General features: G+C 49.0%; 57 protein-coding genes (1 of these 57 running past the window's edge). 15 read left to right on the top strand and 42 right to left on the bottom strand.

The window, feature by feature from the left end; translation table 11 throughout:
• On the top strand, positions 1-1562 hold the 3' portion of the coding sequence (locus A3844_RS19635) for an alpha-glycosidase (protein WP_074084516.1). 184 nt of this gene lie to the left of the window's left edge; 1562 of the gene's 1746 nt are visible here — the last part of the coding sequence; the start codon falls outside the window, past its left edge; its stop codon occupies positions 1560-1562.
• 110 nt (positions 1563-1672) lie between these two features.
• Here the strand turns inward: A3844_RS19635 and glgA are convergent, their stop codons facing one another.
• Both glgA and glgB read right to left on the bottom strand, forming a co-directional pair.
• A complete protein-coding gene (glgA, locus tag A3844_RS19630; protein WP_074108276.1) occupies positions 1673-3097 on the bottom strand; it encodes a glycogen synthase GlgA in 1425 nt (474 codons plus the stop codon).
• A 42-nt stretch (positions 3098-3139) separates the two neighbouring features.
• A complete protein-coding gene (gene glgB / locus A3844_RS19625) occupies positions 3140-5059 on the bottom strand; it encodes a 1,4-alpha-glucan branching protein GlgB (RefSeq protein ID WP_074108275.1) in 1920 nt (639 codons plus the stop codon).
• Between the two features lie 216 nt (positions 5060-5275).
• On the opposite strand from glgB, the gene A3844_RS19620 reads away from it, so the two are divergent.
• A complete protein-coding gene (locus A3844_RS19620) occupies positions 5276-6499 on the top strand; it encodes a glucose-1-phosphate adenylyltransferase (RefSeq protein WP_074084519.1) in 1224 nt (407 codons plus the stop codon).
• Between the two features lie 79 nt (positions 6500-6578).
• Here the strand turns inward: A3844_RS19620 and A3844_RS19615 are convergent, their stop codons facing one another.
• The 5 genes from A3844_RS19615 to A3844_RS19595 form a co-directional block, all read right to left on the bottom strand.
• Positions 6579-8006 (bottom strand): sensor histidine kinase, encoded by a 1428-nt coding sequence (locus A3844_RS19615; RefSeq protein WP_074084520.1) that lies wholly within the window; start codon positions 8004-8006, stop codon positions 6579-6581.
• Positions 8003-8701 carry a response regulator transcription factor gene (locus A3844_RS19610; RefSeq protein ID WP_074084521.1) on the bottom strand — a complete coding sequence of 233 codons (699 nt, stop codon included), beginning with the start codon at positions 8699-8701 and terminating at the stop codon, positions 8003-8005. Before A3844_RS19610 ends, A3844_RS19615 begins: the two co-directional genes overlap by 4 nt.
• Positions 8694-9977, bottom strand: a complete 1284-nt coding sequence (locus tag A3844_RS19605; RefSeq protein ID WP_178381938.1) for a hypothetical protein — start codon at positions 9975-9977, stop codon at positions 8694-8696. The genes A3844_RS19610 and A3844_RS19605 overlap by 8 nt, the downstream gene beginning before the upstream one ends.
• A 36-nt stretch (positions 9978-10013) precedes the next feature.
• The gene (locus tag A3844_RS19600; RefSeq protein ID WP_074102068.1) at positions 10014-10739 is read right to left on the bottom strand and encodes a phosphonate ABC transporter ATP-binding protein; all 726 of its coding nucleotides are present in this window, start codon (positions 10737-10739) and stop codon (positions 10014-10016) included.
• Positions 10740-10834: 95 nt separating this feature from the next.
• Positions 10835-12013 carry an MFS transporter gene (locus A3844_RS19595; protein ID WP_074108274.1) on the bottom strand — a complete coding sequence of 393 codons (1179 nt, stop codon included), beginning with the start codon at positions 12011-12013 and terminating at the stop codon, positions 10835-10837.
• 138 nt (positions 12014-12151) lie between these two features.
• Between A3844_RS19595 and A3844_RS19590 the strand changes: the two genes are divergently transcribed.
• From A3844_RS19590 to A3844_RS19580, 3 genes are all read left to right on the top strand, one after another.
• Positions 12152-13069 (top strand): ArsR/SmtB family transcription factor, encoded by a 918-nt coding sequence (locus tag A3844_RS19590; RefSeq protein ID WP_074108273.1) that lies wholly within the window; start codon positions 12152-12154, stop codon positions 13067-13069.
• A gap of 133 nt (positions 13070-13202) precedes the next feature.
• Positions 13203-13955, top strand: a complete 753-nt coding sequence (locus A3844_RS19585) for an HAD family hydrolase (RefSeq protein ID WP_074084526.1) — start codon at positions 13203-13205, stop codon at positions 13953-13955.
• Positions 13956-14053: 98 nt separating this feature from the next.
• On the top strand, positions 14054-14788 hold the full coding sequence (locus A3844_RS19580; RefSeq protein WP_074108272.1) for a DsbA family protein: 735 nt from the start codon (positions 14054-14056) through the stop codon (positions 14786-14788).
• A 106-nt stretch (positions 14789-14894) separates the two neighbouring features.
• Here A3844_RS19580 and A3844_RS19575 read toward each other — a convergent pair whose 3' ends face one another.
• Both A3844_RS19575 and A3844_RS19570 read right to left on the bottom strand, forming a co-directional pair.
• Positions 14895-17192: a type IA DNA topoisomerase gene (locus A3844_RS19575; RefSeq protein ID WP_074108271.1), complete on the bottom strand. Its 2298-nt coding sequence runs from the start codon at positions 17190-17192 to the stop codon at positions 14895-14897.
• 104 nt (positions 17193-17296) lie between these two features.
• Positions 17297-19006, bottom strand: a complete 1710-nt coding sequence (locus tag A3844_RS19570) for a proline--tRNA ligase (protein WP_074108270.1) — start codon at positions 19004-19006, stop codon at positions 17297-17299.
• 687 nt (positions 19007-19693) lie between these two features.
• Between A3844_RS19570 and A3844_RS19565 the strand changes: the two genes are divergently transcribed.
• Positions 19694-21541 (top strand): methyl-accepting chemotaxis protein, encoded by a 1848-nt coding sequence (locus tag A3844_RS19565; protein ID WP_244169812.1) that lies wholly within the window; start codon positions 19694-19696, stop codon positions 21539-21541.
• Between the two features lie 129 nt (positions 21542-21670).
• Here the strand turns inward: A3844_RS19565 and A3844_RS19560 are convergent, their stop codons facing one another.
• From A3844_RS19560 to A3844_RS19545, 4 genes are all read right to left on the bottom strand, one after another.
• Positions 21671-23158: a glutamate synthase subunit beta gene (locus A3844_RS19560; protein WP_074108268.1), complete on the bottom strand. Its 1488-nt coding sequence runs from the start codon at positions 23156-23158 to the stop codon at positions 21671-21673.
• A gap of 235 nt (positions 23159-23393) precedes the next feature.
• Positions 23394-23885 (bottom strand): dihydrofolate reductase, encoded by a 492-nt coding sequence (locus tag A3844_RS19555; protein WP_074108267.1) that lies wholly within the window; start codon positions 23883-23885, stop codon positions 23394-23396.
• Positions 23886-23928: 43 nt separating this feature from the next.
• A complete protein-coding gene (gene thyA, locus A3844_RS19550; protein WP_074108266.1) occupies positions 23929-24723 on the bottom strand; it encodes a thymidylate synthase in 795 nt (264 codons plus the stop codon).
• Positions 24724-24856: 133 nt separating this feature from the next.
• Positions 24857-25006, bottom strand: coding sequence for a class I SAM-dependent methyltransferase (locus A3844_RS19545; protein WP_083606933.1), 150 nt, complete (start codon positions 25004-25006; stop codon positions 24857-24859).
• Between the two features lie 176 nt (positions 25007-25182).
• On the opposite strand from A3844_RS19545, the gene A3844_RS19540 reads away from it, so the two are divergent.
• On the top strand, positions 25183-25962 hold the full coding sequence (locus A3844_RS19540; protein ID WP_143192113.1) for an alpha/beta fold hydrolase: 780 nt from the start codon (positions 25183-25185) through the stop codon (positions 25960-25962).
• A 161-nt stretch (positions 25963-26123) separates the two neighbouring features.
• On the opposite strand, the gene lpdA is transcribed toward A3844_RS19540, so the two are convergent.
• The 4 genes from lpdA to pdhA form a co-directional block, all read right to left on the bottom strand.
• Positions 26124-27536, bottom strand: coding sequence for a dihydrolipoyl dehydrogenase (lpdA, locus tag A3844_RS19535; RefSeq protein ID WP_074108265.1), 1413 nt, complete (start codon positions 27534-27536; stop codon positions 26124-26126).
• A 3-nt stretch (positions 27537-27539) separates the two neighbouring features.
• Positions 27540-29195, bottom strand: a complete 1656-nt coding sequence (locus tag A3844_RS19530; protein WP_074102079.1) for a 2-oxo acid dehydrogenase subunit E2 — start codon at positions 29193-29195, stop codon at positions 27540-27542.
• A 152-nt stretch (positions 29196-29347) separates the two neighbouring features.
• Positions 29348-30325, bottom strand: a complete 978-nt coding sequence (locus tag A3844_RS19525) for an alpha-ketoacid dehydrogenase subunit beta (protein ID WP_074108264.1) — start codon at positions 30323-30325, stop codon at positions 29348-29350.
• A gap of 15 nt (positions 30326-30340) precedes the next feature.
• Positions 30341-31408, bottom strand: coding sequence for a pyruvate dehydrogenase (acetyl-transferring) E1 component subunit alpha (pdhA, locus tag A3844_RS19520; protein WP_074084537.1), 1068 nt, complete (start codon positions 31406-31408; stop codon positions 30341-30343).
• A gap of 265 nt (positions 31409-31673) precedes the next feature.
• Here pdhA and A3844_RS19515 point away from each other — a divergent pair, with 265 nt between their 5' ends.
• Positions 31674-32405, top strand: coding sequence for an alpha/beta hydrolase (locus A3844_RS19515; RefSeq protein ID WP_074084538.1), 732 nt, complete (start codon positions 31674-31676; stop codon positions 32403-32405).
• 152 nt (positions 32406-32557) lie between these two features.
• On the opposite strand, the gene A3844_RS19510 is transcribed toward A3844_RS19515, so the two are convergent.
• A complete protein-coding gene (locus tag A3844_RS19510) occupies positions 32558-33022 on the bottom strand; it encodes a low molecular weight protein-tyrosine-phosphatase (RefSeq protein WP_074108285.1) in 465 nt (154 codons plus the stop codon).
• A 155-nt stretch (positions 33023-33177) separates the two neighbouring features.
• On the opposite strand from A3844_RS19510, the gene A3844_RS19505 reads away from it, so the two are divergent.
• Together A3844_RS19505 and A3844_RS19500 are read left to right on the top strand one after the other, a co-directional pair.
• A complete protein-coding gene (locus tag A3844_RS19505; RefSeq protein ID WP_074102080.1) occupies positions 33178-33819 on the top strand; it encodes a thiamine diphosphokinase in 642 nt (213 codons plus the stop codon).
• Between the two features lie 276 nt (positions 33820-34095).
• A complete protein-coding gene (locus A3844_RS19500) occupies positions 34096-34602 on the top strand; it encodes a C40 family peptidase (protein WP_074108263.1) in 507 nt (168 codons plus the stop codon).
• Between the two features lie 69 nt (positions 34603-34671).
• Here A3844_RS19500 and A3844_RS19495 read toward each other — a convergent pair whose 3' ends face one another.
• From A3844_RS19495 to A3844_RS19405, 20 genes are all read right to left on the bottom strand, one after another.
• The gene (locus tag A3844_RS19495) at positions 34672-35430 is read right to left on the bottom strand and encodes a winged helix-turn-helix domain-containing protein (RefSeq protein WP_244169810.1); all 759 of its coding nucleotides are present in this window, start codon (positions 35428-35430) and stop codon (positions 34672-34674) included.
• A 119-nt stretch (positions 35431-35549) separates the two neighbouring features.
• Positions 35550-35858, bottom strand: coding sequence for a Dabb family protein (locus A3844_RS19490; RefSeq protein ID WP_425270616.1), 309 nt, complete (start codon positions 35856-35858; stop codon positions 35550-35552).
• A gap of 12 nt (positions 35859-35870) precedes the next feature.
• Positions 35871-36929, bottom strand: a complete 1059-nt coding sequence (locus A3844_RS19485) for a ThiF family adenylyltransferase (RefSeq protein WP_074108260.1) — start codon at positions 36927-36929, stop codon at positions 35871-35873.
• Positions 36930-36998: 69 nt separating this feature from the next.
• A complete protein-coding gene (locus A3844_RS19480) occupies positions 36999-38552 on the bottom strand; it encodes an ABC-F family ATP-binding cassette domain-containing protein (RefSeq protein WP_074108259.1) in 1554 nt (517 codons plus the stop codon).
• A gap of 154 nt (positions 38553-38706) precedes the next feature.
• Entirely contained in the window at positions 38707-40242 is a 1536-nt protein-coding gene (locus A3844_RS19475; protein WP_083606932.1) for a serine/threonine-protein kinase, read from the bottom strand.
• Positions 40243-40349: 107 nt separating this feature from the next.
• Positions 40350-41417 (bottom strand): SAM-dependent methyltransferase, encoded by a 1068-nt coding sequence (locus tag A3844_RS19470; protein WP_074108258.1) that lies wholly within the window; start codon positions 41415-41417, stop codon positions 40350-40352.
• Complete coding sequence (locus A3844_RS19465; protein ID WP_074084546.1) at positions 41414-42196, bottom strand: ABC transporter ATP-binding protein; 783 nt, start codon at positions 42194-42196, stop codon at positions 41414-41416. The genes A3844_RS19470 and A3844_RS19465 overlap by 4 nt, the downstream gene beginning before the upstream one ends.
• Positions 42196-42519 (bottom strand): thioredoxin family protein, encoded by a 324-nt coding sequence (locus A3844_RS19460; protein WP_074084547.1) that lies wholly within the window; start codon positions 42517-42519, stop codon positions 42196-42198. Before A3844_RS19460 ends, A3844_RS19465 begins: the two co-directional genes overlap by 1 nt.
• Positions 42516-42860, bottom strand: coding sequence for a cyclic-phosphate processing receiver domain-containing protein (locus A3844_RS19455; protein ID WP_074108257.1), 345 nt, complete (start codon positions 42858-42860; stop codon positions 42516-42518). Before A3844_RS19455 ends, A3844_RS19460 begins: the two co-directional genes overlap by 4 nt.
• The gene (locus A3844_RS19450) at positions 42857-43711 is read right to left on the bottom strand and encodes a deoxyribonuclease IV (RefSeq protein ID WP_074108256.1); all 855 of its coding nucleotides are present in this window, start codon (positions 43709-43711) and stop codon (positions 42857-42859) included. Before A3844_RS19450 ends, A3844_RS19455 begins: the two co-directional genes overlap by 4 nt.
• Positions 43701-44516: an Fpg/Nei family DNA glycosylase gene (locus tag A3844_RS19445; RefSeq protein WP_074084550.1), complete on the bottom strand. Its 816-nt coding sequence runs from the start codon at positions 44514-44516 to the stop codon at positions 43701-43703. Before A3844_RS19445 ends, A3844_RS19450 begins: the two co-directional genes overlap by 11 nt.
• 45 nt (positions 44517-44561) lie before the next feature.
• Positions 44562-45350 carry a TIGR01457 family HAD-type hydrolase gene (locus tag A3844_RS19440; protein ID WP_074108255.1) on the bottom strand — a complete coding sequence of 263 codons (789 nt, stop codon included), beginning with the start codon at positions 45348-45350 and terminating at the stop codon, positions 44562-44564.
• Between the two features lie 21 nt (positions 45351-45371).
• Positions 45372-45539 carry a hypothetical protein gene (locus tag A3844_RS32830; protein WP_167374710.1) on the bottom strand — a complete coding sequence of 56 codons (168 nt, stop codon included), beginning with the start codon at positions 45537-45539 and terminating at the stop codon, positions 45372-45374.
• Between the two features lie 111 nt (positions 45540-45650).
• The gene (gene rnz / locus A3844_RS19435) at positions 45651-46613 is read right to left on the bottom strand and encodes a ribonuclease Z (RefSeq protein WP_074108254.1); all 963 of its coding nucleotides are present in this window, start codon (positions 46611-46613) and stop codon (positions 45651-45653) included.
• A 198-nt stretch (positions 46614-46811) separates the two neighbouring features.
• Positions 46812-50189, bottom strand: coding sequence for a methionine synthase (gene metH / locus A3844_RS19430; protein WP_425270617.1), 3378 nt, complete (start codon positions 50187-50189; stop codon positions 46812-46814).
• A gap of 186 nt (positions 50190-50375) precedes the next feature.
• Positions 50376-50798: a FixH family protein gene (locus tag A3844_RS19425; RefSeq protein WP_074108252.1), complete on the bottom strand. Its 423-nt coding sequence runs from the start codon at positions 50796-50798 to the stop codon at positions 50376-50378.
• A 223-nt stretch (positions 50799-51021) separates the two neighbouring features.
• Positions 51022-51807 (bottom strand): HAD family hydrolase, encoded by a 786-nt coding sequence (locus A3844_RS19420; RefSeq protein ID WP_074100366.1) that lies wholly within the window; start codon positions 51805-51807, stop codon positions 51022-51024.
• Between the two features lie 36 nt (positions 51808-51843).
• Positions 51844-52371, bottom strand: coding sequence for a hypothetical protein (locus A3844_RS19415; protein ID WP_074084556.1), 528 nt, complete (start codon positions 52369-52371; stop codon positions 51844-51846).
• Positions 52372-52455: 84 nt separating this feature from the next.
• Positions 52456-52629, bottom strand: a complete 174-nt coding sequence (locus A3844_RS19410; RefSeq protein ID WP_074084557.1) for a DUF896 domain-containing protein — start codon at positions 52627-52629, stop codon at positions 52456-52458.
• 110 nt (positions 52630-52739) lie between these two features.
• The gene (locus A3844_RS19405) at positions 52740-53153 is read right to left on the bottom strand and encodes a LysM peptidoglycan-binding domain-containing protein (protein WP_074108251.1); all 414 of its coding nucleotides are present in this window, start codon (positions 53151-53153) and stop codon (positions 52740-52742) included.
• A 239-nt stretch (positions 53154-53392) separates the two neighbouring features.
• Between A3844_RS19405 and lexA the strand changes: the two genes are divergently transcribed.
• The 3 genes from lexA to A3844_RS19390 all read left to right on the top strand — a co-directional run bounded on the left by lexA (position 53393) and on the right by A3844_RS19390 (position 55125).
• Entirely contained in the window at positions 53393-54019 is a 627-nt protein-coding gene (lexA, locus tag A3844_RS19400) for a transcriptional repressor LexA (protein ID WP_025704214.1), read from the top strand.
• A 237-nt stretch (positions 54020-54256) separates the two neighbouring features.
• On the top strand, positions 54257-54595 hold the full coding sequence (locus A3844_RS19395; RefSeq protein ID WP_074084559.1) for a L,D-transpeptidase: 339 nt from the start codon (positions 54257-54259) through the stop codon (positions 54593-54595).
• 152 nt (positions 54596-54747) lie between these two features.
• Complete coding sequence (locus tag A3844_RS19390; RefSeq protein WP_074084560.1) at positions 54748-55125, top strand: hypothetical protein; 378 nt, start codon at positions 54748-54750, stop codon at positions 55123-55125.
• A 95-nt stretch (positions 55126-55220) separates the two neighbouring features.
• On the opposite strand, the gene A3844_RS19385 is transcribed toward A3844_RS19390, so the two are convergent.
• From A3844_RS19385 to A3844_RS19370, 4 genes are all read right to left on the bottom strand, one after another.
• Positions 55221-55685 (bottom strand): hypothetical protein, encoded by a 465-nt coding sequence (locus tag A3844_RS19385; protein WP_074084561.1) that lies wholly within the window; start codon positions 55683-55685, stop codon positions 55221-55223.
• A 115-nt stretch (positions 55686-55800) separates the two neighbouring features.
• Positions 55801-56022, bottom strand: coding sequence for a hypothetical protein (locus tag A3844_RS19380; protein WP_167374709.1), 222 nt, complete (start codon positions 56020-56022; stop codon positions 55801-55803).
• A 123-nt stretch (positions 56023-56145) separates the two neighbouring features.
• Positions 56146-56331, bottom strand: a complete 186-nt coding sequence (locus A3844_RS19375) for a hypothetical protein (RefSeq protein WP_074084563.1) — start codon at positions 56329-56331, stop codon at positions 56146-56148.
• 106 nt (positions 56332-56437) lie between these two features.
• Positions 56438-56665, bottom strand: a complete 228-nt coding sequence (locus tag A3844_RS19370) for a hypothetical protein (protein WP_074084564.1) — start codon at positions 56663-56665, stop codon at positions 56438-56440.
• A 412-nt stretch (positions 56666-57077) separates the two neighbouring features.
• Here A3844_RS19370 and A3844_RS19365 point away from each other — a divergent pair, with 412 nt between their 5' ends.
• Positions 57078-57296 carry a hypothetical protein gene (locus tag A3844_RS19365; protein ID WP_074084565.1) on the top strand — a complete coding sequence of 73 codons (219 nt, stop codon included), beginning with the start codon at positions 57078-57080 and terminating at the stop codon, positions 57294-57296.
• 141 nt (positions 57297-57437) lie between these two features.
• Positions 57438-57671, top strand: a 234-nt coding sequence (locus tag A3844_RS19360; RefSeq protein ID WP_244169773.1) for a transposase, incomplete at its 3' end; no start/stop codon positions are given.

The following is a 57671-nucleotide window of genomic DNA, read 5'->3' as shown; positions in this document are numbered from 1 at the left end:
ACGACATGTTCGATTATTGGGAAGCCGCGGTCCGGCCTAAATATAAACGCCTTAGCTACACCTTTCGTGTGAGCAAAGGCAACGAAACGGTATATCTGCTCGACAATGGCATCCGTTCGGAATGCCCGCAAGCACCCAACCATTTCTATGAGTTTCCCTACATCCACCAAATCGATCTGTTTCAGGTTCCAAAATGGGCCAAGGATGCGGTGTTCTACCAGATTATGACGGAACGGTTCGCCAACGGCGATCCTTCGAATGATCCGGAGGGAACGGAGGAATGGGGCGGGAAGCCGAAGCTGGACAACTTTTTTGGAGGAGATCTGCAAGGAGTGCTGGACCATCTGGACGATCTGCAGGAGCTCGGGATCAATGCGGTCTACTTCACTCCCCTTTTCGTGTCACCCTCCAACCACAAATACGATATTGTCGATTATAAGAAGGTCGACCCCCATTTCGGGGATAATGAGTTGTTCAAAACCGTTGTCGAAGAATGTCACAACAAAGGCATTCGCGTCATGCTGGACGCCGTGTTCAACCACTGCAGTGACAAGTTCCCGCCGTTTCAGGATGTTCTGGAGAAAGGCGAGTATTCGGTATACAAAGACTGGTTCCATCTGAACTCCTTCCCGGCCGAAATTGTCGACGGTATTCCTACGTATGACACTTTCGGTTTTTTTGGCAACATGCCGAAGTTCAATACAGCCAATCACGAGGTGAGGTCCTACCTGCTGGAAGTTGCTGAATACTGGATCAAGGAAATTAAGGTGGACGGCTGGCGGCTAGACGTTGCCAATGAAGTCGACCATCATTTCTGGCGGGACTTTCGCAAAGTAGTCAAAGCTGCCAATCCGGAAGCCTATATCGTTGGCGAAGTATGGAGTGACTCGTTGACCTGGCTGCTGGGGGACCAGTTCGATTCTGTCATGAATTATCCTTTTTCGGGTACGGTACTGGAGTTCTTCAACGGAGGGATGGACGGTATTACTTTCGGTCACCGGATTGGAGGCCTCCTGATGCGTTATCCGCAACAGACCAATGAAGTGGTCTTCAATTTGCTTGGCAGCCATGATACCCCCCGGCTCTTGACCGTATTAAACGAAGACAAGCGGAGACTGAAGCTGGCCGTTGTTTTTCTTTTTACTTTTATGGGTACGCCCTGCATCTATTATGGCGACGAAATCGGCCTTACCGGCAACGAGGACCCGGACTGCCGCAAATGCATGGAGTGGGATGAAGCGAAGCAGGATCGGGAGTTGTATGATTTTTACCGGATGATGATTGCGTTGCGAAAGGAAAACAAGGCGCTGCGGGAAGGCCGCTTCCGCATTCTGCAGGCGTGTGAGAATGACCCGTGCATCGTATACGAGCGCTCGGATGACGTGATTCATTTTACGGTATGGATGAACAATTCTCCGGAACCCCGTATCCTTAGCCATCCCATGGAAACCGACGATTGGCAGGATGCGCTTACCGGAGCGTCTGTCGCCCCGGAAGACGGCATGATGCATATCTCGCTCGACCCTTACGGGTACCGGATTCTCAGCCGGGACTTGGGCTAAATGTTCTGAATGGTCGCAGCACTGCCTTATGGCATCAGATAAACAAAGGACGTTCTGCAAAGATCAATATGATCTGCAAAACGTCCTTTTTATATACTTAAGCTTCTCTTCTACTCGAAAATACGGTTATAAATGTCAATGTACTGCTGCGCCGATACGTTCCAGCTGTAATCACCGGCAAACGCATTTTTGGTTACTTTTTTCCAGTGTTCCGGCTTCTGATAGAACGACACCGCCCGGCGGATGGTGTACATCATATCATGGGCGTTGTAATCCTTGAAGGTGAACCCGTTCCCCTCTCCGGTTTCCTCATTATAGGCATGTACGGTATCGTTCAATCCCCCTGTCTCGCGGACTACCGGAATACTTCCGTAGCGCAGGGCCAGCAGCTGGCCGATTCCGCAGGGCTCGAATTTGGACGGCATGAGGAACAGGTCGCTTGCCGCATAAATTTTGCGGGACAGTGCATCATTGAACAGGATTTGGGACGACAGCTTGGACGGATAACGCCACTGCGCCTCACGGAACCACCGTTCGTAGACTTCATCACCGGTGCCCAGCAGCACAAACTGGATATCATCATAATAGAGCAGCTCATCCAGCACACGCGTTAGGAGATCCAGACCTTTGGAGTCGACCAGGCGGGTGACCATCGCTAACATCGGGATATAAGGTGCGACCGGAAGTCCCAGCTCCTGCTGTAAGGCGAGTTTATTTTCGGCTTTTTTGGCCAAATTGGAACGGTATCGGGTGTAAATTTGCGGATCGCTGGCCGGATTATAGATCTTAGTATCGATCCCGTTGACGATCCCGCTCAGGCTGTCTGCCCGTGAGTTGAGCAGTCCATCCAGCCCATATCCATAATACGCCGTGCGGATTTCTTCAGAATACGTCGGACTAACTGTCGTGATATGATCGCTGTAGACAATGCCCGCTTTCATGTAATTCACATTCCCGTAATACTCTACACCGAGGAAGTAGCTGTCATCCAGACCCAGTAGTTCACCAAGCACCTCGTAAGGAAATACCCCCTGATACAGAAGATTATGAATGGTAAACACGGTACGGATTTCCTTGTAGAATGGATTGTGGCGGTAATGCCCCTGAAGAAGCATCGGAATCACCGCCGCATGCCAGTCATGACAGTGCAGCACATCCGGCTGAAAATCAATAATCTCCAGGCACTCCAGAACCGCACGGTTGTAGAAGGCAAAACGCTCGCCATCATCCATATAGCCGTAAATGCCGTCCCGTCCAAAATAATATTCGTTATCAACAAAGTATATCGGAATGCCGTCATATACCAACCGTTCAATGCCGCAATACTGATTGCGCCAGCCGATCGGTACACTCAGAACAGCAACATGTTCCATTTGGGAAACAAATTTCTCTGGAATCCCCCGGTACTTAGGCAAAATCACTCGGACATCCACACCTGCGCCTTTCAGCGCTTTGGGCAACGCTCCAATGACATCGGCCAGCCCTCCCGTTTTGACAAACGGATGGGCTTCAGCTGCAGCGAATAAAACCTTCATATCTCGATATCCCCCTTAATTGTATGGACTGCGGTCCCTTTTTTATTTTACTGCCTTTCGGCCTGATTTCTTCAACACCAGGAAGCTTAGTGGGGGAATGGTTAGTTCAATGCTGTTGACCTGATTGTGCCATTCATATTTGGTGCTCTTCATCGGATCATTGTGCATACCCGACCCACCGAATTCTATATTCTCCGAGCTAAACAGCTCCTCATAGGTCCCCGGGCGAGGAACTCCAATCCGGTACAATTGCCGTTCCACCGGTTGGAAATTGATGATGATCAGCAAGGTATCGACCGGTTTTTTGCCACGCCGGATATAAGAGACAATACTCTGGCCGCTGTCGTCGGCATCAATCCACTGGTACCCTTCCATATCATGATCAAGCTCCCACAATGCTCTTTCGTTCACATAGAGCTTATTCAGCGCAGCCGTGAAGGCCAGCATGCGGCGGTGGCTCTCATAATCCAGCAGCAGCCAGTCGAGCTGGTCCTGGTCCTTCCATTCGATATACTGACCGAATTCCCCTCCCATGAACAGCAGTTTTTTGCCGGGATGGCTGATATGGTAACCCAGCAGCAAGCGAAGGCCTGCAAATTTCTGCTCGTAGCTGCCTGGCATTTTGTCGAGGAGTGACTTCTTGCCGTGCACCACCTCGTCATGGGATAACGGAAGCGTATAATTCTCGGCATAGGCATAACAGATGGGAAAGGTCAACAAATGATGATGATACGGTCTCTCCCCGAAATCATGTTCTATGTAACCCAGTGTGTCATTCATCCAGCCCATGTTCCACTTGTAGTTAAATCCCAGTCCTCCCTCATGCACCGGAGCTGTAACGCCCGGCCAGGCACTTGACTCCTCCGCCATCATCAAAGCCTTCGGATAATAGTGGTAGATCGTCTTATTGAGTTGCTGAATAAACCGGATGGCATCCAAATTTTCCAAACCGCCATTTACATTTCTGCGATATTCATGATTCTTTTTTTCGAAATCCAGTCTGAGCATACTGGTGACTGCATCTACACGCATTCCGTCAATATGATACATCTCGAACCAGAACAGCGCATTCGATATCAAAAAGGATGAAATTTCCGGTTTGCTGAAATCAAAGGAAAGTGTCCCCCACCCCGGTTTCTCGGCCAGCATTGGATCAGCATATTCATACAGCGGCGACCCGTCGAACAATCGAAGTCCATGGGCATCTTTGGCAAAATGAGCCGGAACCCAGTCGAGGAGCACGCCGATGCCTGCCTGATGCAGCTTGTCGATCAGAAACATCAGATCCTGCGGTTCCCCAAAGCGGCTTGTCGCAGCAAAATACCCGGTGCCCTGATATCCCCAGGACAAATCATATGGATGTTCAGCGAGAGGCATGAATTCGACATGGGTGTAGCTCATTTCCAGCAGATAGGGAATCAGAAGCTCACTCATCTCACGATAAGTGAATAGTTCACCATCTTCTTTTTGGCGCCAGGTTCCAAAATGCATTTCGTAAATATTCAGCGGTGCCTGATAAGGTGCCTTGCTCCGCCGCCGCCAGGCAGCGTCCCCCCAGGTGTAGCCATCCAGTTCAGCAACAATAGAAGCAGTGGCCGGACGCACCTCCGCTTGGAAGGCATAAGGGTCTGCTTTGAGGAAGCTTGACCCGTCTGCAGCCACAATCCTGTATTTGTAAAAAGTTCCCGCTTTCATCTCCGGAAAAAAACGACTCCAAATTCCTGAATCGGGTATCTTATATAACGAGTCCACGTCTTCAGTTCCATCCCAGCCGTTATGATTACCAGCCAATCCTACATATGTCGCATGAGGAGCCCACACGGTAAAGCGTACGCCAGGTATTCCTTCTTCAGCGGCAATGTGCGCGCCCAGCATCGTATAGCTGCGATAATTCGTGCCCTCATGGAACAAATAAATATCATCGTTTGACGGGAGGTTAACAGTTGCTGATATATCGGCCAAATCATCACCACCTTCTAATATAGGATGCACCTTTAACATTACCCGAATGTGCCTGATTTGAAAATGATTTCGGGCAGAAAATCGGGGGTTCAAGAATTAAGAAAATTATTCATGTAATTTTTGCAGAGATAAGGCAATATATTTCACCTATGCGTTTCAAGTGCTTGCTGAGCGTGTATATTACAAGCATTGACAAAAAAATGGGAGGGATAACAAATGAGTAAAAAAGAATGTATCGCCATGCTTCTGGCAGGCGGGGAAGGCCGCAGATTGGCTCCCTTGACCTCCACCATGGCTAAGCCCGCAGTCCCTTTCGGAGGACAATATAGAATCATTGACTTTCCCCTCAGTAACTGTGTTAATTCCAATATTGATACTGTAGGGGTACTGACACAATATGAAGCTAATTCCTTGCACAACCATATTGGAGCGGGTGAGCCATGGGGGCTCCATACCCAGTCGAACAAAGGTGTGAAGCTGCTTCCTTCCGGCGTTGAAGGCAGAGACAGCTACACAGGAACAGCCGATGCTATTTATAAAAACATTGAATTTATTGACAGCCACAGCCCTGAGCATGTCCTAATTCTGTCGGCGGATCACATTTACCATATGAATTACAAGAAAATGCTCAATTATCATGTGGGCAAATCGGCAAAAGCCACCATTTCAGTCATGGAGGTGCCTTGGGATGAGGCCAGCCGGTTCGGTGTGATGAATGTGAATGAGGAGCTTAAGATTTCCGAATTCGCAGAGAAACCCAAGGTTCCAAAGAGCAATCTTGCTTCGATGGGAATATACTTATTCGATTGGAAATACCTCAAAGAGCATTTGCTGCGGGATGCAGCTAACCCTGCCTCCAGCCATGATTTCGGCAAGGATGTGATTCCAGCCATGCTGGATGGCCATGATGAATTGTTCGCATACCGTTTCAAAGGCTATTGGAGAGATGTTGGTACCGTCGACAGCTTGTGGGAAGCTCATATGGACCTGTTGCACGAAGACAAAGGCTTCAAGCTCGATAACTCCCGTTGGCCCATGTACAGCAGAGCCCGCAGGATAAAACCAGCTCCACATAAACCACGCCTTCAGATGCCTACCACTGACAGCCTGGTGAACGAAACCTGCCTGCTGGAGGGCAGTCTGAATCGTTCGGTTGTTTTTGGAGGAGTTGAAATCGGCAAGCTGAGCCTGGTTAAACAGAGCGTCATTATGCCTGGGGTAAAAATTGGCCGTGGGGTATTGATTGAGAACGCCATTATAGGCGAAGGTGCAGTCATTAAAGATGGTGCCGTGATCAAAGGCAGTGCAGAGAACATTGTAGTCGTTGGGCCACATGAGATCGTAGCTGCCAAACCGGTGATTAAGACCCAGCCTTCCCGTCTTTTGCAGGAAGTATACGAAAAAACAGGCCGTCTGCGTGCAGAAGGACTTCCTTCTTAACAACTATATATGTTCAAAAAAGGATGAGGAAGCTGTCAACGACAGCTTCCTCATCCTTTTTATCATCTCAATATTCATGTTATAGCAGTTTGTCTTCCTGCGAAGCAGTGACAGTCTGCTCTTCCGTCATAGGCAGGATCACTGTTACCTGCGTCCCCTTGCCAAGCTCACTGTCCATTTCAAGCTTGCCGCCATGAAGCTCCACGATTTGCTGAGAAATCGCGAGGCCTAGACCCGTGCCGCCATTCAGCGCATCCACCTGGAAGAACCGGTCGCGTACTCTGCCAAGATGCACCTCACTGATACCTATCCCGCTGTCACGAACAACGACTGCCAGTTCACTGCCGCTCAGACAGTGTGCGGACAAAACAATGCTTGAATCTTCGGGGGAAAATTTCACAGCGTTATCTACCAGGTTAAGGAATACCTGCTTCAACCGGTTAGCGTCAGCCTTGATATAGAACGTCTCGTCGCATTCCAAAAGCAGATGAATCCGTTTCTTTTCTGCTTTGGCCCAAATGTTCAGAATCGTCTCCTGAAGCAGCACTTTGATATCTACACGGCCCATTGACAACTTCATCTCGTTCTGCTGTAGCTTGGAGAAATCGAGAATCTCTTCCACAAGCCCAATCAGCCGGTCGCTTTCTTTGGAGATAATGCCCATGCCCAGCTTGGTTTCCTCGGGATCATACCCGCCTGAAATAAGCGTTTCGCTCCAGCCCTTAATGCTAGTAAGCGGGGTCCGCAGCTCATGCGAGATGGAGGAAATGAAATCATCCTTAATCTGATTACTGCGGATAATTTCATCTGCCATGTAATTCAGGGTAGAGGCCAAATCCCCAATTTCGTGTTTGTAATCGCCTTTGATCCGCGTTGTGAACTTGCCTTTGGCCATCTGGGCTGAGACCGCCGTAATATTCTTCAGCGGCTTCACAATGGAATTTGCCAGACCGAAACTGAACAATACCACAATCGACATCACCGCCACACCAATTCCGATCGATACCAGTGTCAGGTTCAACAGGTCACTGTCGATTCTCTCCATGGAGGTAATGTAACGGATCACATAAGTTTCTCGCCCGTTGATATGCACCATCTTGGACACCGCCATTACACTCTCATTCGTTCCGGGCTGGCGTCCAACCCAGCGGCCGAAGCTTCCCCCCACCGCCTCTGGTACATCACTTGTTGTAATCGTGCGGTCGGGCTGAAATCCAGTGGAGCTGATGAGCATATTGCCATCCAGTGTCAGCACCTGCAGCTCGGTATAGTCCATTTGAAAGAAATCCAGCAGCTTTTGCAGCTGATTGGGCGAGTGATCCCCGGAAATCTCATATTTCTGGAAATCCTCCGCCATTCCGATATGCAAGGTGATTTTACTGTATACACTGTCATAGTAATACGTCCGGATCGCCAGCAGGAATATAACCTCAACGAGGAGAAGCGCCACAAAGACGACAAAAATATAGTGCAATACAATCTGTCTGCGCATCCCCTTCTTGATCATTGTGCTTGGCCTTTCCACTTATAGCCATGACCCCACACGGTCTGAAGATATTCCGGCTCCGAGGGATTATTCTCGATCTTCTGACGCAGCCGGCGGATGTTCACATCCACAATCTTGGGATCCCCCATATATTCCTTGCCCCAGACATGATCAAGCAGTGAATCCCGGCTAAGCGGGGTATTCTCCATCTCCAGAAAATACTGCACCAGTGAAAATTCGGTCGGTGTCAGCTCAATGGCCTCTCCGCTGCGCTTGAACTGCTTGGAAATCAGATCAAGCGTAAAGGGTCCGGAATGAAAAGATACCTTGGCGGACTGCTCACGGTGAACATTGACCCGGCGCAGCAGTGACTGGATGCGTGCGATCAGCTCAGTAGGACTGAACGGTTTGCTGACATGGTCATCTGCTCCTACCGACAGGGCATATACTTTATCCTGTTCCTGAACTTTGGCCGTCAGAAAAATGATCCCCAGACGCTCATTGGTCTCCCTGATCCGTCTGCATACCTCAAAACCGTCGATGCCTGGCACCATGACATCCAGAAGTGCAATGTCAATATCCGGCACCGTTGTCAGCTTGTGAAGGGCTTCATTACCGTCTGCTGCCTCCAGTACTTCAAAACCGTTCCGTTTCAGATTAATCACGATAAAACTCCGGATGGATTCTTCATCCTCCAGGATTAATACCTTACTCATCGATTCCCTTCCTTTCAATAGGCGAGGTGATTTTATTGCTTTCTCCTCCGCTTTTGCTCTCATCCAATTCTCCACGGTAGCCGATTATTTTGTCCATATCGCTTCCTAACAGCTCCCAGCCTTCATTTTTCTCCCGCTCCCATTCAACAGGAGTAAAAAAAGAAACCTCAGCGACCGTTTTTCCGGTGTCCAGCATAATAAATCTTAGATATTTATCCTGAACGGACTTGGTGTCAACCGTCACCTTCTCGAACCACTTCGGTAAAATGTTAATCGTGAATCGGTCAGACGGGTCCTGGTACAGCTGATCGGAGAACGTAAGACCGTTCTTCCCATCCCATTTGTAATAGGAATTAAAATAAGGGATCGTCTGCGGATCGAAATATTCCCAGCCCTTTGGCGGCTCGAGCAGGCCGATCTCCAAAATACCGTCACCGTCGATGTCTTCACTGACAATCTTTCGTTCTTTAAACGTCCGCGCGTCTCCCGGAACAACCACCCGCAGCTTGTTGTTATCCATCACAACCATGGTTGTGTATGCCGAATGGGAATCCACCGCAGCATCCAGGATAATACCTTCTTTGTTCTCTGCTACTTTTCCTGAGACAATATTGTAATAATTACTGAAATACGGGTCCAGATCATCCAGTTCATCCAGAACCTTGAACCCGTCACTGTACTGATAGGTTGTAATTGTGGCAAATTCATTACGCTTGAAATTCACAACTGTGATGTCTTCAATGCCATCCTCGTTCAGGTCATCCAGCAAATATTTGGTGTAAGGCTGGGTCAGCACTTCCTCCAGGACTCCCCCCGTATAGCGGTACACTACCATGCCTTTTTCTTCACCGCGTGAGTATCCTGCAATGATATCCAGTTTGCCGTCGCCGGTCACATCCTGGATATCAACAGAATCGAGCTCCATCCCGTTGCCGTCAAATACAAGCTTCTTCACCCAGCCTTCATCCTGCTTCTCCAAAATCATCCCGTGAATCTGTACCGTTTCGTTCTTGGTAAGATAGAACACCAGCGTCTCCATGACGCCGTCCTTATCCAGATCCTCCGTGAAAATAGAACTGTCATCGTCATTCGCCGGACGAATCAGTGTGGAGCCGGCGGGCTTCAGTGAATTGATCGCTGTCATCAGTGATGCCTTGTCAGCCGACAGCTGGGGTGCCTTCATCCGCGAAACAGGGTCACTGATAAAGGTGCAGCCTGACAGCACAGACAGTGACAGTGATAACGCCGCCAGACGCTTTATAACATGTCTACTCAACTTCATCACTCTTTCCCGGTTACGTGGTTCGATCTGCTATAAATGGGCACGCTCCTGAGAGGTTAGGCGGCGGCCTCTGACATCATGTTTGATTCTTCCGTCTTCCAGCACCCAAAGGCGGGTAGCATATCGCTCTGCCAGCTCAATCGGGATCACGGTAATCACGGTAAGCCCTGTCTCCTTGCACAGCTTGCGCAGCGTCTCCAGCACATTCTCCGCTGTTTTGGGATCCAGGCCGGTAACCGGCTCATCTGCCAGAATAACCTTGGCACCATGCACCAATGCACGGGCAATCGCCACACGCTGACGTTCCCCGCCGCTGAGCTGGCTGGTCTTCATCTTCGCCTTGTCAAGCAGGCCGAGTAAATCCAGCTCGTCCATTGCACCCATGTAATCATCTGAACGTACCATGCCGGTAGCCATCCGCCAGAGAGGCGTCTGGGAGGACTGTCCAATCAGCACATTTTTGAGCGCTGTACGGTTCGGATTCAGTTCCGCATTCTGCTCCAGATATGCCCATTCCCGGTGGATCTTGCGTTTGCCGGCAAAGACACTTTTCATGATATCCGTTCCGTCTACCCTGAAGTTGCCCCTGTCCCATTTCTCCTTGAGCGCCAGGCATCGCAACAGTGTCGATTTGCCGCTTCCGCTGGCTCCCAGCAGAACCACAAGTTCACCTTCTTCTAATTGAAAGCCAATATCCTGCAGGACCGGATTCTTCTCTTCTCCTACTGCTTTGGCCAGATGTTCAACTGTAATCATAGTTCAGCCTCTCCCTGTCTTCATCTCTACTCTACTCTATAGTGTACTCTGAAAGCGGGATCAAATTCCATGCGAGCACTCGTTCTTATCTTACCTCAAATCGGCTTCCGTGGCGAGAATAATAACCCTGCCAGGCCGAACACAATATATAAAACACCCAGAAGAACAAAAACCCCTCCGCCCCAGCCAAATTGCAGCAGCACGCCGCCAATTCCCGGACCCATAATGCTGCCGAAACTATAATGAAAAGATGAGACTACGTTAGCGGCAGGCAGTAAATTGCGGGGAAGGATATCTGCAGCATAGCTGAGCCCGAGTGAGAAAAAGGAACCCACAAGCCCGCCCGCTGCCATAAGCACAGCCAGAGTCCATAAGAAGCGGTCTCCCGTAAGCGGCAACAAGGCAAACGCCAATCCCCCGCCCACACCGGAGAAGATCAGTATCTTTTTCCGCCCGTACCGGTCGCTCCATATACCTAACGGCATTTGAAGCAGCAATCCGCCTATTCCCGCGAATGGAAGGAGCGCTGCAATCTGATTGGCACTGAAGCCGATACGCAGACCATAGACCGGAAAGTTGCTGTTCAGGCTTGCCTCCATATATCCGTATAAAAGAGCGGGAATCAGCGCATACCACGCAAGAGTATAACTGCGGGCGAAACGGCGGGCCTGCCCTTCCCCATGTTCCACTTTGTCCGGATGAGAGTCGGGAAGCTTCAGCGCCACCAGGATCAATACGAACAGAAATAGTAGCGCAATCACAGCAAAAGGTGCCGCCTGCCCGAAACGGAGCAGACTTATGCCAAGCGGCCCCAGGCTGAACCCTAGCCCGTAGGACATACCATACAGGGATAGATTACGTCCCCGGTGCTCCGCAGGTGTCATTAACAGCACCCAAAGCTGGGCAGCGTAATTGATTGCTGAATCCCCGATCCCTACCAGAAGACGCAGCACGAACCATGCCTTGACACCTGGAAGCAGCGGAAAACATATTAACGAAACCAGCACAATGCTGATGCCTGCTGTGATTAGTTTTTTGAAACCGATTGCGCTGAGAATCCGTTCCGCTACCAGCGTCATGGCAAACGAGCCTACATACAGTGCGGCGGCATTCAATCCGTTGAGTGAGGATGAGACCCCTTTTTGCTCCAGCAGAATGGATAAGACCGGCAGCAGCAGGCCTTGGCTCAGTCCCGCCGCAATGATAACAGTAATCAGAATGATATAATTGAGCCTGCTGCTCTGGTTCGCTGATATTGAGTGACTGTCTGACACAGATGAATCCTCCTATGTATTTCTTTGGTTATGGCTGGTGTAACCGCCTGGCAAACACGGAACATTATAGTGGACAACCTTCTTCAAAACAAGAGATAATATATAGAAGTGACCGATTTTTCTGGGGGTGCAAGCTTCATGAACTATAAATTAGAAATTGATGTTTCGCCGGTATATGAGCTGCTTGACAGTTTTATGTTATATGTAACAAAAAAATGGATTTCGAATCTTGACATCGGTCCTGACTGGATCCGTGATGTGGACAGCCGTATCGCTCCGCTTCAGATTTCAGTCTTGCGTCAGGCCGCGGAGTGGCCTTTTGACGACTATGATGTGCTCTACGCATGGGCATACACCAGAGGTACGGCTTCCAAAGTAACGCAGTTCCTCGATGACCTTGAATCCTGCTCGCTGGAAGAATGCTTCGAGCGTACAACACCTTTTTTCCAAGAGTTCACTCTGGAAGAATGCGCCCGGATCAAAAATGGATACATTCCGCTCTTGCGCCTGTGGTACGAGCAGTATTTCCGTCATACGGAGCAAAAGATTCTGCCGCTGCTGATCGAGGATGCCTCCGAGAAAAAAATGCTGGAGAGTAAAATGGACATTGTGCCTCTAATTGAATATGCCTCCGGCGGAATTGTCGTGGAGGACATCCCGGAGCTGGAAACCATCGTACTGCTGCCCACCGTTCATAATCGGCCGATTAATACCTATTGCTTCTATAAAACAATGATGCTGGTACAGTATCCGGTCGATGTACCTCTGGACAGTGAAGATGAGCCGCCTACAGTGCTGCTCCGCTTGACAAAAGCTCTTTCGGACCCGACCCGGCTGCGCATGCTGCGCTTTATTGCCCATGAGCCTAAGACCCTGTGGGAGATGCAGTCAGAACTCAGCCAATCCAGAGAAATGCTGATGCATCACCTGCTCATTTTGCGTGTCGCCGGATTGCTGCGTGTACACCTTCGGGGAGAAGGCACAGAACGCTACAGCATTAGGCCTGACGGTGCTTCGGAACTTCAGATGTTCCTAGAGTCCTATATTCGTCTATAATAGGTATACAAATTCAGAAAGAGATACAGATATAGGGCAGTTGCTCTCAAAACATGGCCTATGCTTCCGGAGCGAGTTTTGAACGAAGCCAGTCAAGGAGCAGTTGCTCTCAAAACATTTAGGAGTGAGCATTATGAAATATTTGACACAGCAAGTGATTTTTGATCTAGACGACACCCTGGTGCATTGCAACAAATATTTCGACCTCATTCTGGGGCAATATTTCGAGCTGATGTCCGAGTGGTTTGGTGAATATGGCGCAACCACCGCAGAATTCCGCAGCAAGCAGGTGGAAATCGATGTGCAAACCGTAAGCACAAGCGGCCTCGCCAGCGATAATTTCCCGAAATCACTCATTGCGACCTACCGCTTTTTTTGCATCAAATATAACCGTCCCGCTGAACCTTTTCATGAACAACAGCTGATGAAGCTCGGGATGAGCGTTTATGATCAGGAGGTCGAAGCTTATCCGGGCATGGTGGAAACACTGGACACGCTGAAGCAGGACGGTCATGCCCTATATCTCTACACCGGAGGCGACGATACCATCCAGCAGCGCAAAATTGAGCAAATGAAGCTTGATGCTTATTTTGACGACCGGATCTACATCCGCCAGCATAAAAACATCGAGTCGCTGGAGAATATTCTGAGTACGCATAGCTTCGACCGCAAAAACACCTGGATGATCGGCAACTCCCTGCGCACAGATGTGCTCCCGGCTTTAACCGCAGGCATCAACAGTATCTATCTGAAGCAGAAGAATGAATGGCTATACAATCTCATTGAGCTGCAGCGCGAGATGCAGCAGTCCGTCCAGACGATCTCCAGCATCATCGAGGTGCCTCCGGTCATCCGGTCTGCAGTACAGTATAAGAGTCACGGCTGATGGGCTCCCTGGTTCGTTGTTACAAATGACATATGCAGCCTGCGGCGGGTATGATTATACTATTTGAGTAGATTTTCATCCCACGCAGGAGGTTAGCAATGAATAAGAAAACAAACCCAAACACCTCAGCGAATACCAGACGATTATTGCCAATGCTGCTCGGGGTCGTTGTCATTCTGCTGATTGGTGCTCTTGTCTTTGTCACTACAAAAGGCAAAGCCAGCGAAACAAGCGAACTAGACCAACTCCCGAACTACACAGATGTCAAAGGAACCATCGTTGTGGACGGGCTGAAATACGAAAAACAGCCGCATCTGGGAAGCGAAGATGCCAAAGTAAAAGTCATTGAATTCGCTGATTTCAAATGTCCCGCCTGTAAAAAGTGGACCGCCGCTTATCTGGATACATTCATTAAGGATTATGTGGATACCGGAAAAGTACAGTTCTATTTCATGAATTTCGCCTTTCTCGACCGTGACTCCTATCTTGCCGCCAGTGCCGGCGAAGCCATCTATCATCAAAGCAATGAGAAATTCTGGGAGTATGTGCACAAGCTGTACGAGAACCAGGGTGACGAGGGCAAAATATGGGCCACCCAGAAATTCATTCTAGGCTTCGTGAAGGATAACATTAAAGGCATTGACTACAACAAGTTCGAGCAGGATCTGAAGAACCACACCTATATGTACGATGTAAAAGAAGACTTCAAAATTGCCGGCTCATATGGTGTTAACGGCACGCCGAAGTTTATGGTAAATGGAAAGCTGCTGCCTGACTCCTCCTATGAGGGACTGACCGCTGCTATTGAAGCCGCCACGTCTGACAGCAAATAAATTCACCAAAAGAGGATGCGACCCGGCCAGGAACCCTGGAGCGCATCCTCTTATATATTGTTTCGAGATGAACATTCAAGCTGCGGATTGATTGCTGCAGATAATCTTACTCGACGCCGAGTTGTCCCGTTTCACTGCTCTTCAGAACCAGCTTGCCCTCCAGCGGTGAGCCGTCCTCCGCAGTGAGCTTTAGCTTACCGGTGCGCCCCTTCTCAATCAATGCCTTCACTTGGGCATCGGTAAGCGTCCGTCCAAAGGTTTCTTTCCAGATTACGAACTTGCAGCCTTCCTTGTAATGGGAGCAGCCATAACCTTTGCGTCCCATAAAAATCAAACCGCCACAACCCGGACGCGGACAAGCTCCGATAACCTTGGGACCGTTATCCGTTTGGCTATCCGCTGCAGTCTGCTTGCTTCGGGAAGGCTTTGCTGCTGTAGCTGTGCTCCCCGCTTCCCCACTGCGCTTCCTTGGCGCTGACGGCTTGTTGACTGGTGTCCGGGAGCCTGCGTTGCTACGGCTCTTAGCTCCGCCGCTGAGGGCAGGCGTCTCCCCTTCGAAAGAGGTTCTGTCCGCCCGGGACTGCACACGGACCTTATCCACGATCATGGAGGCGAAGCGCTTCACATTCGCCATGAACTGGCTGTCTGCTGCTGTTCCCCGGGCGATTTCATTCAGCCGCCGTTCCCACTGACCGGTCATTTCCGGTGAAGTCAGCAGCTCAACACCCGCTCCACGGATCAACTCAATTGCGGTCCGGCCTTTTTGGGTGATGGCAATTTTTTTACCCTGCATTTCCACATAACCCACATTCTTCAGCCGTTCAATGGTTGCCGCCCGGGTAGCCGGTGTGCCGAGCCCTGAATCCTTCATGGCGTCGCGGAGCTCTTCATCTTCAATCTGCTTGCCCGCACTTTCCATCGCTTTGAGCAGCGTCCCTTCGGTATAGTGCTTGGGCGGCTGGGTATCCTTCTCTTTCACAATGGCATCCCTGCAGTGAACCTCAGCGTTGGGATCCATCGAGAATGGTTCACTAACCTCGATTTCCTCCTCTTCCTCGTCCTCCTTGCCCTTTCCTTTGGCCGGTTTGGACTTGTCCTTCTTCTGATCGCCGTAGATCACCTTCCAGCCCAGACTCAGCAGTTCCTTGACGGTTGTTTTGAAGTGTTCCCCTTCAACCTCGGTAATGACCGTATGCACCTTATACTCCGCAGCCGGATAGAATTGCGAGAGAAACCGCCGGACAATCAGATCATAGAGCTTAGCCTCATCGGCGCTTAGTCCGGAAGCCTTACGGTTCGTTGGCAGAATGGCATGGTGATCCTCAACCTTGGAAGGGTTACAGATGAATTTGTTGCCCTTGTGGACCAAGTTCCTGTTCGCTCCTTTGACCCATTCGTCATAAGCCGTTCCCTGGAGTGCGGACAGTGTCTTGTGCATTTCCGGAATATTCTGTTCAGTCACATAGTTGGAATTCGTACGCGGGTAAGAAATCACCTTATGCTTTTCGTAAAGCGCCTGGGCGAGATCTAGCGTTTTTTTGGCAGAAAAGGCATATTTACCGTTGGCTTCCCGCTGCAGCAGCGTCAAATCATACAGCTTGTTCGGATATTCTTTGGTTTCTTTCACCTCGTATGAAGCAACCCGCGCCGGTTTGCCCTTCACCTTGGCAGCAATTGCTTCAGCCTTGGCTCCGTCCGTCATCCGTTCTCCTTGCCACATGCCTTTGTAGGCCATCTCATTCTGGGCAAAATGACCCTCGACTTCAAAAAATTTCAGTGAGGAAAAGGCCTCAATCGTCTTTTGCCGGTCATAAATCAGCGCAAGCACAGGGGTCTGTACCCGCCCTACTGACAGCAGCACATTATGTTTGGTGGTAAACGCACGCGAACCGTTCATTCCAATCAGCCAATCCGCTTCACTGCGTGCCTTCGCAGCCTTGGTAAGGTTCTCATACTCAGACCCGTCCTTCAGCTCCTGGAAGCCTTTGCGGATGGTTTCCGGGGTCAGATCGGAGATCCATAGTCGCTTCACGGGCTGTGCAAGCTGCAGGTGACGCTGAATCAGTGAAAAGATATGCTGGCCCTCACGCCCGGCATCGCAGGAATTCACCAGCAGATCACTACGCTTCGCCAGCTCCCCAATCACCTTCAGCTGATCCAGCGTACGCGCATTCGGCACCAGCTTGAACTCCTCAGGAATGATGGGTAAATCGTTAATATTCCATTTTTTGTACTTCGAATCATACGCTTCCGGCTCGGCCAGACCGATCAGATGACCAATAGCCCAGGTAATGATATACTGCTCACCTTCCAGATAAGAACGGTAGTTTTTGGCCTTCGGTTCTATTGCGGCGGCGATATTCCGTCCCATATCCGGTTTCTCCGCAATAATAAGTGTCTTCAAAAAGATTCGCTCCTTAGCCTCATTCTTCCAAAATACGTCCAGTAGTCTATTATAACATTAACTCCGCTACTTTTTAACGTATTCTAGGAAACTTTGTCCGGTCATCAGATCTGCCCGGAAGCAACACGGGACAACGCTTCAGCAATGTCCATAACCTCTTTACTGCCCAATCTCCGGTCCATGTACTCTACTTTGTGCTCCCCCGCATCCTTGCCGACAACAATGGCCACAGGTATGCCTATCAGACTGGAGTCTTTAAATTTCACTCCTGCCCGTTCATCCCGGTCATCCAGTAAAGTCTCAATACCGAGCTCTATAAGCTGCTTGTACAGTGCTTCTGCAGTTGACCTCTGTACCTCGTCTTTAACGGACAACTGCAGGATATGCACCTTATATGGCGCGAGTGCCATAGGCCAGATGAGCCCCTGCTCATCGTTATTCTGTTCAGCCACCGCAGCCAGCAGGCGTGAGATGCCAATACCATAGCAGCCCATAATCATAGGTTTACTTCTGCCGGTTGCATCGAGGAATGAAGCGCCGAGCTTATCACTGTACTTCGTCCCCAGCTTAAATATATGTCCGATTTCAATCCCCTGATGAAAGTGTAGGACCCCTTTGCCGCAAACTGGACAATGCTCCCCTTCCTGGGCTGTACGGAAATCCCCCACTTGCGAAAGAATGAAATCACGGCCAGGCACCACTCCACTGAAGTGGTAGTCCTTTTCTCCAGCTCCTGTAGTCCCGGAAGTCATTGCAGCTACCGCCCTATCGACCAGCACAGGTAGTGAGAGTCCCACAGGCCCGACATAACCGTTCTCCACTCCTGCAGCTGCTTGTACAGCCCGGGCATCAGCCAGCGCGATCTCACTAGCTCCAATAAAGTTCCTTACCTTGACCTCATTAACCTCATGATCTCCTCGTACAAGGACTGCAAAGGTCTGGCCCCCGCCTTGATAGATCAACGTTTTGATTACCTGCTCCGGTGCAATCTGCAGTTCCTGCTCCAGTTGAGCTATGGTACGGATACCAGGAGTATGGAACTTCACTGCAGCAGGGAGGCTGTCCGTTTTGCGCAGCATATCCTCCTCCCCGGAATAAACCTCAGCCTGCTCCAGATTGGCGGAATAATCACAGGCAGGGCATACAGCAATCGTATCCTCGCCAATACTTGATAAGGCCATAAATTCGTGGGTTTCCCCTTCGCCCCCGATGGCTCCGGCATCCGCTTGTACGGCCCGGTAAGAAAGTCCACAGCGCTCAAAAATCCGTTGATACGCCTTGTACATTCTTGCATATGTCTTATCTAGTCCTTCCCAGCCTGTGTCAAAAGAGTATGCGTCTTTCATCAAAAATTCTCTGCCACGCATCAATCCGGAACGGGGACGGCGCTCATCACGGAATTTGGTCTGGATCTGGTAGACAGTAACCGGAAGTTTCCGGTACGAGCTAATCTCTCCCCGAATAAGAGAGGTAATTACCTCTTCATGCGTCGGTCCCAGTACAAACTCCCGCTCGTGCCTGTCCCTCAGCTTCATCAATTCCTTGCCATATACCTCATATCGCTCTGATTCCCTCCACAGTTCGGCGGGCTGCATGGAAGGCATCAGCATTTCCTGTGCACCGGCTACGTCCATTTCCTCCCGCACGATATTCTCAATTTTACGCAATACCCGTCGTCCCAAAGGCAGATAAGTATAAATTCCGGCAGCCAGCTGGCGGATATATCCGGCACGCAGCAGCAGTTGGTGATTAATGGTTTCCGCTTCCGCAGGCGCTTCGCGAAGGGTTGTTGCTAACAGATTATTTTGGCGCATACTTATCAGCCTCTCTTGTGGGGATAAAGTGAATGTCCGGCCCCTGAAATCAACGCAAAAAAGACACATCCGTCAGGGACGAATGTGTCGTGATACCACCCTAATTCAACCGCCAGCATACCTGGCAGTCCTCGATACGGATAACGGCCGATCCCGGCAGCATAAGGTGCTGCAGCTTCCAAGGCAGGGTATGCTTCTCTCGTTCTTTGAGGGACCTTTCAGCCGGTGAATCCCTTCTCTGTTCTAACGATCCTGGAAACATAGATCCTCGGTCAATGCTTTTCGATATAAAGATTGCTTTTAATCTATATGATTTTACTGGCAACGTCAAGTTAAGCTTGTTTGGCCCACTACCTTGATTCAGATACAAGAGGATCTATTCAACAAAAACCTAATGTGTAAATAAATTTTTTCTCATATCTTTTGTTAGATATGAAATTAATGCGTCAAACAACCGAAATATCTATAGAGTTAAATAAAGAACGATTGCGCAAAGATCAAATGATCATTTCGCGTATTCACGGGGGAGCCAACCATATGAAGCTTATTCAACAACTTGTCCAAAAAATCTCATCCAGATCATTGCAGAAACGATTAATGCTAATATTCACCTTAATGTTGGTTATCCCCATTCTACTTGTAAGCTACTTCTCGTATTCCAGCTCAAAGAAACAATTGGAAACTAAAATGCAGGAATCAACCCGCGATAGTGTAGAGATGCTGCAAGGAACCATTAATGAGACCGTATCTGCTGCAACAAAAAATGTCCAGCAGCTCAGCCAGCAATTCACATCCAGTAACATCGATGCCAAAACACCGGAGGCCCGCGCGCTGATGGATTTATTCATGAAAGAGCATCCTGAACTTGAAATCCTAATTCTCGGCAATGAGAATGGTGCCTGGATGAAATCTCCCAATGGCGGCAAAAAGGACTATGACCCCCGAGCCAGAGATTGGTACACAGCCGCTATGAAGAATACCGGCAAGGTTACGATTATTAATCCTTTCACATCCGCTACAACAGGCAATTACAATCTCTATATCTCCGAAACCCTTCAGGATGGCAAAGGGGCAGTCACAAGCAGCCTGAGCCTTAAACATATGGGTGAAATGATCAACAAGATTAAACTGGGCAAAGACGGCTATATTTTCATAGTCGATGGCAATCACAAGTTTGTCTCCCATCCCGTCAAAGCAGCCGGAGAAGACGTTGCTCCTGATGTAGTCAAGCTGCTCGACAAGGACAGCGGCTCCTTATCCTATACCAGCCCGGATACAGGTCTAGTAATGCGTGGATACTATACCACCGACAAGACTACAGGATTCAAAATTGTCGGTGTACTTTCCACCCAGGAATTCTCCGACGCTTCATTGCCCATTCTTTATAACGGACTTATGGTCCTGGGGGCAGCACTGCTTATTGCTTTGGCGTTGATGTACTTTATTATTCAGGCCATTACCCGCCCAATTCTTAGCCTTAACCGTTCTGCCCGCCGGGTCAGCGAGGGTTACCTGAATGAACAAATTCGGATTAACCGTTCGGATGAGATCGGGCAGCTGGCCCAGAACTATAATCTGATGGTTGGCTCACTCCGCAACATCGTTGTCGATATCTCAAATACCTCCGGTTTGCTCGCTTCATCCAGCCAACAATTGACGGCTACTACAGAAGAGAATTCCAAAGCAACCGGTTATGTTGCTGAGCTGGTACAAGATTCAACTGCAGGAGCAGAGACGCAGACAGCAGCGATGGCCGAAACGGCCCGGGCCATGGAAGAGATGTCTTCCGGCATTCAAAAAATTGCCGAGGCTGCCGCTACGATTGTAGATTCCTCCGCCGACACCGAAGCTGACGTATCGACAGGCAGCCGCAAAATCGAGCAGATGACCCTGCAAATGGATGCCATCAGCCTTTCTACTCATCAAGCCTCTCAGCTAATCGGACAGTTAAACGGATTGAACAGTCAAGTTTCGGCGATGAGCAGCGCCATCTCCACTATTGCAGTCCAGACTAATCTGCTCTCACTGAATGCAGGCATCGAAGCTGCCCGGGCAGGCGAACACGGCCGGGGCTTCGCCGTAGTGGCTTCAGAAGTTCGCAAGCTGGCAGACCAATCCAAGACTACTGCTGACAACATTCAGGAAACGATAGAACAGATGACCGCACTCATTGACCGCACATATGAAGCTATTCATCACACCGTCGCAGCCGATGTTGAGCTTGGCATTAAAGCCACTGTTGAAGCAAAAGAAGCATTCCACAGCATTGAACAGTCTACAGCCAAAATCAATGGGCAAATCCATGATATTTCAGCCATCACCGAGCAGATGTCAGCCGGTGCGGAGGAGGTTGCAGCCTCCGTTCAGGAAATTTCTAATATCGCACGTTCAACGTCCGATGCCTTTCAGAACGTTACAGCAGCTACAGAGCAGCAGCTGGCCTCCATGGATGAGATTTCCGCCTCCTCCACAGAACTGTCCAAAATGGCAGCAGACCTGCAGCAAAAGATCGAACATTTCAAGTTAGAGGAGTAGACATACGTCTCTCCTCACCAAGCTATTTAGGTAATCTCAAATTTTGCACCCGGATATGAATGTACAACAAAAGCCGTCGCTCCCACATGATGCGGAAGAAACGGCTTTTGTTTGGCTTTTATGTCCGGCTTACACCAGAACTGTCGAGCCCATCAAATATTTATCAACTTCACGAGCGGCTTCGCGCCCCTCATTGATTGCCCATACCACAAGGCTTTGTCCACGGCGCATATCCCCGGCAGCGAACACTTTGTCTACATTGGTATTGAACTTGCCATAACGGGCCTTCACATTGCTGCGACGGTCTGTATCCAGCTTCAGTTCTTCAATAATATCCTGTTCCGGTCCGTCAAATCCAATAGCGATCAGCGCGAGCTGAGCTGGATATACAGCCTCTGTTCCCGGAACCGGCTGATAGATCTTGCGGCCGGTCTCATCCACCATGCGCCGGATTTGCACCGTATGAAGTTCCTTCAGGTTCCCTTCCTCGTCACCAACGAACTGGGTAGTCATGATGGAGAATTCGCGCGGATCATCGCCGAATAGGGCTTTAGCTTCTTGCTGGGCATAATCCAGCGTATAGACATTCGGGAATTGCGGCCAAGGATTCGCGATTGGATCACGTTCAAGCGGAGCCTTGTCATGCGTACCGAATTGGGTGATGCTGCTGCAACCATGACGCAGGGATGTGGCTACACAGTCAGAACCGGTATCCCCACCGCCAAGGACAATTACATCCTTGCCTGCCGCTGATACAAAGTTCCCATCTTCCAGATTGGAATTGAGATAGCTCTTAATTGTTCCGTTCAGATAATCCATCGCGTACATGACGCCCTTCAGCTCAGCGCCTTCGACATTGAAACGGCGGGCTTTGGTTGCACCGCCACACAAAACGACTGCATCATATTCATCAACCAGCTGCTGGGCAGGAATATCCTTGCCGATCTCTGTGCTCACCACAAACTTCACACCTTCAGCAGCCAGCAAATCCACACGGCGCTGAACCACACGTTTGTCGAGTTTCATAGTTGGAATGCCGTAGGTTAGCAGTCCGCCAATACGGTCACTGCGCTCAAAAACCGTTACCGTGTGCCCGGCTTTGTTCAGTTGCGCCGCAGCCGCAAGCCCGGCTGGTCCGGAGCCCACGATAGCCACTGTTTTGCCTGTACGCTTCTCTGGCGGATTCGGTACAACCCAGCCTTCTTCAAAGCCTTTATCAATAATCGCCAGCTCAATTGTCTTGATTGTAACCGGTTGTCCAATCAATCCAACTGTACAAGAGCCTTCGCAAGGTGCTGGACAGATACTGCCGGTAAATTCCGGGAAATTGTTCGTCTTGTGCAGCCGCTCCAGCGCTTCCTTCCACAAGCCACGGTACACCAGATTGTTCCATTCTGGTATAAGATTGTGAACCGGACAACCCGAAGTGCCGCCGCTCATATCAATGCCGGTGTGGCAGTAAGGAGTTCCACAATCCATACAACGTGCACCCTGTGTCCGAAGCTCGTCCTCGGTTAGGTGATGGTGGAACTCTTCCCAGTCCTTTACGCGCTGCTCAGGATCACGATCACCTGGGAGCTGGCGCTTATACTCCATAAATCCAGTAGGTGTAGACATATTTACGATTCCCCCATCCGATCTCTTCGTGTTGATGTATAGTACATTGTAGCATATTGCGGCGTCCATATGTTTTTCAGCGCAATGAAGTACCTGCACATTCTATAATACTTAAACGTTGGGCATTTGTAATTTTAATAATTATAGTAGCATCCAATACTTTCGCACTGTAATGGACTAATCTGCTGATTATTTGTACTATTTCACATGTTGTGTCAGAGAAAACGCTTTTTCCTCAAACCGAACGCTCGTAAACGAAAAATCGGTAATCATACGGGTTTTTTTCATCCCGAATTCCCTGAATACTGGAGATCTCTCTCCACATGCTCCAGTCCACATCCGGAAACTTTGTATCCCCTTCAATGTCCTCTTCGATCCGGGTTACGATCAGCTTGTCAGCAAAGGGAAGCATCATCTTATAAATTTCCGCACCGCCAATAACCATCAGCTCATCGTCCTTGTGCCCTTCAGCTACAGCTTCCTCTATGGAATGTACGACTTCAGCCCCCATAGGAGCAAAGCTGTGGTCTCGTGTGAGAACAACGCTCGTTCGGCCTTTTAACGGCTTGCCGCCAAGAGAATCCCAGGTTTTGCGTCCCATCAGCATTCTCTTACCAAGGGTCTGGGACTTGAAATAATCAAAATCCCGCGGCAGATGCCAGGGCATGTCATTATCCTTGCCGATCACATGGTTGGCAGCCATGGCCCAAATCATGCTAATGCTCACAAAAATCCTCCCCTACAACAAAATATATTCCACCGCTCAAGGATTATATAGCAACCGGTGCTTTGATTCCCGGATGATAGACATAATCGGCAAACTCGAAATCTTCGAAGGTATAATCAAAAATACTCTCCGGTTTTCTTTTGATCACCAGCTTAGGAAGTGCCAATGGCTCTCTGGCCAACTGAGTGGCCACCTGTTCCAGATGATTTGTATAAATGTGCACATCTCCACCGGACCAGACGAACTCCCCTACCTCAAGCCCTGTCTGCTGGGCAACCATATGTGTCAGCAGCGCGTAACTGGCTATATTGAAGGGCAATCCCAAAAAGGTATCGACGGAACGCATAGTCAGCATGCAGGACAGCTTGCCATCCGCCACGTAAAACTGAAATACAAAATGGCAAGGCGGCAGCTTCATCTGCTCAATCTCCCCCACATTCCACGCACTGACAATATGACGGCGGGAATCAGGGTTATTCTTTATCGATGCTATAACAGCTGAAATCTGGTCAATATGGCGTCCATCCGCACTCTCCCAGGCCCGCCATTGCGAACCGTATACGGGTCCAAGCTCACCATTTTCGTCAGCCCATTCATCCCAGATCGAGACTCCATGCTCCTTCAAATAGGAAGTATTGGTATCACCCTTCAGAAACCACAGCAGCTCATGTACTACCGATTTCAGATGGATACGCTTGGTGGTAACCAGCGGAAATCCTTCAGCCAGATCAAACCGGAGCTGCCGTCCAAAAACCGATCTAGTGCCAGTCCCGGTCCGGTCGCTTTTGGAGGCGCCGTGGTCCAAGATATCCTGAAGTAAATCCAAATATTTACGCAATTGTTCAGCACCCCTCTCCACTATTTTTCTTTTATCATTTTACCATGACCTTACCATCCTTGTAACTTGTTAAGACGCAGAAAAAGTAATTTCCATCACAGGTTGGACTGCTTTGCTTTATGGTTTTACCTCTTCATGTAAATAGTGGATATTTAAGAGGGACACTTACCCTCCAGCCTTCCGGCCTTAGGATTCTTCGGAATTCCTCAAGTGCGGATTCCAGCTGGAACAGGTGGTAACTGTTGGCCGCCACAATCAAATCTACGGACTGATCCGCTAAAATGTTGTGTCAGCAGCCCTGTGCCTCCTCCGATATCCGCAACCGCACCAAGCCAGATATCATCCTCAATAAATGGACTAACATTATTTTCTTGAGTGAGGAAATCTGATCATTCACAAAATATAGAACATCAACCTAAGGTGGGAGACAAATCGATAATTGGAAGAAGGTGATATCCAGTGCCACTAGCCAGTGTTAATGGATACAGCATGTATTATGCGGATTGCGGTCAAGGAACAACGATTATATTTATCCATCCCCCAGTATTGACTAGCTTGAATTTTCTATATCAGATGAACACATTATCGCAAGATTTCCGAACAGTCTCTTTTGATATCCGGGGGCATGGCAGCAGCGAACCTTCCAGAGAAGAGATTACTTATCCGCTGATTGTAGAGGATATTAGGCAGTTGATGAATCAGTTGAAGATTGAAAAAGCATTTTTGTGCGGTTACTCTACCGGCGGTTCTATTGTCCTCGATTTTTTGTTAAACTGCCCCGAGCGGGCATTGGGCGGTATTGTGATAAGCGGAATGTCGGAAGTGAAGGATAATAAGCTAAAAAAGAAAATAGCCCAAGCGCGTTTCTTGTCCCAAATCGGCGCGGTCGGTGTAATTGCCCTCTCCACCTCTTGGAATCAAGCAAAAACCAAATTGCCGCTGCTGCGGACAATGTTCTACGACGCAAAAAAGGCAAACGCCCAAAACGCCGAACAGTATTATCATTACAGCCTTCAGTATAACTGTACGGATCTATTGGAAGAGATTTATCACCCTGTTTTGTTGGTCTACGGAGAAGAGGATACTTTATTCCATCCATATGCTAAGTTGCTGCAAGAGCGATTGCCAAAGAGTGAGCTTGTATGTATCCAAAAAGCCAAACACCAGATTCCCACGAATGCTGCGGGTAAAGTGAACGAGCTAATCAGACAGTTTATTTATTGCTGTGAATCGTCTTGATTATAGCCAGTAAGCTCAGAGAACTCTGCTGTTGTTCCCCGATTCTGAGCTCCAGCCTTCTTTCGGAAGTCCTACAAGTATGAAAAGAGGATGCCCCCAGCAACCGTCAACGGCTCTGTAGAGCATCCTCTTCAATCACTTAAGTGACAAGCGTGAAGTTATTATTTCACAACGTGAATCGGGTGTCCCTCAACCAGTTCAGCAGCTTCCATGACGATTTCGCCAAGGGTTGGATGCGCATGGATGGTGAGTGCGATGTCTTCGAGCGTTGCGCCCATTTCAATCGCCAATCCCAGCTCAGCAATCAGGTTGGATGCTTCAATACCAACGATTTGTGCGCCGAGTACCAGGTTGTTCTCACTGTTAGCTACAATCTTGATGAAGCCTTCGGGAGCGTTCAAGGAAACCGCACGGCCATTGCCTGCGAACGGGAATTTTCCGGCTTTTACTTTGTAGCCCTTATCTTTAGCTTCTTTCTCAGTCAGACCTACGCTGGAGCACTCAGGATCGGTGAAAACAACCGCCGGAATGACTTTGTAGTCAACAACGGATTTGTGACCGGAGATGGCTTCAGCAGCGATCTTGCCTTCGTAGGAAGCTTTGTGTGCCAAGGCCAAGCCTGGAACGATATCGCCGATAGCATAGATGTGAGGGATATTCGTGCGGCCCTGGTGGTCAACTTTGATCAGACCGCGTTCGTCAAGTTCTACACCGATCAGATCAAGTCCCAGTTCGCCATCTGTGTTTGGACGGCGTCCTACAGTAACGAGCAGGTAATCCGCTGTAATCTCCTTGGACTCACCGCCCACGGAGTATTTCACGGTTACTTCCTTGTCGTTCTGAACAGCACTTTCCGCTTTGGCATTCGTCACGATCTCAATGCCTGTCTTCGCCATGTTTTTGGCAACCAGACGACTCATATCTTTATCGAAGCCTGGCAGTACAGTATCCAGACCTTCAATAATCGTTACTTTAGTGCCAAATTTGGAGTACATCTGGCCAAGCTCGGCACCGATGTAGCCGCCGCCGATAACGATCATGCTCTTAGGGATCTCAGGCAGATCCAGAGCTTCGGTCGAGGACAGTATGCGTCCGCCGAACGGGAAAGGCTTCAGTTCAATCGGACGGGAACCTGTCGCGATGATGCAGTTATTGAATTTGTAGCGAGGGGATTCATGCTCATTGAACAAACGGGCTTCGTTTGTGTTGATGAACATGGCTTCTCCGCTGAACACTTCAATTTTGTTGCCTTTCATCAGGCTGGTTACACCGGTGGTCATTCTTTTCACGACACCGTTTTTGAATTCCTGAGTTTTGGACCAATCGACCTTTACATTCTCGGCAGTTACACCGAAAACTTCGCCGTGCTGTGCAGCTTCGTATTGATGGGCTGCAGAGATCAGAGCTTTGGACGGGATACATCCACGGTTCAAGCAGACACCGCCGAGTTCCGATTTATCCACAATCAGTACCTTCTGGCCAAGCTGGGCGGCACGAATTGCCGCCACATACCCGCCGGGACCTGCACCAATTACCAATGTGTCGATTTCGATTGAAGCGTCTCCGACTACCATTTATTACACCTCCATAACTAACATATCAGGATTTGCAAGCAGGGTCTTAATGTAATTCATAAAGTTCTGTGCTGTTGCACCATCAATGATGCGGTGGTCAAAGCTCAGGGACAGCGCCATTACAGGAGCAGCAACAATTTCGCCGTTCTTAACGACCGGTTTCTCGGTAATACGTCCGGTACCCAGGATCGCCACTTCAGGGAAGTTGATGATCGGAGTGAAGAACATACCGCCTGCGGAACCGATGTTACTGATGGAGATCGTGCTGCCTTTCATTTCATTAGGAGCCAGTTTACCGTCACGTCCGCGCACAGCGAGGTCTGTGATGGCACTTGCAATCATCCAGATACTCTTACGGTCAGCGTCCTTGATTACAGGAACGATCAGACCATTGTCTGTATCTGTAGCAATACCGATGTTGTAGTATTTCTTGTAGACAATCTCATTTGTCGCTTCATCAATCATTGCGTTAAGCGCCGGGAATTGACGGGAAGCTGCAACAAGCGCTTTGACGATGAATGGAAGGTAGGTGACCTTCACGCCTTTCTTCTCAGCAACAGGTTTCATACGGGCACGGAAGGCTACGAGCTCGGTAACATCCACTTCGTCCATGATGGTAACATGCGGAGCGGTGTATGCCGATTTAACCATAGCATTGGCAATGGCTTTACGGATACCCTTGAACGGTACACGTTCTTCTTCGAGACTCACGTTGCCGGAAGCTGCTGCTGGAGCCGCTACTGGTGCCTTGGCTGCTGGCGCTGCCGCCGGAGCAGTTGCTGCGGCCGATGCCGCGGCTGCTGGTGCTGCCGCAGGTGCTGCGGAGCCGCCTTTCAGGAAAGCTTCCACATCTTCATGGGTGATTTTCCCGTTCTTGCCGGAGCCATTCACCTTCGAGAGGTCAACGCCTTGTTCGCGGGCTGACTTGCGGACACTTGGTGTAGCCAATACATCGCGGTTAGGAGCTGGAGCCGCCGCTGGTGCAGCCGCAGGAGCTGTTGCCGCCTGTGCAGCCGGAGCTTCAGCATGGCCGCCTTCCTGATGAGGGACATCGCCTTCTGCAGCAATAATTGCCACAACTTCTCCTACGCGGCAGACCTGTCCGTCTTTGGTGAACACTTCAAGCACTGTACCATTGACCGGTGAAGGCACTTCTACGACGGCTTTATCATTTTGAACTTCCATGATAATATCATCGTCTGTAATTTTGTCGCCGACTTTGATATGCATTTTGATAATTTCACCTTCATGCAGACCTTCGCCCAGCTCAGGGAACTTGTATTCAAAATTGGAAGTTCCGCCGGTTGCAGGGCTGGTCGCTGCCGGAGAGGAAGTTGTATCTGCTCCGCCTTTGGCTGCATCCGCTTCTTGAGTGGATTGCGTTTCGGCATGGCCGCCTTCTTGTTCAGGGACATCGCCTTCTGCATCAATGATTGCTACAACTTCTCCTACACGGCAGACTTGACCATCTTTAGTGAAGACTTCAAGCACTGTACCGTTAACCGGACAAGGCACTTCAACTACCGCCTTGTCATTCTGTACTTCCATTACGATATCGTCATCGGTCACTTTATCGCCGGCTTTGATATGCATTTTGATAATTTCACCTTCATGCAAACCTTCGCCCAGCTCAGGGAACCGGTACTCAAATTTTGCCACCTTAATTACCTCCTAAAAGTTTGGATAGCATACACTTCTTTAATTTTCTTCGCAAAACCCGCTTCGGAAGCGTACGCTTAGTTCCGATAGCAGTTCAATATATTGCAGACACGGGTGCCGCCCTTTTACAAGGACGGCAAGGTCAGTTACTCTTAGAATTCCATAACTTTCTTAACTGCTGCGATTACACGTGCAGGGGTAGGAATCCATGAATCCTCAATTTGTGCGAACGGGAAAATAGTATCAGGACCTGCTACACGGAGCACAGGCGCTTCCAGATGCAGCAGAGCTTTTTCGTTAATCTGAGCAATAACCTCTGCGGCTACGCCGGAGCTCTTCTGTGCTTCTTGTACTACAATTGCACGGTTGGTCTTCTTAATCGAAGCAACGATAGTATCGATGTCAATCGGGCTAACCGTGCGCAGGTCGATAATTTCGGCCTTGATGCCGTCCTTTTCAAGCTGATCGGCCGCTTTGGTAGCAGTATGTACCATCAGGCCGTAAGTAATAATCGAGACGTCAGTACCTTCACGAACGACATTCGCTTTGCCCAGTTCAACGGTATATTCACCTTCAGGAACTTCAGCGCGGAAGGCATGATACAAGTTCAAGTGCTCCATGAAGAATACAGGGTCATTGTCGCGGATAGACGCGATCAGCAGTCCCTTGGCATCGTATGGATTGGAAGGAATAACAACCTTGATACCCGGACTTTGGGCAATCAGGCCTTCCAGGGAATCGGTATGAAGCTCGGCTGCTTTTACGCCGCCGCCGAATGGAGTGCGGAAGACTACAGGAGCATTGTATCTGCCCCCGGAACGCCAGCGCAGGCGCGCAGCCTGAATGACGATTTGATCGAGTGCTTCAAAGATGAAGCCGATAAATTGGATTTCAGCAATCGGACGGAAGCCTTGCACCCCAAGACCGAAAGCCAAACCGCCGATTGCGGATTCAGCCAGCGGAGTATCGAATATGCGCTCCTCGCCAAATTCCTTTTGCAGCCCTTCCGTTACACGGAATACGCCGCCTACATTACCAACATCCTCTCCGAAGATAAGAACATTAGGGTCACGAGTCATTTCAACGCGCATTGCGTCACGGATTGCTTCTTTCATATTCATCTGTGCCATTGCCTGATATCCCCCTTATTCAAAATCGGCTTTTTGTTCTTCCAGATGTTTCGGAGTTACCTCGAACATGCTGTCGATCAAGCCGGGAATGGTCATTTTTTCGGTCTGCTCTGCCTTTTTGATCTGCTCGTTCACAGTAGCCTTCGCTTCTTCTCTAACACGCAGCGTGTCCTCTTCGGTCCAGAGACCCTTCTTCTCCAAGTACTTGGCCAGACGGGCAATCGGGTCCTTCTCATTCCATTGGCCTTCTTCTTCCTTGGAACGGTATTTGCTGGCGTCATCAGACAGGGAATGCGGACGGAAACGGTAAGTTACAGCTTCAATCAGCGTAGCACCTTCACCTTTGCGGGCACGTTCAGCAGCATCCTGTACCGCAGAGATAACCGCAAAGATGTCCATGCCGTCGATCTTGATACCGGGAATACCCGCAGCAACCGCTTTGTGGGCGATTGATTTGGCTGCCGTTTGTTTGGCAAACGGAGTCGTGATAGCATAGCCGTTATTTTGTACGAAGAAGATGACCGGCAATTTGAAACGTCCGGCAAAGTTCATACCTTCGTAGAAGTCGCCTTCGGAAGAACCGCCGTCACCTGTATAGGTGATTGCTACATTCTGCTGTTTTTTAAGTTTGAAGCCCATTGCAATACCAGTGGCATGCAGAATTTGCGCGCCGATGATGATCTGTGGCATAAGTACATTTACACCCTCAGGAATCTGTCCGCCATGCTGATGTCCGCGAGAATATAGGAAAGCCTGGTATAATGGAAGTCCGTGCCACACCAGCTGCGGAATATCACGGTAACCCGGGCATACAAAATCTTCTTTCTGGAGAGCGAACTCACTGCCGATCATTGTCGCTTCCTGGCCGGACACCGGCGCATAGAAACCGAGACGGCCTTGACGGCCAAGGTTGACAGCTCGGTCATCCCAGGTCCGGGTAAATACCATACGATACATAATTTCTTTCAGCTGATCGTCGGTAAGTTTAGGCATCTTATCCTTATTGATAACTTCTCCATCGGGGGAAAGCACCGTAAGGGCCTCTACATCCTCTGTATACACTTCGTAAGGAACTTTAGTCATCATCTTCACCTCAATAAAAAAATTTGAATATCAGTGTCCTCTGTTATAGAATTATTATACACCTGTTTTATCTGTTTCGTCAAAGAAATACGCATAAAATTTATGTTTCCATAAATTTTGTATGTATAACAGGATCTAAAATATCCTATAACAGATAGACAATTATTTGGCAAGTAAATGATATTTAACACATTCACCACTTGGGTAATTTTAACGCAACCCCGAGACTAATGCAAAATCCGACAAGAAAGGTGACGATTCAGCTATGAGCGAACCTGTTTTTCTGAAACGTACAATTGTAAAACAAACCTTATGGAGCGAACATCTTAATGAAGAACGCAAACTGCGTATCTATCTTCCTCCCGGCTATAATGAGGTGCTCAGCTATCCCGTAGTCTACTGCCAGGACGGAGAGGAGTTTTTCAACTTCGGCCGTATTGCCACCCTTGCCGGACAGCTGATCCTGGAGCAGGATATAGAGCCGTTCATTATTGTCGGGGTAGAAGTGAATGTAGCCGTCCGGACACAAGAGTACGCCCCCTTCGGCAGCCGGTTTAAGCAGTACCTCTCGTGCTTTGCCGAAGAAATTATTCCCTTCATTGAACATAATTATCCGGTCCGCCGCACACCGGAAGAACGAATCATCGCCGGTGATTCGCTTGGCGGCAGCGTATCGCTGCATCTAGCACTGTCCTATCCTGCTTTGTTCAGCCGCGTACTAAGTCTTTCCGGTGCTTACTATCCGCAGACACGCGATATCCTCGCTCAGGAAGAAGATCTCTCCTGGCTCGATATCAACATGGTAGTGGGACTGCAGGAAACGGAATATAAGACTGATACCGGTGTCTACGATTTTGTGCAGATGAACCGGGATACCAGGTCTCTGCTGGAGTCACGTGGGGCAACCGTTTCTTACCGGGAAAAAGACGGCTACCATCTCTGGGGATTCTGGCAGAAAGAGCTTCCAGAATCGCTACTCTATTTCTTAAACCAATAAAACAGGTTTGAAAGACAAAAAAGTGAACATCTTAAGAACATATGTATCTTTTGTGCTTGATCACGCTTTCATAAAAGGATAGGCACTCCGGTGCCTGTCCTTTTTTTAAGGACGGCAGCCGAACAAGAACCCTTGTCTACACGTACATTCCGTTATAGCTTATCCTTAATTATCTGATCCAGCAGCACTTCACAACCGGCGTTGATCAATTGATATACCTGCTCGAAATTCCCTGTAAAATAAGGGTCCGGTACTTCCCTCAGCTCCTCTTCAGGCAACAGGTCCATGAAGAACAGGAGCTTCGCTTCTTCCCCACCCGGAATTTTGCGCACATTTTCGCCATTAGACTGATCCATGCAGAGGATGTAATCAAAGTCATCGAAATCATTACCGCTTACAAGCCGCGCTTTCATATTCTCATAGCTGATTCCATGTTCATCCAGAATATGCCGGGTTCCTTCATGCGGCGCTTTTCCAATATGCCAATCTCCGGTGCCGGCAGAATCTACCGCAATCCGATCTGTCAGCCCCCGCTCCAGGATTTTGTGACGAAGAACAGCCTCTGCCATCGGCGATCGGCAAATATTGCCCAGACATACAAACAGCACCTTAACGATCCTTCTCACCTCCAGTACCTTTTTTCACTTCTTATACAGCACCTAGTTGTACTATTTTTATTTTAGCGCGGGAGGATCATTTGTACAACTTTTCGTTCTGCATTATACTGGGTCTGGAAAAACTAAGTACGCAGTCACAAATCAGGAGGTACTCTATGCCAGTCAAACGGGTTGTTATTTTTGCCGGTGGAGATCTGTCGGCGGATTATTTGTCTTTATTAGATGAAGAGGATTTTATTATTGGAGCAGATCGGGGAGCTTTATTCCTGATTACGCACGGGTTCGTTCCCGACATTTCGGTAGGTGATTTTGATTCCGTGACTCCTGATGACCTGGAACATATTCAAGCGGGGAGTAAAAAAACCATTACTTGTGATCCCATAGACAAGGACTTAACCGACAGTGAAATGGCGCTTGATCTGGCACTGGACACTCAGCCGGAATCCATTCTGCTGTTCGGGGTAACGGGCACCCGGATCGATCATACCCTTGCCAGTATTCAAATGATGACCCGAGCGCTGCAGCGCCAGGTTCGTTGCTCCGTAATGGATTCGCATAACTACATCACCTTAACCGGTTCAAAGGCCGAGATTTGTGACGCTGGGTATACCTATGTTTCTCTGCTGCCTCTCACCCCGGAAGTGACCGGAATTACACTGGAAGGCTTCCAGTACCCTTTAGTCGATGCGACTCTGAAACTGGGACAATCCCTCGGAGTAAGCAATGTTTTATCAGCGAAGAACGGAACCGTTTCTATAGACAGCGGACTGCTGCTGATTATTCAAAGCAAAGACTAAGTACATACGAATCAGAGACAGCTCTGTAACCATTGTTTCAAAAGTATAAAGTCGGGAATCCCTTTCTGCAAAAGGGTTTTCCGACTTTTTTTGTTCATGCAATGCTTCAAATATTAATTTTTTGTAACTTTTAATGAGATTTTAATAAAACGCTTCCATCCCAATCCCCGCAAGGGTTTGAAACCCCTTCTCCAAAAAATAGGAGATTCATAACCTGCTATACTACGAACAGGCAAGAAGATAGATATTTAGATATAACCTGGGAGGAATTACAACATGAAGAAACATCAATGGTTTAAGCAAGCAATTGTAGTAGGTATGTGCACCACGATTGGCCTGAGCACACTGATGGCAACAGGAGCAGGTACAGCACCCGTTGCTGCCGCATCCGTGTCCTCTTCAACGGGTCAAAATATTGTAAACTTAGGTAAAAAATATATGGGAGTACGCTATGATTTCGGAGCCACCATTTCATCTACCAGATCCTTTGACTGTTCATCATTCACCAAATATATTTTCGGCAAATATGGTGTGAACCTGCCCCGTACCTCTGTAGATCAATCCAAAGTGGGAAGAGCCGTATCCAAAGCAAATTTGAAAGCAGGAGATCTGTTGTTTTTCTCCAGCGGCAGCAGAGCCAACGGTTCAAATGTAACTCACGTAGCTGTATATATGGGGAATGGTAAAATCCTTCACACTTATGGTTCACCTGGTGTAACCATCTCCAACCTCAATTCCGGCAACTGGAAAAGAACTTATCTGAAAGCACGCCGCGTTCTGTAACAGCTCTATAATAACCTCTTTCAGACTTTTTCGGCGGTTGCAAACAAATAAAAAAGTGGTTGGCTTTGTTCAGAGTATGGTGTCAGCATGTGGCGCGCCTTCCGGCGCCCTCATTACATATCCGGTTCCACGTACTGTATGAATCAATTTATTCTTGTGCCCTTTATCCACTTTGAGCCGGATATGCCTGATATAGACATCAACCACGTTGGTGTCTGCATGAAAATGATAGCCCCATACCTGCTGCAGGATTTCATCGCGGGGGCATACCTCCCCCAGATTCACTGCCAGATAATAGAGCAGATCAAACTCTTTAGGTGTCATTTTCAGATCCATTCCATCCCGTTTAACCATTCTGCGGGTGGGATCCAGCATCAGGCCATCTACCAACAATAGAGACGAACGGTCGCGGTGGCGGCCTGTAAGTCTTATAATATTGTCCACTCTGCATTTGAACTCACCGGTATGTACAGGCTTCACCATATATTCATTGCCGCCCGCTTCAAAAGCTGCAACCGCCGCCTCGCCATACGCTTCACTGGAAATCACCATCACCGGAATTCTTTTCCCCTGATCCCTCAGATCCGATATCAGCCCCCATCCAGTCCATTCTGCGGCATGATCCAGCTCAGCAATCAGCAATACGGGCTCCACTCTGGACAGCAATAATCGAAGATCCTCGAGATCTTCGATTATTGCTGTATGCAGTCCGAGGTCCTGGAGAGCTTGTAGCAGATTCATATGTTCCCCTTTGTCACGTCCCGCTTCCAAGCCCTTAAGGGCACCAGCGGGCTGCCCGGACACAAACCAGGCAATGGTCTCATTCACTGTTATCCCCCGCATCAAGTCAGCCTTGCACCGGCATTGCCGCTGCAGAATAGGCTTAGATTTCCCGTAAAGCAAAAAGGCCATTCCCCGGAATGGCCTTTTCACATCAGAATTGTTAATTATGATTCCATGAGGTCGATTTCCTGGAAACGCAATACCTCGGTTTCCCAGCGTTCACGCACAAACCGCTGATGATCCGGATGTGCATTATAGGCATCGTATGCCTCCTGATTCTCAAACTCCATGGAGAAGCTATAATCGAAATCGCATTTCACACTGATCTGAAGCAATACCTCAAAGTTTGCAACTACCGGAATAAAACTGAGGATTTCTTCCCCGTCTTTCAGGAACGCAGCCGCTTCCGCTGAACCCGAATTATGCTTCAATGTGAATAATGCCATATGTCTGATTGCACCGTTCGTCATCATCCTGCCTCCTCTTTATCCGAAATACCGGTGATAAAAACTGCGGGCAGCAGCAACATCACTGGTTCCATGAATCAAAGCCCGTCCATCTCCAAAAACTACCATCCGGTACGACTCTTCCGTAAAAGAAACCAAGTAAGCATTACTCTCGACCTTGCCGCTGCCAAGCTTGGAGAGCCTTGCAGCCGTTTCCAGCAAATTCAGCTCCTGGCGGACCGCTGGCCTGATTTGCACTGTATCCCTGCCGCACAGCACATCACTGCGCTCAGTATTGGCTGCTGTTAAATAAGGATATACAGGATGGTTTCCGCATGAAGGACAGCTAGCTTTTTTGGCAGCCTTGACACCGATTTCCTGGTGCTCATTGCGCCATACATCAAACGACAGCAGTTTGCCTCTAAGCTGTTCATGCCGACCGCCCAGCAGTTTTAGAGCTTCCGCTGTGGCATTTGCGGTAACCAACTGCACAGCCTGCGGAAGAATACCCGCCGTATCGCAGGTATCGCCCCCAAGCGGTACAGCGCCCAGCAGACAGTTCAGGCATGGCGTTTCACCCGGCAGAATTGTGAATGTTATTCCATAACTGCCTACACAAGCCCCATAAACCCAGGGTATGCCATGTTTTTGAGCCATATCGTTAATAATCAGGCGTGTGTCGAAATTATCGGTTCCATCCATGATAAGATTCACACCGTCCAGCAGACTCTCCAGCTCTTCGGCTCGCACATCCAGCACCTGGGCCTCAATCGTAATCTCTGAGTTAATCTGCTCAAGCCTCGCCTTGGCCGCTGCGGCCTTGGGCACCCGCTGCAAGGCATCCTCTTCTGTATAGAGCTGCTGGCGCTGGAGATTGCTCCATTCCACATAATCCCGGTCAGCCAGTATGATCCGTCCTACTCCACAGCGGGCTAATGTCTCGGCAATCCCTGTTCCCAGCGCACCTACGCCAACAATCAGCACTGTCGAGCGGGCAAGTCCTGCCTGCCCTTCTGCACCAAAAGGGGTGAATCTTACCTGTCGCGAATACCGGCCGTCCCGGCCAGCTGTAGCTTGTTCTTTATCCATGTGGCTCATTCTAAGGTCCCCCCATATATTTAAAGCCGGAAAGGAGCATGTGCTGCTCTTTTCCGACTTCAGATGATATTAGACCGTCTGCGCTGACCACTGCTCAACATCCCAAATTTTGGTGACCCAATCCTCGTAGAAATCCGGCTCATGGGAAACCAGCAGAATTGTGCCCTTATATTCCTGAAGTGCCCGCTTCAGCTCAGCCTTGGCGACAACATCTAAGTGGTTCGTAGGTTCATCGAACAGAATCCAGTTGCTATCGCGCATCATCAGCTTGCACAGACGCACTTTGGCCTGTTCTCCTCCGCTCAGCATGCTCAGCGGACGAGTGATATGCTCATTCTTCAATCCACAGCGGGCCAGATGTCCGCGCACTTCATTCTGGGTGAGACTGGAGAATTCATTCCACACATCATCGATCGGTGTTAGATTTGCAGCCTTTACCTCCTGCTCGAAGTATGCAGCATTCAGGAAATCTCCAAGGTACGTTTTGCCGCTGTAAGCAGGAATTACGCCCAGGATTGACTTCAATAACGTGGATTTACCCACCCCGTTACAGCCTACAATGGCAATTTTTTCTCCGCGCTCAATCGTCATATTCAGCTTGGGCAGCAGCGGACGGTCATAGCCAACCTGGAAGTCAATACCTTCAAAAACCGTCTTCCCGCTGGCCCGGCTCTCTTTGAAAGAGAATGTGGGCTTGGCGGCTTCATCCGGACGTTCAATCCGCTCCATCCGGTCAAGTTGCTTCTCACGGCTCTTCGCCCGGCCTGAAGTAGAAGCTCTTGCTTTGTTGCGCTGGATGAAATCTTCTTGTTTTTTGATGAAATCCTGTTGTTTCTCATAGGCATCAATATGCTGGTTCTTGTTCATGTCGGCCATATCGAGGAACCGTTCATAGTTGGCTGTATAGCGGGTCAGCTTGGCAAATTCCAGATGATAGACGACATCAACGACCTTATTCATAAAGTCAGTATCATGGGAAATAAGGACGAACGCATACGGATACTGCTTCAGATAGTTCGTCAGCCAGTCAATATGCTCCACATCCAGATAGTTGGTAGGCTCATCGATTAACAGTACATTCGGTTTCTCAAGCAGCAGCTTTGCCAGCAGAACCTTAGTACGCTGTCCACCGCTTAATGCTGTTACGTCACGATCCAGACCGATAGCGGCCAGACCGAGTCCGTTAGCCATTTCTTCTACTTTCACATCAATCAGATAGAAATCACCGATATCCAGCTGTTCCTGAATTTCACCCATCTGCTCCAGCAGCTGTTCCAGCTCTTCAGGGGTAGCCTCACCCATTTTCTCGGTAATGGCCATCATTTCATTTTCCAGCTCAAGCAGTGGCAGAAAAGCATCCTTCAGTACATCACGGACGGTTTTGCCCGCAGTTAGAATGGTATGCTGATCGAGATAGCCATAACGGACTTTCGGGGTCCACTCCACTTTCCCGCTGTCTTTAAGCAGCTTACCGGTCAAAATATTCATTAGTGTAGATTTGCCGACGCCATTCGCTCCTACCAAGCCAACATGCTCACCGGGAAGCAGCCGAAAAGATACGTCCTTGAACAGCTCACGGCCTCCGAAGTTGTGCGAAACGTCTTCTACTGTAAGTAAACTCATAAATTCTCCATATGCTCCTATCTATATTTAAAAATGAGGCAGTATTCGGTTCTAACTAAACATACAACGATTCATTTTAGCACAAGTAAGCGCCACACTGATACAGAAGTTTCGCTTAAAACAGCGAAATGGAAAGAAAAAGGATGTGTTTTTGCTATTTTTTCTGAAATAATCCACCGTTTTTCGCAAACATTCTTCTTTTTCCTTGTTCTTTTATCAGACGTTCTATAGCCTCAGACAGCTTGCCCCTAGCTTGAAAAGGGTCCGGCTGAAACGGTAAGCTGTGTACCTTGATTCCGCCCAGGACGGAGCCCAGCAGACCCGCTGCCGCCTGAGTAGAGAGCGGCAGACATATCCTCCAGTCCGGCAGTGGAGTGAGTCCGCTGCGGGCCAGCCAATGCAGGGTATCCTCCAGCCGCCAATCTGCACCAGAAGCCACGAGCAACGGAATATCGCTAGCCGTAAATTCCTCCATTGCCCCCTCATACTCGCCTATACCCAAATCCAGAATCACAAAATCGTACGCTCTCCCCGGCAAGAAACTGATTTCGCCTTCGGACGGCCTATTATAGAAATGTACCCCTTTCCATATAACAGGGATCTTGGCTTCATCTGGGTCACGATCTGACAAAGGTGTCCCCAGCATACTACAGATTCGGTTATAGACCGTTGATGACGGATTGAAATCCACCCAAGCAACAGTACCAAACCCGCTCAGGCAAAGGCTGGCAGCCAATGAGGTATGCGTTGTTCCCAGTCCCCGAGCAACACCAAGGAGCGCAACCACAGTCGTCTCCTGCTTTGGACGAAATGAGGCAGTTTTGCCGCGCAGATATTTTGGGCTGGCTGCAGGCTCTGCTTCGGCTTCATCTGCTTCGGCTTCAATAGACACCAGAACACTAAGAACAGCTTCAGCATTTGGATATCTTTCTTCCGGATGCTGACGCAGCAGCCGGCGTATCAACGGAATCATCGCCTCCGGTAACTGGGTACGCAGTTTATCCTCCATCCCAGGCTGCCAACGGCTGTACTGGCCGCCGGATGCCATATACAGCAGCAAAGCACCTAATCCGTACAGATCCGAGGCAGGCCCGCTTTGCCCCCCACCATACTGTTCAGGAGCGGCAAAACCAACCGTCCCGAGCTTCTCAGTATCTTCACTCCCGTCTCTTCTAAGCTTACGTGCAATACCAAAATCAATCAGCATCAGCTCATCCCGACCGGTCAACATAATATTTCCAGGCTTCATATCCCGGTGAACAATCGGCGGATGATGCCCGTGCAAATACTCCAGAACCTGTAGCAGCTGCTGGGCATACCGGATGATACTTTTTGCCGGCAGCGGCCCTGGGTTATCCGCAAGATATTGGCTTAACGTGATGCCCTCGATATAATCCATTACCAAATAACAATACCCCTCCCGGTCCGGGGGAAAAAAATCAACCACACCCGGCAGCAGCGGGTGCCTCAGAGAGATCAGCAGTTCAGCTTCTGCCTGAATATCTCCAAATGAGCCCTCTTTGTCGATGCTCTCCTTCACCGCCCAGCGTTTTCCTGGCAGACGCAAATCCTCAGCCAGATAAACATGACTCATCCCCCCTGTTCCTAGTATTCCAGCAATGCTATATCTATTTCCCAGGGTCACTCCAACCTTGAGTTTTGTACCAAAGATCACAATACACTCCTCCATTCTTTCTGATGCAAAAAAGGGAAAGCCCCCGTTATCCTCACATACAGCGGCATAATGCCGGATGTATAGGTAACGGGATGCTTTCCCTTTGGGTAACCCTATGCTTCCTAATACTTAATCATATAAAGTGTAATTTCATCACGGTTATGGAACAGCTGTTTGGCCCGCTGAATCTGCATCCGCTCGCCTTCGAACATGGCGATAATTTCCTTAATCACCGCCAGCGGCTTCTTATGCATCAGCTTCACCGTAACAATAGCTGTTCCGCCAGGTGACAGACTGTGTAGCAGCCCTGTGACCAGCTTGGCCATCAGCTTGGGACTCCAGCTCATATCGCAGACCAGCAAATCAAACTCATTGTCCGAGAATTTCACTTCTCCGGCATTTTTGCGCAGAATCTTAAGTGAAGAATTCTTGCGGAGCGACTCGTGCATCAGCGCCGGGTCAATGGCTGTCACCTTAAGCCCCCGTTCCAGCAGAAACGAAGTCCATCCGCCCGGAGACGCGCCAATGTCCACGGCATTCCGGAAGCTCTGGAACGGAATCGAGAACTCTCTTTCTGCTTCCATCAGTTTGAACTTGGCCCTTGAGATCTGCCCGTCCTCTTTACGAAAACGGATCATGCCGCCATTCCAGCTCGACAGGTTGTCCTCAGGCCGGGAAACACCGGCATACAGCGCATCACCATCGGCATACACCGAAATTATCCAATCCGGATCTTGCACGGTGAACTCCGCACCGAGGTCCTGCAGCCGTTCCTGAAGCCATTCACGCAGTTCCCCTGGGCTGTCCGGCCAGAAGGAGCTACTGCCCTTCCGGACATGCAGGGATACCTTCATCCCTTCAAGTTCGCTGCGGCGGCCCAGATAAACAGCGAGCCGCTCTAGCGCAGCCCCGTCGCCCTGGTCTTGGAACTGGACAGGTTGAATGTGCCGCAAAAAGATCGGCAGACTGCCGGCCAGTTTGCGTGACACCTCTTCTGGTTCGGCTTCCAGCGTGGCCAGGAATATTTCACCCGGCAGCAGCAGCGTGCTTTTCACCGACCCGAACAAGCGGCGCAGCTCTTCCTGGGCATATGGAGCAAAGCCGTGGTTGGCGGTGCAAATATACCGTGAATGTACTTTTTCTTCCGGAGCAGAGGTCTGCTGGGGAGTTACTTCTATCAAATCACTCAAAGGGTTGTGCCTCCAGGTCTTATTTTAATCCAGGGACGACCGCTATCCCATTCTATATCAGCAGGAATATCGTAGGTGGCCAAGATCATTTCTTTCGTTAATACTTCTTCTTTGGGACCAGAACCGGCCAGCTTGCCGCCCCGGATCAATGCCACATGTGTAAAGAGCGGCACAATTTCCTCAACATGATGTGTAACATATACTACGGATACGTTATGCTGCTTCAGCTTGTCGATTTCGGCAAGCATTTTTTCACGCTCGTACAGATCTAGTCCGGCACAGGGCTCATCCAGAATCAGAAGCTTGGGCTCAGCCATCAGGCAGCGTGCCAGCATTGCCTTTTTACGTTCCCCTTGGGATAGGGTTCCAAACGGATGGTTGGCCATCTCACCGAGATTCATGTCCTCCAGCAAACGGATGGCCCGCTCATGCACGGAACGCGGAATATCCTGATAGAAGCGAAGATAAGCATAGGCGCCAGTAGCAACAACCTCCCATACGGGATCAGTCAGCGACAGCTTTTCCATCAATGACGGTCCGATATAACCGATTTCCTTGCGCACCTCGCGCAGATCGCACTGGCCGTATTTATAGCCAAGCACCTCGACAGAACCTTTGCTCGGAAACAAATAACCAGTCATCATTTCCAGCAGTGTGGTTTTGCCTGAGCCGTTGCGGCCCAGAATCACCCAGTTTTCGCCCTGCTTCATTTCCAGAGACACATCATCCAGAATCAGGCTTTGCTCTCTGCGCAGGGACAGATGTTGTAATGATATCATTATGAGGTCACACTCCTTATGTAGTCCAGCACCCGTTCCACTGAGCCCATTGAATAATAAATAGCCGGTTCCCTGCCGCGGTCAGCCGATGCAACCAGCAGGGCAGGCACACTGGAGATCTGGTAAGAATTCACCAGCACCGGCAGTATGTTCACATTCCCCGTTGCAATCAATAGTTCCTGCGGCAGCAGATGCTCCGCCACCTCCAGCATACGGCGGGCGGCTGTACAAGTTCCACACAACGGAGTATACAAAAACACAACGAGAGGTTCACCCTCCCGTTCCAGTACCTTCAGCAGCTCCTGTTGATTCATCTCTATCATCGGTTTACCGCCCCTGAGGCAATCTCCAGAAGTCTGGACGGATCCAGCGGACCATTGTGGAGCCCAACATCAGCAGGAATAGCAGGATACAGAATTTCGTACATCTCCCGGCGTCCCTGCAGACTGGAGGTATGAAGATATATTTCGCGGGGAAACAGCTTTTCCAGTATGATTCTTTTCGCTACTTCACTTCCGCTATAATCATCAGGCCCCATGTCATAATCCAAAGATAAGAGTTCAACTTCACATTCACGGAGCAGCATCAGACATTCCTCCGTAGAACGTGCCAGCGCGAAGCCCTCGGGCCGTTTTCGGTAGTCGTCCATGAACAGATTGATCATTGCTGCCCCTCCTCTTCATACCACGTACGTACTGCAGCAATCTCCTGCCGGTGAGTTCCATCCGGTCCCTTCCCGGTCTCCAGAGCAATGGCTACCCGGCGAAAAGGTTCCGCAATCATCAGACTGCGCAAGCCATCATCACCGATACAGCCCATGCCGACGTTAGCGTGCCTGTCCCTCTGTAAGCCGAATGCATACATTGAATCGTTAAGATGAACAGCCACAAGATGCTCCCAATAGCCAAGAACTGTGCCTCGTTGAATGAATTCTTCCGTATGTTCCGGATTCCAGATCCCGGCGGCGAATGCATGGCAAGTATCCAGGCAAAAACCGATTTTCTCCGGGTAACGGCTTAGTTCACGGATTTTGACCAGTTCTTCGAGAGTCATGCCCTCTTTGCCGTGATTGCCCGCCTGATTTTCAATCAGCAGCTTGGCCTGTCCGTCCCAGTTTTTCAGCGTATCATTTATACATTGTATAATATTTTGATAGCCCTGTAACGGCTCTATGCCGCTAAAATGTCCAAAATGAACCACAATGCCCAGTGAACCGCAGGCCTCGGCAATCTCCAGGTCGTTCAGCAGAGATTCCACCATGATCGTCCTGGATGCCGCTGGGGCCGCCAGATTGGTTGGATAAGGAGTATGCGCGATCGACACCATTCCCTTATCCCGGCAAAAGGACGCACAGCTCTCCGCATCGCTTAAGTCCAGCTGCTTCAACCGCAGACTGCGCGGATTCTTCGGAAAATATTGAAAACACGCCGCACCGCTCTCCCAGGCAAACCGGGCTGCACGCCCAAATCCGCCGCGAGTGCTGACATGTGCCCCAATTTTGGGCTTATTCGTCATGCTGGCAATCCGGGCAATAAAACACCTTGCGTCCGGACAGCTCTATTTTGACAATGGTTCCCCCGCCGCGCAGACATGGCTCGCCTTCACGGTCATACACTTTGCACTGATCATTATAAGAACCGGTAACTGTATCCCCGGTCATAAACGGCATCTCCATATAGCCGCCGATTTCAGTGGCTTCCGTCAGCACCTTGCGTACACTATCATACAGCCGTCCCACCGTTTCCGGTGTCAGGTTCTGTACTAGTGTTGTTGGCAGGAGCTTGGCATCATAAGCGATTTCATCAGCATAGCAGTTGCCAATGCCAGCCATAACCTGCTGATTGACCATCAGGCTCTTCAGCGCCCCCCGGCGTCCTTTCAGAAGTCCAGCGAACCGTTCCCGCGTCATGCGCCGGTCCAGCAGTTCAGGCCCCAGTTTGCCCATTGCCGCTTCGCTCTCCTTAACGGACAGCAGATGCAAGTATCCCAGCCGTAGTCCCATAAAATACAGAATGTGCTCCCCAAATGCAAGCTCTACCTGTGTTGAGCGTTCAGGCCGTTCTTCCTCCGTCCCGTAGAACAGAAGTCCTCCGAGCATCAAATGCAGCAGCAGCCTGCGGCCATCGTGAAGATGGAACAGAATATGCTTGGCTCTGCGCTCCACAAATACAATGCGTGCCCCAAGCAGCGCCTGGGTGAATTCTTCGGTCTCCATATTGATCGTTTTCTCCCGATTTACGGTTACACCTGTAATTGGGACATTTATAAGATGCTGGCTAAGCAGCTTTCTGTAATTCTCCATTTCCGGCAATTCCGGCATAATGACATCTTCCCTTCGTAGATAGGTATAAGCACACCCCTGACATTATACACCGAGTGCAAGCATAAGTTCAGCTAAATCGGCACAAATTTCATCCGGGTTCACTCCGGTAAGGCGCTGATAGTCTTCCAGATTGTCTCTAGTCGTAAGGCCCGTCAGCACAAGGATGGTCCGGCAGCCTGCGCGCGCTCCTGCGGAAATATCTGTGCGCATATTGTCTCCAATCACAACGGCCTCGCCCGGATCAATTCCCAGCAGGGACGTAGCGTAGGTAATGAGATGCGCCTCAGGTTTGCCAATGACAACAGGAGAAAATCCGCTTGCCGCTTCGATTGCAGCCCCCAGCGTCCCTGCTCCAGGCATGACGCCGTCATCGGAGGGAAGCATCAGATCCGGGTTCGTTAACACAAACTTTGCCCCCTCACGAATCCAGCGGGATGCCCGTGCCAGGGTATCATATGTAAAAGACCGGTCAATGCCCTGTACAACATACTCCGGCGCTTCAGTCACCAAGGCAAGCCCCGCTTCGCGGCAGGCCTCGATCAATCCCTCTTCCCCAAGTATCGCCACAGTTGCTCCTGGTGATTCTCCGGCAATATAGCGTGCAGCCGCCAATGAAGAAGTGCACACCTCATTCGGCTCTGCTTCAATGCCCATTCCACGTAAATGAGCCGCTACGCTAGCCGGAGTTCGGGAAGAGTTATTCGTTACAAACAAGTAAGGTATTCCAGCCTTGCGAAGTGAAGAAATGAGCAGATCTGCACCGGGAATCATCCGGCCTCCGTGGTATAATGTTCCGTCCAAATCAATCAACAAACCCCCAACAGATTTCATAGCTTCCCTCCTAATCTATATTTAGTTCACTCCATTAATATTAAATCTTATTAATTTTCTGTTTTCCTCAATAGCTTTCAACCAATTAGCCAGTCGTTCTATATGGAAAAAGAGTTGGCTTATGGGTATTCCACACGCATAACATGCCGCTTTTTCGCCAATATCTTTGCTTCTTCGTTTCTTTTTCATCCTGCTAATCCTTAAAATTTAACACACCTCGTCGAACACTATCGAACGCCCGCCCCGCCAGTCTTTTTTTGGCATGGCACTGTCATTTCCTGCGCTTTCCCGGAAAATAATTCACTTTCCCGGATCATTCCCCTGAGGATTTCCCGGAGATCTGCGGTATACCGGAAAGGTGCCGAACTCTTCAGCCAGCAGCGTCTGAGGAAAGATTGCCTGCGCTTCCATAAGCAGCGGCAGCAGCTCTTCCTGTGAAGTGTAGCGGGAACTGAAGTGAGTCAGCAGCAACTCCCGCCCACCTGCATCGCGGGCCAGCTCGGCGGCCTGTACGGCAGTGCTGTGATGATACTGATAAGCCATATCCTTCAGATCGTGGCCAAAGGTTGCCTCATGGATGATCAGATCCGCATCCAAGGCAAGCGGTAAAGCCCCCTTACAGGGTCTTGTATCTCCCAGGACGGTTATAATTCGGCCTCGTTTCGGAGCATTCACCACTTCAGCTGCACGGATCAGGACGCCTTCCTCATTCGTTACATCTTGCCCCTTTTTTAATAAGCCATAGAGCGGTCCTGGTTTCAGACCATAGCTTTGCAGTATTTCTGTATTCAGGTTGCCCGGACTGTCTTTCTCCGTCACCCGGTAACCATAGCTGTCGATCCGGTGTTCCAGCAATCCAGCCTCAACCTTAAAGCTGTCATCCTCAAAGATCAGGCCTCCGCTATGTTCAACAATCTCAATTGCATATGGAATCCGGGACTGGCTGACTGACAAGGAGATATCCAGATAGGCTTTTAGACCAGGAGGTCCATACACCGTAAGCGGTCCTGTACCGCCTTGATATCCGCGGCTGGATAACAGACCCGGTAATCCGAACAGGTGGTCACCATGGAGATGGGTGATGAACAGCTTTTCAAGCTTTCCCAGCCGAAGCGGGGATCGTAGAACCTGGTGCTGCGTACCTTCTCCACAATCGAACATCCAGAAGCTTCGGCGTTCTTCCAACAAGCGGAGTGCAACCGAAGTTACATTCCTCTGTAGCGTTGGAACCCCGGCATTTGTACCCAAAAAGTATATTTCCACTCATGCTCCTCCTCTCTATATTTTTAAAAACGCTTCAAATGCTGTAGAGCAGAATCTCATGCAGAGAATTTTACCCTTTTTGGGACAAAAAATCATCTTTCCGGTAAACGTATAGCTCCAGCAAAAAACCTCCCGGTTACGGGAGGTTCCGCTCTAATAGGGTGCAATCCCTACAGAATGAGTATACCGGACGGAAGCTTATTGCTTCTCCACATTAAAATACTGCGCTTCCGGGTGCGCGAACACCATCGCCGACACCGAAGCTTCGGGCTCCATCATGAAGCCTTCAGTAAGCTCGACACCAATGTCCTCAGGTGACAGCAGCTTGAATAGAGGTCCCTGATCCTCCAGATCCGGGCAAGCAGGATAACCGAAGGATACGCGAATGCCTTGATACCGGGCTCCGTGTCTTTGCTTCATGGTCATATCCGCCGGGTCCGGGAACCCCCATGTATCCCGTATCATATGATGAACGCGCTCCGCTAAACCTTCAGCTACCTCCAGCGCAACCGCCTGCAGGGCGTGGGAACGCAGATAATCGCCTTTGTCCTTCAATTCAGCCGACATTTCGCGGACACCATGACCTGCCGTAACCACCAGGAAACCGACATAATCCATAATTCCGCTGTCAACGGATTTCAAGAAGTCTGCCAGACATAGATAAGGCTCCACATTCTGTCGGGGGAAAGTGAAGGTATGGAGTACCTTGGCTGTATCCTGCGGATCGTAGATCAGAATGTCATTGCCATTCCCTTGAGCCGGGAAAAATTGATACATGGCTTGCGGAGTTATCGTACCTTCCAGCATCGCTTTATGCAGAATGTTATCCACGGTCTCCTTGAGTTCCACTGTGCGTTGGTCACCAGCAGCAAGCTGAGCTTCCACTGAACCCTTCAGTCCAAGATGATGACCCAGCAGCATCTGCATATTTACATAAGGAATAATATGTCCTAACGGGTAATTGCGCAGGACATGCCGCTCCAGATCAGGCGGCGTAAAGACCGGAGCATCCGCCGAAATCTTGGAACGGACCGCCCTTGTCAGCACTGGCAGCTCCTGCTGTGGAGCCACGGCTACCGCCGCCTCAGCTTCAAGGCGCACTTCCTCTTCAATTTTCAAACGTTCATCCGGATTCATCAACCGGTTGGCGATATCCAGGCCGTCCATGGCGTCCTTGGCATAGAGCACCAGACCGTCATATTCCGGCCGGATACGTGTCTTGGTGAACTTGCGTGTCAACGCAGCGCCACCAACCATGATCGGCACATCGATACCTGCGGTACGCAAATCCTGAGCAGTCAGCACCATTTGCTGCGCCGACTTCACGAGCAGGCCGGACAGGCCAATCGCATCCGCTTTTTCCCGCCGAAACGCTTCGATGATATTCTCCGGTGGTACTTTTATACCCAGATTGATAATCTCGTAACCATTATTGGAGAGGATGATCTCCACCAGATTTTTACCGATGTCATGCACATCACCCTTAACCGTAGCCAGCATGATCTTACCCTTTACAGATGTCTCATCCTTCTGCATGAACTGTTCCAAATGGTTGACAGACGCCTTCATCACTTCAGCGCTTTGCAGCACTTCTGCAACAATCAGCTCATTGTTGTTGAACAGTCTGCCAACTTCAGACATTCCAGCCATCAACGGACCGTTAATGATCTCCAGCGGACCCGACTTGTTCAGAGCTTCGTTCAGATCGGGAATCAAGCCTTCTTTGGTTCCTTCCACTACATAGGAGGCCAAGCGCTCCTCCAAGGAGAGACTGGAGATCTTCTCCTTCTTCTCCACCTTCTTCCCGCGAAAAGCGGCAACGAATGCGGACAACGTATCATCATTTGTATTATAGATCAACTGCTCAGCCAGATAACGGTCCTGTTCTGAAATGGAGGCATACCGCTCTACCTTTTCCGTATTCACAATGGCATAGTCCAGTCCGGCCTTAGTGCATTCATAGAGGAATACCGAGTTAAGCACCTCGCGACCCGCTTCAGGCAGACCAAACGAGACATTGCTTATACCCAGGATGGTATGCACCTCAGGAAGGGCTTCCTTGATTAGACGGATACCGTCGATTGTCTCCTTGGCGGAACCGATATACTGCTCATCCCCGGTACCTACAGGAAATACCAGTGTATCAAAAATCAGATCCTCCGGCGCCAGACCATACTTATTAACCAGCAGCTCGTAAGAACGTTTCGCAACTTCCAGCTTATCCGTAGCTTTAATAGCCTGTCCCGTTTCATCTATGGTGCCCACAACAATGGCGGCGCCATATTTATGGATCAGCGGAGTGACCAGCTCGAATTTTTCTTCACCATCTTCAAGATTAATGGAGTTAATGATCGCCTTGCCCTGGCAGTACTGTAGTGCCAGATCAATTACCTTGGGATCGGTGGTGTCAATCATAAGCGGAACCTTTACCTTTTTGACCACCAGTTCCAGAAATCTCTTGATATCTTCACTCTCATCACGGTCCGGGTCCTGAACACAGACATCTATCACTTGTGCACCACTCTTCACCTGAGCCCGGGCGATTTCGGAAGCTTCTTCATATTTCCCCTCCACAATCAGCCGCTTGAACTTCCGCGAGCCAAGAACATTCGTGCGTTCACCCACCATATACGGGCGGTTGTCACTCTCAATATATACAGGCTCAATCCCGGAAAGTGCCGGCGGATGCTGTCCATCCAGACCACGGGGCGGATACACCGCAAGCGCCTCAGCCATTGCACGGATATGGTCCGGTGTGGTTCCGCAGCAACCCCCGGCAATATTGAGCCAGCCCTTCTCGGCAAAACCGGCAAGCTTACGGGCAAGAGAATCCGGCGACTCGTGATAATTACCGTTTTCATCGGGCAGACCTGCATTCGGATAGCAGCTTACTGCTGCTGAGGAGATTGCCGAGAGTGAACGGATATGGTCACGCATAAACTCAGGTCCGGTCGCACAGTTGAGCCCGATGGAGATAGGTTTCAAATGCTCCAGTGAAATGTAAAAAGCTTCAATGTTCTGCCCGGCAAGTGTAGTCCCCATCGGTTCTATCGTCCCGGAGATCATGACCGGCAGCGTTACCCCCGTCTGCTCAAAAGCATTGCGGATGCCGATGCTTCCCGCCTTCACATTGAGTGTATCCTGAGAAGTTTCGAGCAACAGCGCATCCACTTCCCCGTCGATCAGCGCGACCGCCTGTTCCTCATAGCTCTTCACAAGTTCATGGAATGTGACACCACCAGTCACCGAAAGGGTCTTCGTTGTTGGTCCCATAGCCCCGATAACATAGCGCGGATGGTCAGTTGTATCATATTTGTCTACGGCATTCCGGGCCAGTCTGGCGGCTTCGAGATTAATCTCGCGTGCCCGCTGTGGAATATCATATTCGGCCAGCACGACAGAAGTCGCACCGAAAGTATTCGTCTCAATTAAATCCGCACCGGCTTCCAGGTATTTCTCATGAATATCCTGTATGACCTCAGGCCGGGTGAGCACCAGCATTTCATTACAACCGTCAAGCTCTTCTCCGCCAAAATCCGCACCGGTAAGCGGCACCTGTTGAATCATCGTACCCATTGCTCCGTCAAGAATCAGTATGCGCTGTTGTAAGCTTTCAGCAAGTGTGAATTTAGCCACTTTCTATCCCCCCAGTAAAACATTAGAGTAAGTTTAGCAGAATATAAGGAATTCGAAAAGCCTTCCTTTCCACTCTGCATTATCTGTTATTGCTGGCGGCTGCCCCCCGCCTTAGGTTTTGTTGTATTATGGCTGAACCACAAGCTTTTTACTGGGCATAGAATGCTGTGTCCGAGCAGTTACATGGGAAGTCACCGTAAACTCGCCAGCTGTTTCTACTATTCCTTCAGCCTTATATGTACCATCCCCTGCTGATTCCCCAGTGAACTCCAACTTCTTGTCCGTATTGCTGTTACTTCTGATTTCAAAAAGAACCTCTTTTGCATCATTCACTGGTTCGCCGTCCTGTGTCACCAGCGCTTCAAAAGTCACCTTCTGGCCTGCAGTAACCTGCTGGGGGCTCCAATTCAACTCTACTTTTATAGGCTCCATAGACATGTTTGCCACAGTATGCATATGACTCTCCGTCTTCCCGCCTCCTGAACAGCCTGAAAGAGCTACTGTGATCATTACCGATAAAAATGCTGCCAGCTTCCTTTGATGGATCATTTGGAATCCCTCCGAATCAAGGTAGGTTAATATCATACTGACATATCTGTGAAGCATTTCTTTTCTATTATACACATAATATTCAGATAATCAGTAATCCAACTCTTTTTCCCGCCCCAATTTGTGAGAATGGTCACATCGCCACTGATACACACGAGATTTATTTACATGCTAAAAAAACCGCATCCCCATTTGATCAGGATAACGGTTTTTGGAAGAGATACTATAAAGATTTCACAAGCGGAAGAAGCTCACTAAGATGACCAATCTGATAGTCCGGTGTAATTTCAGGATCAGTTTCTTTACCGGTGCGGTTAATCCATACGGTAGTCAGGCCTGCGCCAAGACCGCCAAGGATATCAGTAGTCAGCTTGTCGCCAACCATAATTCCTTCCTCCGGCGAAATATCAAGCAGTTCCATCGCATGTGTAAATATCCCTTTGTCCGGTTTGCCTTTACCGAAGTTGCCTGAAATCACAATATGGTCAAAGTAAGGAATCAACGCAGGCACACCATCCAGCTTCTCCTGCTGCAATGCAGGACACCCGTTCGTCAAGAGCAGCAGCTTCACCTTACCCTTGAGCTGATCCAGTACATGCAGCGTTTCTTCATACATGTATGGGCGGCTTCGGCGTTCTGCAGCAAATTTAGCAGCCAGCTCTGCAGCCAGCGCTTCATCCTCCACACCCAGTGCTGCCAGCCCTCGGCGCCAGGATTCGTTACGGTAGACAGGAGCAAGCTGCTCCATCTTCCGGAATTCAAGCTGTTCACCTGCTGTAAAATTCCCCCACAGCGCTTCAAAAGGATTGATCCCAATCAGCTTGGTGAACGGAAACGTTTCATATGATTCATACAGATTCCTCGCTTCCCTGCGGACAGCTGCTTCCAGCTCCTTAGGATCGACGGATTCACCTGCTGCTTCACTGGCATAACGAAATGCTTCTTCAACGCTACGCTCATCCCAGAGCAGTGTGTCATCAAGGTCAAAGAGTACGGCGGAAATCGGCATTATAGTTCTCCCTCTCCCTATGCAGGACGTATCTTTCTATTCGTTCACATATTCTACATGATTCTGCTTGGCGAACTGCTCCAGACGCTCACCCATTGCATTAATGTCATAACGGTTGAACAACCTGGAGAATACCCACTGTGTGCGTTTACCTTTATACTTAATGGAAACTGCACCACGGGTAACGGTAATTTTTTCAATATCCGCTGCTGGAAGCTGACGCTCACGGTTGTATTTAATGGTGGCAAGTCTGGCACGTTCAACCTTCAAATATGGACGGCGGAAAAACAGCAGTGCCGCAAGCAGGAAATACAGTACCACTCCCAGCCAGTTGGCAAGAATGCCGCTGCCTTTAGCTTCATCTATAGAACCAACTACCCAGAACATGATGCCAAGCATCAACAATATAACCGGAAATACAATATTGCGGCCTTTAAAAATATCGCTGCTCTTTGCAGCGGCAGAAGTGGTTGATGCATAGATGGAATCTTTCCCTTGCTTCTTGCGTTGCTTGTTGATTTGCTGTGTGTTGCGTTGAACCATTCTTTCCCAAGAACGGGCCATGTCAGTTCCCCCTAGTCATCCTATAATATCTATGAAAAGGAACAGAGCATCATTAACTCCTGCCTTGTTGCCTTGTTCATGCGCTTATTTGTCCACAATTTCAATATTATTAAGTTGAGCACGGAAGTTACTGCGGATATTACCCAGGTAGATCTCGCGAAGCTTGGCTCTTTCCGTAAGCTCCTCTTCATTCAGGCCGTCACTCTTCTGTTTGCGCGCTAATTCATTGATGCGGGCGACCAATTCGTCAATGTTCAATATGTTCCCCTCCCCTATAAATTCATTCTAACTTTGCCATGAGAAAAAGAGCTTGTCAAGGTCTACTCCCTGAAAGCTCCTGGTATCCATTTATAGGTACTCTATCAGTATTAATATACAGGTAAACTCAGCACATCGCCCGCTTGGATATTGCTGTTCTCAAGACCGCTCGTCCGTTTGATTCCTTCTATATATACAGCCGTTTTCATATGAGCCGGTTTATTCTTAAGTGCTATGCTCCAAAGTGTATCCCCGCGTTCAACAACAACCCTCTTCTCCTGCTTGGCCGACAACACCGATCCCGCAAAAACATTGCCTACCACAGTAAATCCGGAAATCACTAACAGAAAAATCAAGGCCAGCTTTACAATTGTGTCCTGGCGGAGCAATCTGCGGCAAGGTGCTGTTAAAGAGGAAAGAAGATTCTTCATATCTAGTCTATCATTGTATGCAGAACGGGCTCTCGCTGTTTGGTCCTCATGAACCTCGTCGTAAATACTACGGTATGTGCTGTACTTTAACATATTAACCGACCTCCAAACACTTGTTCTTACTTTCGAAATTAATATAACACGAACATGTGTTTTGATCAATACTTTTTTCGAACAATTGTTCCCTTATTCTTCGAACCTCTTTTTCTGTTATATCCACTCCGCTTTTCCATTCTCCAGCTGCCATTCCCGATCGTTTTAGAACTTATGTTTGTACGAACGGAAGTTCTATGTTATAATTTTCCCAAACATAGTATATGGGGTTGATTCCGATGTCAAAGATTTCGAGTCGTCAACTGGCGATCCTGGAATTTATTCGTAACGAAGTCCGCAGCAAGGGGTATCCGCCTTCTGTCCGGGAAATCGGTGAAGCTGTAGGACTGGCTTCCAGCTCCACGGTACACGGTCACCTGGACCGGTTGGAGAAGAAAGGGCTTATCCGCCGTGATCCAACGAAACCGCGTGCAATAGAACTGCTGGGACAAGAGGATTCCGAGAATGTTCATCAATTTGTTCAGACGGTAACACGCATTCCAGTCGTTGGAAAGGTTACCGCCGGGGTACCGATTACAGCAACAGAGAATATCGAGGACTACTTTCCACTGCCTACTCATTATGTAGGTGATAACAAAGTGTTCATGCTGTCTGTTCTTGGTGACAGTATGGTCGACGCTGGCATTATGAATGGTGACTATGTAATCGTCCGCCAACAGCAGACAGCAGATAATGGCGATATCGTCGTTGCCATGACTGAAGAAGATGAAGCAACAGTTAAGACCTTCTACAAAGAACGTGACCATATCCGTCTGCAGCCGGAGAATCCGGCTTATGAGCCTCTACGTCTGAATCGAGTTACGATTCTGGGCAGAGTTATCGGCCTATTCCGCGATATTCATTAGTAAGTCCCCGTCTCATTTATAACTGTTCCGCTCAATAGCGGAACAGTTTTTTCATTTTCCTCCAATCTACCAATTGTTTTCTTTACACTATTTAGTACTAATAGTTGGCCTATATTGTTACCCTCTGCCTGATTAACCGAAGGGGAACAACTGTTCGCTATAGGTTTTCTATCTAATTTTCCAGAACTCTCTCTACACTCCACTCATATCCTGATCATAAAAGGAGTGTTGATCAAAATGCCCAATTATCGAATCATTATCGATCTGTCACAGCGAATGCTGTATCTTCTGGACAATGACACTGTAATTAGAGGTTTTCCTGTCGGCATAGGCAAGATGCTGTCCGTTTCTCCAGTTGGAGAATATACCATTATCAACAAACAGAAAAACCCCGGCGGCCCTTTCGGAGTTTTTTGGATGGGCCTATCCAAACCCCATTATGGGATTCACGGAACCAATGACCCTTCCTCCATCGGTAAAAAGGTCTCCCATGGCTGTATTCGCATGTACAATGAAGATGTGTTATCCCTCGCAGCAACAGTTCCCATTGGAACCCGCGTAACTATTCGGGAATAACTGCACAAAGGACACCTTAGCGAGACATTTATCAACGTCTCACTAGGTGTCCTTCATGTTCAAACATTTATTTTGCATACAAACAGGAAAAGCGGAGTAATATGTCGAAACCTGTATATTGGTAAATTAAATCTTGAAAGGAAGTGTCTGGTTTGAATCAATCCAAAATAAGAACCCATGTCGACTTCAAGGTCGACGCATTAGGTAAGCTCTCCAATCTTTTACTGAACAATAATCATGGGGAACGCAGAGTCAATATCCTTACTGCCTTCGGCAGCATTCAAGGCAACGTAGCTTCGAACACCAGCAGTAATGAGGATGTATTTAACCTCAAATCATTGATGGACGATGTCATCGTTGATGAATACATTTCCTACTTGGGTGCTGAGCATCCTGAAAAGACTTTCAATTACAATTTTGTAGTTTTGGATAATGTAATTGTACGGCCTTTCGCCAGCTTTGGAACTGAAATTGAATATAAGCAGCTGATTGTCTATGCCGAGCAAATAACGTCCTTCAACTTCATGTAAAACCTGTTTATGATTACATATTGAAGTAATAGACGGATAATGTCTCCCGGTGAATCTCAGGCTTATACCACTCACGACCCGGGAGCACATTGTTCTTATTGCTGAGTCTGCTCATATCCAAGCTCATCCAGAATGCCTTTAGCCAGTACAAGCTGCACCTCTTCCGGCTCCTTCAGCTTCCTGGCGTAGACTACTGCACTTTTGGCAACTTTCTCAATCAATCTTCGGCCCTGTTCCTTGGTGATCGACACTTCTACCCCAGAGCGCCCTACCACTTCAGATAAGCAGAAAAAGACAATGCGCATACTATAATTCTCCCTGCTTAAAAAGTAGAACAAGTGAGGAACATTTTTCAGCAGACGATCCACCCAATTCGTAATCTCACGGATCTGATAAATCTCCCTGCGATCCTGCTCATACCCGTTAAATATGAGCTTTACCTTCCCGCGCATTTTCTTTTTCTCATACTTCTTGAATTCCCGTAAATAATTCTCCAGTCTTCCCTTTTCCACATCTTCCCTAGAAATATTCATCACTGTAACATCTTCATCTTTTTCCATCTCTATCACCTTCCACTTATGTAAGATAACCGGTTTCACACCTATGAAAAGGCATCCCGGGGGATGCCTTAGATTCCAAGACTTCTTTTAAAGGTTAAGATCTAAGCATTAAACCTTACAGCACACTTCTAAGCAATCGGATAGCCGCAGCGTTTAAGCGTAACGCTTCCCGTATGGAAGCTCTCGCAGCCAGCAGCTCACGTCTGGCACGGCTTGGGTTTGGCACCCGGCGCAAGTTTTCATTGATTTCTTCCAGTCTTTCCAGCAAAATAGCTCTTTGTGTCCGCAGCAAACTGATAGCTCTGCGGATTCTCGCACGTTCGCGTTCTGTCATCATTACACCTCTTTTACGTTTTATAGTATAAGAGATGCAAGAGCAGACACATTGGTATGTGTTATCTGGCAACAATAACAGATCATAAAACGAAAGAGCCGCTTTTCAGCAGCTCTCAGAGTCAGGTTAAGCTTCCTTGACCTTTATAGAGATCACATTCGCCGGATTAATGTGTTTGCCGCCCGCCATAATCCATTCTGTAAGTCCACTAGATTTCAGATGTGCCCGTGCTTCCTCCGCCGTCTTGAATGTGGATTCCAGCTCTTCAATTTGTCCATTCACATATTGAAGCTCATAATGAACTGCACTCACAATGAACCACCTCCTATTTCTATCTATTCTATTAATTCGACACTTGGAATGGTTTACCTGTATACCCAGGCTGTCAACTGATCTGGACTAACGTTGAACTTGTCCGTCATTCTTGCTTCTTTGGCACACGGACTCTGAACTCAAACCCTTCCCGGCTGTAACACATTCCTGCAACAAGTACATCTTCAGGCGTCCATCTCTGAACAGGACCGGCATAATCTGCTATGACATGCGGCTTGCCTTCAATCAATTGAACAACGTATACCTTCACTTGTGCGAGAGCTGCCGCGAACAAATCGGCATCGCTCGTCAGAACCTTATATGTTGATTTCAAAACAGCTCCTCCTTATCTACTGTTTCCCACTGCTCATAAATTACACATTTTCAAGCAATTATGTACGAATCCCAAGCAGCAAATCCGTTCGGACAAGTATTACACTACAATAACAAATAATCACCTACATAGTACCACGATTATCATCCCAATAATCAGAGCTGAACCACAAAAATATGCATGCGGGTCATATTTCATTCTATAGGTAGTATACAGCCGCATGGAACAATATGTAAACGATTTAGCAGGCTTATTTTGTCAAAAACATTATTCTTCTTTTTTTGGTATTCGTTCAAAATGATGTGCTTCCGCGGATAGGCGTGTCATTTTCATGACTTTGCTTGCCTTTCTGCCCGTGATTTGATAAGACTAAGGTAGTTTGTTCCCAGATTGGATATGAGGAGGATGCACATTGGAAGAAGTACGGATACAAAAAAAAGACCGTGCCGTCAGCTTTAGGGTGATCGAGGAGGAAGGCGAGTATATCGTTTTTGACATGTCACTCTCAAACCCGGCCAGCAACCGCACCCATTATACCGGTAAACAGTTCGCAGAAGCCTGGAAAGCAGTTGAATCAATTCTAGGCGAAACCGAGATCCCTGATGAAATAATAAAATATGCAAATTCTTAACTCAGAACTTAAAGCGCCCCGGCAAACGGGGCTTTTCATTTATTTAGCGATATCCATTTACGAACAATCGTTCCCTATCTAGGATGTGTCTGAAAACTAAATAACATGGTAAGATTTGAGAAAACGAATGGGGCGTCAAGCATGATTCAAAGACGGTACGAAATAAGCGATGAACAGTGGGAACAAATTAAGGACATGTTTCCACCCTACAAAACAGGGCGTCCGTCAAAATTAAGTGAAAGAACCATGTTTAATGCTTTTCTATGGATCGCTCGAAGTGGTGCTGCCTGGCGCGATCTACCGGAGGAACGCTATGGTTCATGGAAAACGGTCTACAGTCGCTTCTGCAAATGGCGAGATACCGGACTGCTTGTC

It is taken from the genome of Paenibacillus helianthi, from assembly GCF_001909055.1.
GTDB lineage: Bacteria > Bacillota > Bacilli > Paenibacillales > Paenibacillaceae > Paenibacillus_AQ > Paenibacillus_AQ helianthi.
This window is presented reverse-complemented; position numbering and strand designations above follow the sequence as displayed.

Excerpts from the sequence above, each read along its gene's own strand:
- A3844_RS19620 (WP_074084519.1), top strand. The coding sequence starts at position 5,276 with ATGAGTAAAAAAGAATGTATCGCCATGCTTCTGGCAGGCGGGGAAGGC.
- A3844_RS19450 (WP_074108256.1), bottom strand. The coding sequence starts at position 43,711 with ATGACGAATAAGCCCAAAATTGGGGCACATGTCAGCACTCGCGGCGGA.
- A3844_RS19570 (WP_074108270.1), bottom strand. The coding sequence starts at position 19,006 with ATGCGCCAAAATAATCTGTTAGCAACAACCCTTCGCGAAGCGCCTGCG.
- A3844_RS19440 (WP_074108255.1), bottom strand. The coding sequence starts at position 45,350 with ATGAAATCTGTTGGGGGTTTGTTGATTGATTTGGACGGAACATTATAC.
- A3844_RS19485 (WP_074108260.1), bottom strand. The coding sequence starts at position 36,929 with ATGAGCCACATGGATAAAGAACAAGCTACAGCTGGCCGGGACGGCCGG.
- A3844_RS19480 (WP_074108259.1), bottom strand. The coding sequence starts at position 38,552 with ATGAGTTTACTTACAGTAGAAGACGTTTCGCACAACTTCGGAGGCCGT.
- A3844_RS19445 (WP_074084550.1), bottom strand. The coding sequence starts at position 44,516 with ATGCCGGAATTGCCGGAAATGGAGAATTACAGAAAGCTGCTTAGCCAG.
- A3844_RS19615 (WP_074084520.1), bottom strand. The coding sequence starts at position 8,006 with ATGATCAAGAAGGGGATGCGCAGACAGATTGTATTGCACTATATTTTT.
- lpdA (WP_074108265.1), bottom strand. The coding sequence starts at position 27,536 with ATGGTAGTCGGAGACGCTTCAATCGAAATCGACACATTGGTAATTGGT.
- A3844_RS19580 (WP_074108272.1), top strand. The coding sequence starts at position 14,054 with ATGAATAAGAAAACAAACCCAAACACCTCAGCGAATACCAGACGATTA.
- A3844_RS19475 (WP_083606932.1), bottom strand. The coding sequence starts at position 40,242 with ATGGAGGAGTGTATTGTGATCTTTGGTACAAAACTCAAGGTTGGAGTG.
- A3844_RS19395 (WP_074084559.1), top strand. The coding sequence starts at position 54,257 with ATGCCCAATTATCGAATCATTATCGATCTGTCACAGCGAATGCTGTAT.
- A3844_RS19405 (WP_074108251.1), bottom strand. The coding sequence starts at position 53,153 with ATGTTAAAGTACAGCACATACCGTAGTATTTACGACGAGGTTCATGAG.
- A3844_RS19560 (WP_074108268.1), bottom strand. The coding sequence starts at position 23,158 with ATGTCTACACCTACTGGATTTATGGAGTATAAGCGCCAGCTCCCAGGT.
- A3844_RS32830 (WP_167374710.1), bottom strand. The coding sequence starts at position 45,539 with ATGAAAAAGAAACGAAGAAGCAAAGATATTGGCGAAAAAGCGGCATGT.
- A3844_RS19465 (WP_074084546.1), bottom strand. The coding sequence starts at position 42,196 with ATGATATCATTACAACATCTGTCCCTGCGCAGAGAGCAAAGCCTGATT.
- A3844_RS19455 (WP_074108257.1), bottom strand. The coding sequence starts at position 42,860 with ATGATCAATCTGTTCATGGACGACTACCGAAAACGGCCCGAGGGCTTC.
- A3844_RS19590 (WP_074108273.1), top strand. The coding sequence starts at position 12,152 with ATGAACTATAAATTAGAAATTGATGTTTCGCCGGTATATGAGCTGCTT.
- A3844_RS19415 (WP_074084556.1), bottom strand. The coding sequence starts at position 52,371 with ATGGCCCGTTCTTGGGAAAGAATGGTTCAACGCAACACACAGCAAATC.
- A3844_RS19505 (WP_074102080.1), top strand. The coding sequence starts at position 33,178 with ATGCCAGTCAAACGGGTTGTTATTTTTGCCGGTGGAGATCTGTCGGCG.
- A3844_RS19515 (WP_074084538.1), top strand. The coding sequence starts at position 31,674 with ATGAGCGAACCTGTTTTTCTGAAACGTACAATTGTAAAACAAACCTTA.
- A3844_RS19600 (WP_074102068.1), bottom strand. The coding sequence starts at position 10,739 with ATGATTACAGTTGAACATCTGGCCAAAGCAGTAGGAGAAGAGAAGAAT.
- metH (WP_425270617.1), bottom strand. The coding sequence starts at position 50,189 with ATGGGTACGATGATTCAACAGGTGCCGCTTACCGGTGCGGATTTTGGC.
- A3844_RS19385 (WP_074084561.1), bottom strand. The coding sequence starts at position 55,685 with ATGGAAAAAGATGAAGATGTTACAGTGATGAATATTTCTAGGGAAGAT.
- A3844_RS19585 (WP_074084526.1), top strand. The coding sequence starts at position 13,203 with ATGAAATATTTGACACAGCAAGTGATTTTTGATCTAGACGACACCCTG.
- A3844_RS19500 (WP_074108263.1), top strand. The coding sequence starts at position 34,096 with ATGAAGAAACATCAATGGTTTAAGCAAGCAATTGTAGTAGGTATGTGC.
- A3844_RS19490 (WP_425270616.1), bottom strand. The coding sequence starts at position 35,858 with ATGATGACGAACGGTGCAATCAGACATATGGCATTATTCACATTGAAG.
- A3844_RS19525 (WP_074108264.1), bottom strand. The coding sequence starts at position 30,325 with ATGGCACAGATGAATATGAAAGAAGCAATCCGTGACGCAATGCGCGTT.
- A3844_RS19380 (WP_167374709.1), bottom strand. The coding sequence starts at position 56,022 with ATGATGACAGAACGCGAACGTGCGAGAATCCGCAGAGCTATCAGTTTG.
- glgA (WP_074108276.1), bottom strand. The coding sequence starts at position 3,097 with ATGAAGGTTTTATTCGCTGCAGCTGAAGCCCATCCGTTTGTCAAAACG.
- pdhA (WP_074084537.1), bottom strand. The coding sequence starts at position 31,408 with ATGACTAAAGTTCCTTACGAAGTGTATACAGAGGATGTAGAGGCCCTT.
- lexA (WP_025704214.1), top strand. The coding sequence starts at position 53,393 with ATGTCAAAGATTTCGAGTCGTCAACTGGCGATCCTGGAATTTATTCGT.
- A3844_RS19425 (WP_074108252.1), bottom strand. The coding sequence starts at position 50,798 with ATGATCCATCAAAGGAAGCTGGCAGCATTTTTATCGGTAATGATCACA.
- A3844_RS19420 (WP_074100366.1), bottom strand. The coding sequence starts at position 51,807 with ATGCCGATTTCCGCCGTACTCTTTGACCTTGATGACACACTGCTCTGG.
- A3844_RS19460 (WP_074084547.1), bottom strand. The coding sequence starts at position 42,519 with ATGATAGAGATGAATCAACAGGAGCTGCTGAAGGTACTGGAACGGGAG.
- A3844_RS19565 (WP_244169812.1), top strand. The coding sequence starts at position 19,694 with ATGCAGGAATCAACCCGCGATAGTGTAGAGATGCTGCAAGGAACCATT.
- A3844_RS19610 (WP_074084521.1), bottom strand. The coding sequence starts at position 8,701 with ATGAGTAAGGTATTAATCCTGGAGGATGAAGAATCCATCCGGAGTTTT.